We start from the raw sequence: 43669 nt of genomic DNA, 5'->3' as shown, positions 1-43669 counted from the left end.
AGATCGTGCAAGCCGGATTTACGACTGCTGCGCAGCCGGACGCAGGCTACGCCAGCTGCTACAAGGAAGGCGTAGCGCCCTGTTTCGTTGATTGATCACCTCAATACATCTATTGAACCGAGGCTTGCGCTGCAACTGGTCCGGGCACGGGGTTAGCCGCCGTTTTCCCACTGGGAATAAACGCCGCACTGCCATTCTCATGCGCATGAAACAGCCGTGCGCCGTTGTTGGGTTTGGTGGTGATCAACTGATGGTCGGCCGTCAGATAGTCCAGAGGCAATTGACGGATGTCCTTGTACTGCTCGACGATGATCGTGCGCTCGGGATTCCAGGTCTCGCCACTTTTCCTTTCCAGCCACGCCATCAGTGCAGCACTGTCGCCTGTTTGGGGAATGTCCGAATCCGGGAGCACGTAATAGAACGGAGCGCCATGATTTTGCAGGTACATGGGCAGCTTGTTGTCGACATCCACCAGCACCATGCGCCATTCGTTCCACGGCGCCGTCTTGATGGCTTCGGCACGCACATCCCGGGTGAATTGCATGACACCGCCGGCGCCGCCGTTGGTCCACGGATAGACAACGCCCAGAATCAAAAACAAAAGACCTGCCGCCCCGGCAATACCCTTCGTCCAACCCGGCCCGCTGACTTTACCGGCAGCCTGACGCGCCGCCATGCGCCGGGTGACCCACCAGGCCGCCAGCAACTGGGCAAACGGCACCAGCGGCAATACGTAATAGCTGCGCCGGCTGCCACTTGCGGTGAAGAACAGGAACAGCAACCCCAGGCCCCAGATCAGCCAGCGAACGTTGGGTTCGGTGTGCTTCCAGCCGCGCACGGCCACCCACAGGCCAAGCATCCAGCAGGGTGTCCAGGGCAGGGTGTAGACCGGCAGATACAGCAGATAGGTATAGATCGGGCCGATGTTGTCGAATGGCTTGAAGAACCGAACCACGTTCTCCTGAAACACCAGGCCCAGCCCGCTCGGCCCAAAAGTCGGCATGCCATAGCGGTGCGACAACATGAACGGCAGCATGTAGACCACGCCGCCCACCAGCATCGCCAGAAACAGGCGTGGATTGAGATGGTTTTTCCAGCGGCTCTCACTGAGCAGATGCGGCAACAGCATCAGCCCCGGCAGGATGAACCCGATCAAGCCCTTGAACAGTGAGGTCAGCGCCAGCATCAGGAAAAACACGCAGTACCGACTCAGCCGCGTGTCGTCCGGGCCGCGGCAATACCACCAGACTGCCGCCAACACACCGCAAACCGTCAGCACGTCCGCTGTGGCGACCCGGGCCCAGAACACGAAAAAGAACGTCGTCGCCAGAAACCACCCGGCAATCAAACCGGTACCTTTGCCATAGAGCCGTTCACCGATCAGATAGATCAGCCACACACTCAGCCAGGCCGCCAGAACCGAGGGCAGGCGCAGCGACCAGTGCCCGAGGCCACCCATCAAATGGGCCGTGGCCGTAATCAACCAATAGGACGGCAGCGGCTTGTCGTAGTAGGGCATGCCCTTGAGGTAAGGGTCGAAATAATCGCCGGTTTGCAGCATCTGCAACGCAATGTTCGCCCAGCGCGTTTCCGCGCCCCAAAGCTCCCTTGCGCCCAACCCGAACAGCAATAGAAATGCCGATACGCCAAGCAGAAGGATCAGCGCACCCTGGTCACTTTTTAGAAACCGAACTAAAGAATTTTTCATCACTGTTTCGCATGTTGCGCTCGCCGTGGCGACGCTGGAGTAGCAAGGCTATCGGGCGAAATGTGATGGGATTGTCAGTAGGTTGCGAATAAACCGTTGCTTCGGATTGAAGCGTGGTTGCTGCAACAAGTGAAGCAAGGCCGTGATCTACATGATGAAAGATTGTTCATGCAAACCACGGCCCGATTATCGATCAAGCGTACGCCCCAGCGCATCCGGTTGCGTGGCAACTGGCGCCAATCGACGACTGCTCAACGCCAGCAGATCAGCCTTTGGCGCGATCTGCGGCCTTGGCCTTGCTTTCAGCTACAGCGGGTTCAGCCTGCTGTTTCTGTGCAACCTGGAAGGCTTCCATCGAGACTTTCCGGGCCGACTCCATGCGTGCGAAGGTCTTGTCACCGCCACCTGTGGCCATCGCCAGAGAAGAGGCGGTCAGAGCGGCGACTACGAAGAGAACTTTCATGGATTTCATTTGGGTATCCTCAAGTGATATTTAATTAAAAGCTAACAGCGAAATTTATTTGCTAAGGCCGATAATCCGCGGCCGACGAAGAAAGCACGCCAAGTTCAATGGTGCCTCTTTGTTCAAATAGTCAATCAACATGACGCCCAGTGCGACTTGATTGAAGTTTGCTGTTTCTGACTGTTATCAAGATTCAGCCATTTACATAAATTAACCCGCTGTATTACGCAGCCAGGATAAAAGCAAGCCTCTCGAATGAACTTCCAATCATTCGATCAGCTAAATTTGCAGGTAACAAAAAACCTCATTCGCACTGAGTGCCTATGAGGTTCAGCTTCCACTTCTGGGGCAGGTGAGGAGCAGAGCCCGCGTCACCTGTTGCGTATTCTGAACAGGGAAATCCGCGTTCGTTCATTTTTTGATCAAATTCGCTGACCAACGGCAGTCTCATGGCCAGTCATTTTTGGCCGCCCATCATTGATGAAACGTGCGCCCCAACGCATCCAGCCGAGTTGCAATCGGCGGTAAACGCCGACTGCTCAGCGCCAGGGTCTCGACATCATCCGCTGTGTTCTGCGCGATGCTCTGCACCGATTGCAAGCGTCCGACAATCTCGAAACTCGCCGAGGACTGTTCGCGGGTCGTCGTGACAATCCGCCCATTGAGCTCATCGATGTGCGAGATGTCGCTGCCGACAGCCTGCAACATCGCCGCCGCCAACTGACTGTCCTCCACACAGCGCTCCACACCTTCGCGACTGTCCTGCATGGCCTCCACGGCTTTGCGGCTGCCTTGCTGCAAGGCCTCGATGATGGTCCGGATTTCCTTGGTGGACACTGCCGTGCGCTGCGCCAGGCTGCGCACTTCATCGGCCACCACCGCAAAACCCCGGCCTTGCTCGCCGGCGCGCGCCGCTTCAATCGCCGCGTTGAGCGCCAGCAAATTGGTCTGCTCGGCAATGCTGCTGATCACCTCCAGCACCGTACCGATCTGCTGCGCCTGCCCGGCCAGCACCTGCACGGTCTGGTTGGTGCCTTCCAGGCGCGAGGCCAGTTGAGTGATTTCCTGCCGCGCACGGTTCACGCTTTCCTGCCCGCGAGTGACTTGCGCACTGGCTTGGCCGGCATGTTCAACGGCATGTTCGACATGCACCACGATGTGCTCCATCGCATCGCCCATTCGCTGCATCGAGCCGGTCATCTGCGCGATTTCCGTCAACTGATGCCTGGCGCCTTTCTCCAGCGTGTTACTGGCCTTTGCCAACTCCTGGCCCAACTGACCTAAACCCTGAGAGTCACGCACCACGCCGTCCACCAAGGCGGTGATCTGCCCCAGGAACTGATCGAAGCGCTGCGCCAGCGACACATGCACCCGCGCCTTGTCACCCTGGCCGGCACCGGTGGTGAACTGGGACGTGGTGGCGAGCATCTTGTCCAGCATGTCCTGGCTCTCCACCGCGTCAGCCTGGCTGTGCACCGCAAGATAGAGTAGCGCGACCGTCTCCATCACCACATAAAAAGCGTGAACGAACACCATCGTCCAGCCACCGTGATGGGCCATCACAAACACTGGGAAACCCTGATGCTGCAGCACATGAAACACCACGTGATGCAGCGCAATCGTCACCGCCGCCACCAGGATCGGCAGCCAGTCCCGATAAAACGTCAACACCGCCAGCAACGCAAAAATCCCGAAGTGCGACTCAATGACCCCCTCGGCCTGATTGATATGCAACGCCGCCATCACCATCAAGCCAACGCTCAGCAAACAGCGCATCAACCGCGAACCGCCGATGGCGCGATACAGCACGGTCAACAACACACTGGTACCGCCGCCCACCAGCAGCGCCTGCTTGAACGTGTCGTGCCAGAACGCCAGGCCGATAGCGAAAGCGAACATCAGCCAGATCAGGCCAAGCATGATGCGGTCGGCTTTGCGGTAGTGGTCGAGGAAACGAGGGGGGAAGGGCATGTACGCTTACTCCATGTAAATGAGCCAGAAAAAAGCAGGGTTTATGGCAACACGGGACATCGCGAAAGCTTGGGTGTGTTGAAGGAGCAGGCGTTTTCAGGGTCAGGGGGCGAATCTGCTGACAGTATGGTTGTGCTGTATTTGTGACGCCGTGGAGAGCGTAGCCCTTGGCCATCATTCCGGGCGGGTACGACGTCGCTCGTGGAAAACAATGTCCGATATAGAGGCAAGTAATGCTGAAGTGACGGGGTGTACGACAGACTTCGTTGCAATGCCTGTCGTACACCCGAGGCAATTACGACTTCTTCGGCGGATAGTTGCCGCGCAAGCCACCGGACTTGTTTCCGGTTTTGCCGGGCAGGCTTGGCACAACCGGACGGGATCTGGGTTGGGGGTTGGAGCGGCTTTGGGGTTGAGGTTGTTTGCTCATGATTCGCCTCCTGATTTTTCAGGGATTCGCGAGGTGGTTTACTGATGAAGTTTAGCTAATTGACTGTGGACAGGGTCGTTCGGCACTTGGGGAAGGTGTTGTGAGCGGGGAGCTGTACATGGAAAAACGCCCGATCCACATTGCATGGACCGGGCGTCGATCAATCGGCTCTAGTTCGCTTTTATCGGCACTGTCACGGTTTTGCCGAAGGCCGATTTGATGGTTGCCGTCGCGCCAGGCGACGGGCCACTGCCGGCGGTCGTCACTGCTATGTTCCAGCGCGCACCTGTCGCCGTAGGCGTCAGGACGGCGGCGCCAAGGTTCACCGTACCGGTGGTGGTCGTGGCAGTCGCCGTGATGGTGTTGCCCGTGCCACGGGAGGTGGTGCCGGACAGGACCCAATACCAGCGGCTGTTGCTGCGGGCGGTGACGGTAGCGCTGGTGACGATCAGGCTCTCGTTGACCGCTGCCGAGACCGCCACGGACACCGTCGCTGGTGCCGACTCCGCACCCTTGGCATCGGCGGCCTTATAGGTAAAGGTCGCGGTGAACGGCGCGGGGACCGTGGCCGGTGGTGTGTAGGTCACGCGCGTACCATCGGTGCTGACCACGCCCTTGCCGGAGTCCGGTTGCTCCAGCCCTACCACTTTCAGTGGCACGTTACCGTCAGGGTCGCTGTCATTGGCTAGGACGTTGATGATCACCGGTTGGCCGGTGTTGCTGATGGCGCTGTCGGGGTTGGCGATCGGTTTTTGGTTATTGCCCTCGTTATTGGCACGGGTATCGCCAGTGCGGAAGGTCGGCAGCGCGGAGGAATTGACGTAGGTGACGCCGTCCCAGCCGGGCAGGGGCGCAGGCATCAACTGGAACTGGCCGGGGTGCTCGACATCCCAGCGCAGCAACATGGACGTGTCCTCGTGCTGGGTATTGTGGCAGTGCTCCATGTAGGTCCCGGCGAATTCGCGGAAGTGGATCGCCATTTCCACATCCACTGAACTGTCGATGCCTTCGCCGATGCGATAGACGTCCTTGCGCGCCCATTTTTCCCATTCCGGTGGTGCCTTGCCGTCGCGGTTGAGGACGATGCCTTCTTCGAAGTGCACGTGCACCGGGTGGTTCCAGCCGTTGCCGCCGGTCTTGATCTTCCACACTTCCAGGGTGCCGTCGCCGGAGAACCCGGCAGGGGTCGGGCCGTTGGCCAGTTGCGGAGCGGCGCTGATGATTCGAGGGTCCATGGGGAAGCCGAACTCACCGCCGTCGGTCTTGATCGTCCAGGGGGCTTCGTCGGTGCCGTCGGAGCGACCGAAGATGAACTCGCGATGCCGCGCCACCTTGAGCTTGGCCTGCACCGCCGGATCATCGCGGTTGAGGGTCAGCGGGATCATGCTCTTGCCGGCCGGTTTGCCCGGCTTGGCGGGCTCGTAGTCGGCAGGGTTCATGCTCACGTCCTGGCCGGCATACGGCTTGACCACCAACTGCAGGAACTTGCCCACCGCCGGGTCGCCGCCGTCCCATTCCAGCCCTTTGCTGCCCAGCTTGAGCACCGCCTTGTACCTGCCGGACAGGACATCGGCCAGGCTCAGCAGTGTAGCCTCCGGCCCCTTGCCGTCGTGGTGCTCCATCAGGTTGACGAAGTACAGCTTGTCGCCGGTGTTGATCCCGTTTTTCGCGAAGTTGACGATGATGTCGTAACGCTCGGCGATGCCCATGGTGGGCAGGATGGCGTTGTGGTTCTGCGGGTTGCCGTCACCTTCCAGGTCCATGCTGCCATCGAACGGCACGGCGTGTTCCATGAGGTTGCCGTCGTTGGCGATCAAGTGGAATGGCACGCGGCTATAAGACAGGCCGGAACCTGCCGGGCCGGGGAATTCACCCCCGGTGCCGGCGATTTCACGCACCAGCGCGATCCTGAAGTAGCGCGACACCGAGCCGTTGAGGATGCGGAAACGATAGCTGCGCGCCCGCACATTCAGGCGCGGCTGGTACTGCCAGTTGACCAGGACCTGATCGCCGAGGAAACCGTCGGTGTTGAACGGGTTGAACCACAATTGGCCGTTTGCATCCCAGGCCTTGTCGGCCACCAGCAGGTTGACGTCATAGTCGCGGTTGCCCCAAGGCAGCGCCGAACCGCTGGGCAGGCGCAGGTTGACGCCGTCTTCGAAAGCTTCGTTACCGCGATCCAGGGCGCTGTAGTAATTCATCATCACCGCGTTGCCCTTGTAGACGTTCTGCGCGGTGAAATCGACCATGTGGTCATGGAACCAGTGGGTGCTCATGGTTTCGCGCCAGTCGCCACGGATCTTGATGCTGCCGTTGTTGCAGGTTTTCAGGCCCGGCGTGGCATCGTTGACGAACAGGGTTTCGCCCGGGGCGCAGGGGAACGCCGCGCGCGGATCCTGGGCGCTGGTGTTGATGGTGTCGTAACCGGCCAGCTGGATCGGCCAGCGATAGTCGTAGTACTGCCCCGGAAAGAAAAACGCACCGGAAAAGCCGTCGCTTTCGGCCGGGGAGTGACCGTTGTGTTCGTGGGTGGTGAGGGTGTGCAGACCAAACCCCATGTTGGCCGACGGGTCGATCGGCAGGGCGTTGTAGTGGCGCATCAGCACCGGTTGACCGTACCGCACCATCAACAGTTTCGGCGGAAAGGTGCCGTCGAAGGTCCAGAGCGCCTTGTGGTTCTGAATCGGCATGTTGGGGTGAAAACGCGTATTTATGCCTTTGGTGGTGCCCGCTATGGTCGGGGTGTCCGAGGTCTGGTTGTAGAGTCCGCCAGGTCCGAACTCACCGACGGCATAGTTGTGCAACTGTCGGCGGTCGCGCATGCCGCTGTTGAGCTGGGCGCCCGCTTGCACGGTCTTGAAGCCGACCTGTGGGAAAAACTCGTTCCAGCGCTGGTGCGACCAGCCTTTTCCTGGTGGACGACCTTCGGCCGGCGAGCCGACCGGATGGCGGTTGAGGAAGGCTTCGACCTGCGTTTTCCATGGGTTGCGGTCCAGCACGTTGGAAAACTGCGACGGAAACGGGAACAGCCCCGGCTGGCGCATGAAGGCTTCCAGCGCCGAGGGCGAAGGGCCGCTGCGGGCGATGTTGTTCGGGTCCTGGGTGGGCGCCGGGCCGACGATCGGAACCGGGAAGGTCAGGGGCGGTGCCGGCAGTGTCGGGTCGAGTTTTTCCGTGCCGAATTCTTCGAACAGCAGCAGCTGCTGGGTGTACGGCTGGGCCCCGAACAATGGGCTGGGCTTGCCATTGGTGGGGATTTTGAAGGAGGTCTGCAGGGCTGGCGGCAGCACGTTGTCGGTCGTCGGCGTGGTGCGGGTGCCAAACACGCCATTGGGCAAGGCGATGGAGCCCTGGTTGACGGGTGGCATGGCCCGTAAGGCAGCCGCCGCGGCATCGAGGTCGGCCGGGGGATTGCTGAATGCCGAGGGGTCCGTCGGTGGTGGCGGGCCGAAATCATCCAGTGGCACGGCGTTGGCGGTAGTCAGGGTAAGGAGCATCGCACAGGGCAGGCATGACCTGCGCAGCAAGGCGATGGAGTTGCATGATGGTGTCGCGCGTTTCATTTTTCACCCCCTCGCGTCATGCCGAATCTGGCAAGCCCCGCCGTCTCCATGATGTCCGGGACGACAGCTGTTGCGGGTACTTGGGGGGAGTGCAACTAATGAGCCACTACCATGGGTCGAAGAAAAAGTTCAAATTAATTAACGAATTGTTTCTTAATGTTTCAGTTTTGGACGGGGCTGAGTGGGGAACATTCCTCAAGTTAGGTGGTAAACCCCCGGTTGGGTGGGTGTAGTACCCCATTTTCGGGGTTGGTAGCGGCCCTGTTTCACCGGCCGTATTTGGTAGGGGTTGCTTGCCTTAAGGCGACATGGATTTGACTGATCGAGAAGGGGCGCTTCTGGCCGATCAGGCTATGGAAAGTAAATCTGCCCTTTTTTCTGTTTTTCAGCCAATTTTCTCAGATGTGGCCTTTTGCAATCATTGCGTGCTCTCTAGAATCCGTCTGGCACTCCGGTCATGGAGGCGCTATGCCATCAATTAAGGAAGCCATCATGCAAGTTGGAAAAATTCTGGGGTTAGCCCTGGTACTAGGGCTGAGCGGTTGCGCCAGCTTCACCAAGGATGAAGTGGCTCCGGTGAATCTGCCGTCCATGTCGAGCTATTCGAACAAGCCGAATGTGTATGTGGACTTCGATTTCTACCAAGGCGCGCCAAAAAGCGCTTCAGCCGTTGAAATTCCACAAGCGCGCGACATGCTCAAGCCTGAACTTCAAAAAGTGCTGAGTGATTCCGGGCTCTTCGGTCGCGTCACGCTGGACGAATTTCAGAAGCAGCCTGGCGATTACAACCTGCGCCTCAAGGTTTACAACCACCCGCCTGGTGGTGGACAGCTTGTCATGTCCTTTATCAGTGGGCTCACTATGACCATCATCCCTACGATGGTCACTGATCAATACACCATGAGTCTCGAGGCGCTTGACCAACAAGGGCTGGCAATCAGCAATGCCAGTAACCATGACTCGATCAATACCTGGATGGGTATCTGGTTTGTGCCTTTGATGGGTAATACCCCGAAAGCGGCGATTAGCGATACCTTCAGCCGCCAGGTCAATGCGTTGCTCAAACAAATGGTAGAGAGTAAGAGCCTGAAATATTCGGCACTCGATTCCGGCGTGTCACGGATATGATAAAAAAGAGCCGCAATTGCGGCTCTTTTTTTACCCTCATTTAAGGGCCTGTATGAACTGCGGGTCGCTGTACAAGGTCTTCAGCAAATCACGAACCATCGGGTTGTAGGCATTGGCGGCGTTCGGGATCGCAATGGGTCCGAAAAAACTGCTGTCCCACTGGCGGCTCACGTCCTTGGTCGCGTCGTAAACCACCTCATTGCCCTTGAGCAAAGTAAAGCGGGCAGCGAGCTGGCCAGTACCGGTACCCACTCCTGCCGTCAGCTCATTCTTGACCAGCAATACATCCAGGTGCCGCTGTGCTTGCGGATTCAGCAGGCCTGCTCGGCGCAGTTCTTCGTTGATGGCCTCCTGAATATGCAGAGGGATGCTGCCACTCGGCGAGCTGATCGGATTAGCCCGAACAGTCAGCGAGCCCTGGCCAGAGTCCGCCTTCACCTGAGCATTGCTGATTGATTGCAGTGGTGGAGTCTGCTTGAGCTGTTGGACGTTCTCGTAACTCGGCTCATAACGCGTCATGGTTACACCACAACCTTGCAGCAGCGCGAGTAGTGGGATGATCAGGAGGGACTTTTTCACGGCATTTCCTTGCATGAGTGTAGGGAGGGGGAGCTTACCGTAAGATGGCATATGGCCATTAATCAAGTTTCAACTTTTGGCTGAGAAAAGGTGCGGATTTTTTTGCTTTCATGAGGCCAGGTGGGCGTTTCTGGCCGATACGTGCCTGTCGTGAAGGGTCGCACTCACCATCAAGCGGTTGCGGCAACATCGCCACTTGGACTTTGCCGTCCTTGCCGGCACGCACCACCCGGCATAAAAAAGGGACAGACCACGATTTCAGGTAAATACCGAGCCGTCGTGATCTGTTCCCTGTTTCCGCGCGGCCGTTTTTCCATGTCTGGCACAACTACCCTGACATCGGTGGGCCTATACTTTGACGATCGGCACACTCGATGTGGCATGCAGTCGTGTTTGATGTATGGGGGGTGCGTCGAGCGATCGTTCACGCAGGCCACGGCCTGCCTTCGTCGTAGGGAGAAAACATTTATGGCGCGTAAATACATCGACTGCCGCGAGTTTCCGAGCGACTCCCACTGCTCAATCGCACTGTCCGCAGACTCTGAAAACGAACTGCTTGAGGCCGCCGCGCAGCATGCGGTCAGTGTTCACAAGCACACCGACACACCAGAACTGCGTGCTCAACTGAAGACGATGTTTCACGACGGAACCCCGCCCGTTGAAGCTCCGCGTCCTGCTTGGCACCCAGGGGTTTCAGAGGAGTGATTGTCATCCACCTCTGCGCCTCACAAACTCGACTTTCAGGCGCGCTTGGGGAGCTTCCAGTTCGGGCGGATGAAGTGGCATGTGTAGCCGTTCGGTATACGTTCGAGGTAATCCTGGTGTTCGGGTTCCGCCTCCCAAAAAGGCCCCGCTGGTTCGATTTCGGTGACTACACGGCCTGGCCACAGGTGTGAAGCATCGACATCGGCAGCGGTGTCCTCGGCAATGTCGCGTTGCTGTTCGTTGAGGTAGTAGATCGCCGAACGATAGCTGGGGCCCAGGTCATTACCCTGACGGTTGGGCGTGCTGGGGTCGTGTATCTGGAAGAAGAACTCAAGGATCTGCCGGTAGCTGATCACGGCAGGGTCGAAGACGATCTCGATGGCTTCGGCGTGGTTGCCATGGTTGCGATAGGTGGCATTCGGCACATCACCGCCGGTATAACCGACCCGCGTGCGCAGCACACCGGGATAGCGCCGCAGCAGATCCTGCATGCCCCAGAAGCAGCCGCCGGCGAGAATGGCAGATTCGGTTTGTCTGGTCATGGTCTGTCCTTCCTCTCGGGAGCGTTGTGTATAGCCACTGTTATAAGGGCGTGTTGGCCAATTCCAAGGTTTGGCAGTGTTTGCATGAGATGGCTTCAGCCATGATGACTTCCGCGCAATAGGGGCAACTCTTTTTTCCAGCCTCCACAGATGAAACTCCTTTTTCAAAACAGGATTCTATCATTGGGCCTGAGGGGGGGGGAGGGACGCGTCGCCGGGAATGTATTGTGAGTGACTAAACCCGCTGCATGCAGCGCAAGCGTCGGCCGATCACATCCATCAAGTCGCAGCCATCGCGCAACGGAATGACCAGCAACCTGGAAAAGTCCTCCAACACCACGGTGTCGCAACCGACGAACAGGTCGCCAAACCTGGTCGCCATTTGGGCGACGGGGCGGACTATAAGCTTCATCAAGATCGTGGGTAAGGTGAGGAGTTCCGAGGCTTACGCAAGATTCGTGTTGATGAAACTTCAGGCCTTTCACATAACGTCGCTGGAAATATAAACACAGACCTGAGATGTTCACGGCCCCCCTTGGATTCAGCCACCCACGCTATCCTTGATCATCGCTCACGCCGTCGAGATGGACCTTCCCGAATGCAAACCCCGAACCCCCAGCGCCCCCTCTGGAAAACCTACCTGTTTTTCCTCGCCCCGATGGTCCTGTCGAACTTCCTGCAATCCATGTCCGGCACGGTCAACAGCATCTACATCGGCCAGATGCTCGGCACCCAGGCGCTGGCGGCGGTGTCGGGGATGTTCCCCATCGTGTTTTTCTTCATCGCCCTGGTGATCGGCCTTGGCGCTGGCGCAGGGGTGTTGATCGGGCAGGCGTGGGGGGCGCGGGAGACGCATCTGGTGAAGGCGATTGCCGGGGCGACGTTGTTGTTGGGGGTGTTGATCGGGTTGGTGGCGGCGGTGGTGGGGAGTGTGTTTGCGCGTTCGGCGTTGGTGGGGTTGGGGACACCGGCGGATGTGCTGGACGATGCGGTGGCGTATGCCCATGTGATGTTGTGGCTCATGCCGTCGCTGTTGGTGTTTGTGTTGTTCACGCAGTTGCTGCGCGGGGTGAGCGATACCTTGTCGCCGTTATTGGCGCTGGTGGTGTCGACCTGTGTGGGGCTGGCGTTGACGCCGGCGTTGATTCGCGGGTGGTTGGGTTTTGCGCCAATGGGGATTCAGAGTGCGGCGATTGCCGGGTTGGTGGGTAACCTGGTGGCGATGGGGCTGCTGGCGTGGCGCTTGATTGGCAAGGGCCATCCGCTGGCGCCGGATCGCGAGTTCTTTGCGGCGATGAAGCTGGACATGGCGATCCTCGGCAAGGTGCTGCGCATCGGTTTGCCCACCGGGTTGCAGATGGTGGTGTTGTCGCTGTCGGAGCTGGTGATTCTGGCGCTGGTGAACCAGCACGGTTCCCAGGCGACGGCGGCATATGGGGCGGTGACGCAGATCGTCAATTACGTGCAGTTCCCGGCGCTGTCGATTGCGATCACCGCGTCGATACTCGGGGCGCAGGCGATCGGGGCGGGGCGCATCGAACGCATCGGGCCGATCCTGAAGACCGGGCTGATGATCAATGTGTGTTTGACCGGTGGCCTGGTGGTGCTTGGGTACTTGTTGTCGAGCTGGTTGCTGGCGTCGTTCCTCACCGAAGAGGCGACGCTCAACATGGCTGAGCACCTGTTGCACATCATGCTCTGGAGCCTGTTGGTGTTTGGTTTCCAGGCGATCATCGGCGGCATCATGCGCGCCAGCGGCACGGTGATGGCGCCGGTGGCGATTTCCATTGTCTGCGTGGTGGGCGTGCAGTTGCCGGCGGCGTATCTGCTGGATGCGAAGTTCGGGCTGCAAGGGGTGTGGATGGCGTTTCCGGTGGCGTATCTGGGGATGCTGGTGTTGCAGACGCTGTATTACAAACTGGTGTGGCAGCATCAGAAGATTGAGCGGTTGGTGTAGTTGGTTTTTTTGATTGCCTGTTCGCGATTGTGGTGGTTCAGTTGATGTAGAGGTCGACTGTACTGACGTCTTCGCGGGCAAGCCCGCTCCCACAGGGACGGTGGTGTTTGTAGTCTTGTGCACACTGAGAATCAGGCACTTCATCAGTGGGAGCAGGACTCACCGACAGGCGCGATCGCCTGGGGAGGTTTCACATGAGCCCCTTGTCCCATTCCATCCTGCAAGACCGGCCGGCAGCCGGGCGGCGTTTGGTTGAGCCGTTGCTGCCTTACGCCAATCGTTCCGACGTCATCGTTCTGGCCTTGCCCCGTGGCGGCGTGCCGGTGGCGTATGAGGTGGCCACGGCGTTGAAGGTTCGCCTGGACCTGATGCTGGTGCGCAAGCTCGGCGTGCCGTCCCACCCGGAGTACGCCATGGGCGCGATTGCCAGCGGCGGTATCCGGATTCGTAATGAAGAGGCGCTGCGGGTGCATCCGATTGCCAAGGCTGCATTCGACGCCGTGGTCGAACGGGAAAGCCGCGAGCTGCTGCGCCGCGAACAGGTCTACCGTGGTACGCGGCCTGCGGTGCAGCTCAAGGATCAGGTAGTGATCCTGATCGACGACGGCCTGGCCACCGGTGCTTCGATGAGGGCGGCGATCCAGGCGCTTCGGGCGCAGGCGCCATCGCGCATCGTGGTGGCGGTGCCGGTGGCACCGATCGAAACGGTGGAGGCGCTGCGCAGCGAGGTGGATGAGTTGATCTGTCCGCTGATGCCCGAGTGGTTCACCTCGATTGGCCATTGGTACATGGATTTTTCCCAGACCTCGGATGCCGAAGTGATCGAACTGTTGCAGCGGGCGTGGCAACGCGGGGAGTGCGGGTAGCGCACGGCCATCGGCAGGTGGTCGCAAATCAACGAGTGAGGTGGAATAAACGCCGGTTGTTTGCTTAAGTCCATCTGATGCCACCCGATCCGTGCGGCACGTCAACTCAAGACGGGAGCCCTCCCGGAGAGTGCCATGAACCTTCGATCCGCGCGTTGCGTCGCTCTGGCCGGCACGCTGGTGTTCGGCCTGGTGCCGTTTGCGAAAGCCGTGGAATACAAGGATGTGAACGCCAGGGCCAGCACCTTGAGTTTCACCTATGAGCAGATGGGGTCGAGAGCCTACGGCACCTTTGACAAGTTCAAGGCCAAACTCGACTTCGACACCGATAACCCGGGCGCCGGCCATGCCGCGCTGACCATCGAGCTGAACAGCATCGACGCCGGCAGCAGCGACGCCAATACCGAGCTGCAAAAAACGGCGTGGTTCGACACCGCGACTTATCCGGTGGCGACCTTCGAGTCGACGTCCATCAAGGCCCAGGGCGATAACCGCTACACCATCACCGGCAAGCTTTCCCTGCGGGGGCTCACTCGGGAAGTGAGTGTGCCGGTGCTGCTCAAATCGGAGAGCGCCATCGGCATCTTCGAGGGCGAACTGGTGCTCAAGCGTGACGACTTCAAGATCGGCGAGGGCGAGTGGGCGGACAGTGTGGTGTCCAACGAAATCAATATCCGCTTCCGGATGGTGGCGCCGCAGCGGTAGCTGCCAGGCACTTCGCCGATAGAACCGACAGTCAACAAACCCCACCTCGGTCCCACCACCCGCCACACAAAAGAAAAACGCCCGATCCACATTGCATGGACCGGGCGTCGATCAATCGGCTCTAGTTCGCCTTTATCGGCACCGTCACGGTTTTGCCGAAGGCCGATTTGACGGTTGCCGTCGCGCCAGGCGAGGGGCCACTGCCGGCGGTCGTCACCGCTATGTTCCAGCGCGCGCCTGTCGCCGTAGGCGTCAGGACGGCGGCGCCAAGGTTCACCGTACCGGTGGTGGTCGTGGCAGTCGCCGTGATGGTGTTGCCCGTGCCACGGGAGGTGGTGCCGGACAGGACCCAATACCAGCGGCTGTTGCTGCGGGCGGTGACGGTAGCGCTGGTGACGATCAGGCTCTCGTTGATCGCAGCCGAGACCGCCACGGACACTGTCGCCGGTGCCGATTCCGCACCCTTGGCATCGCTGGCCCTATAGCTAAAGGTCGCGGTGAACGGCGCGGGGACCGTGGCCGGTGGTGTGTAGGTCACGCGCGTACCATCGGTGCTGACCACGCCCTTGCCGGAGTCCGGTTGCTCCAGCCCTACCACTTTCAGTGGCACGTTACCGTCAGGGTCGCTGTCGTTGGCCAGTACGTTGATGATCACCGGTTGGCCGGTGTTACTGATGGCGCTGTCGGGGTTGGCGACCGGTTTTTGGTTATCAGGGTCCTCTTCACGTTTATCGCCAGTGCGGAAGGTCGGCAGCGCGGCGGAGTTGACGTAGGTGACGCCGTCCCAGCCGGGCAGGGGCGTTGGCATCAACTGGAACTGACCGGGATGCTCGACATCCCAACGCAGCAGCATGGAGGTGTCCTCGTGCTGAGTGTTGTGGCAATGCTCCAGGTAGGTCCCGGCAAACTCACGGAAGCGGATCGCGATGTCCACATCCACCGTACTGTCGATGCCCTGGCCGATGAGATAGACGTCCTTGCGTGCCCATTTTTCCCATTCCGGCGGTGCCTTGCCGTCGCGGCTGAGGACGACGCCTTCTTCGAAATGCACGTGAACAGGGTGGCTCCAGCCGTTGCCGCCGTTCCTGATTTTCCACACTTCCAGGGTGCCGTCGCCGGAGAACCCGGCAGGGGTCGGACCGGTGGCCAGTTGCGGTGCGGCACTGATGATTCGAGGGTCCATCTGGAAACCTAAACCGCCGTCGGTCTTGATGGTCCAGGGTTCTTCGTCGGTACCGTCGGAGCGGCCGAAGACGAACTCGCGATGCCGCACTGTCTTGAGCTTGGCCTGCATCGTTGGATCGTCGCGGTTGACCGTCAGCGGGATCATGACCTTGCCGACCGGTTTACCCGGTTTGGCGGGTTCGTAGTCGGCGGGGTTCATGCTCACGTCCTGGCCGGCATAAGGCTGAACCACCATCTGCATGAACTTGCCCACCGCCGGGTCACCCAAATCCCATTCCAGCCCCTTGCTGCCCAGTTTGAGCACCGCTTTGTACTTGCCGGACAGCACATCGGCCAGGCTCAGCGGAGTACTCTCAGGACCCTTGCCGTCGTGGTGCTCCATCAGGTTGACGAAGTACAGCTTGTCGCCTGTCCTGATCCCGTATTTCGAGAAGTTGACGATGATGTCGAAGCGCTCGGCAATGCCCTGGGTGGGCAGGATGGCGTTGTGGTCCTGCACATCGCCGTCGGCGTCCAGGTCCATGCTGCCGTCGAACGGCACGGCATGTTCCATGAGGTTGCCGTCGTTGGCGATCATGTGGAAGGGCACGCGGGTATAGGACAGGCCGGAACCTGCCGGGCCGGGGAATTCACCCCCGGTGCCGACGACTTCACGCACCAGCGCGATCCTGAAGAAACGCGACACCGAGCCATTGAGGATGCGGAAGCGATAGCTGCGCGCCCGCACGTTCAGGCGCGGCTGGTACTGCCAGTTGACCAGGATCTGATCGCCGAGAAAGCCATCGGTGTTGAACGGGTTGAACCACAACTGGCCATTGGCATCCCAGGCCTTGTCGGCCACCATCAGGTTGACGTCGTAGTCGCGGTTGCCCCAGGACAATGCCGAACCGCTGGGCAGGCGCAGGTTGACGCCGTCTTGCAGCGCTTCATTACCGCGGTCCATGGCGCTGTAGTAGTTCATCATAGACGCACTGCCCTTGTAGACGTTCTGCGCGGTGAAATCGAGCATGTGGTCATGGAACCAGTGGGTGCTCATGGTTTCGCGCCAGTCGCCACGAATCTTGATGCTGCCGTTGTTGCAGGTCTTCAGGCCCGGCGTGGCATCGTTGACATACAGGGTTTCACCCGGGGCGCAGGGGAACGCCGCGCGCGGATCCTGGGCGCTGGTGTTGATGCTGTCGTAACCGGCCAGCTGGATCGGCCAGCGATAGTCGTAGTACTGCCCCGGAAAGAAAAACGCATTGGCGAAGCCGTCGCTTTCGGCCGGGGAGTGGCCGTTGTGTTCATGGGTGCTGAGGGTGTGCAGGCCAAAACCCATGTTGGCCGATGGATCGATGGGCAAGGCGTTGTAGTGCCGCATCAGTACGCCCTGGCCGTAGCGCACCATCAACAGTTTTGGCGGAAAGGTGCCGTCGAAGGTCCAGAGCGCCTTGTGGTTCTGAATCGGCATGTTGGGGTGAAAGCGCGTATCGATGCCCTTGGTGGTGCCCGCAATGATCGGCGCGTCCGAGGTCTGGTTGTACAGCCCGCCCGGTCCGAACTCACCAACGGCGTAGTTGTGCAACTGGCGGCGGTCGCGCATGCCGCCGTTGAGCTTGGCGCCCGCTTGCGCGGTCTTGAAGGCGACCTGTGGGTAGAACTCGTTCCAGCGCTGGTGCGACCAGCCTTTTCCTGGCGGACGACCTTCGGCCGGCGAGCCGACCGGATGGCGGTTGAGGAAGGCTTCGATCTGCGCTTTCCACGGGTTGCGGTCCAGCACGTTGGAAAACTGCGACGGAAACGGGAACAGCCCCGGCTGGCGCATGAAGGCTTCCAGCGCCGCGGCCGAAGGGCCGCTGCGGGCGATGTTGTTCGGGTCCTGGGTGGGCGCCGGGCCGACGATCGGCACCGGGAAGGTCAGGGTGGGCGGCGGCAGTGTCGGGTCGAGTTTTTCCGTACCGAATTCTTCGAACAGCAGCAATTGCTGAGTGTACGGCTGCGCCCCGTACAACGGGCTGGGTTTGCCGTTGGTGGGGATTTTGAAGGAGGTCTGCAGGTTTGGCGGCAGCACGTTGTCGGTCGTTGGCGTGGTGCGGGTGCCAAAAACGCCATTGGGCAGGGCGAAGGCACCCGTGTTGGCGGGTGGCATGGCCTCTATGGCATCCAGCGCGGCCTTGAAGTCGGTCGGCGGGTTGCTATACGCCGAAGGATCCGTTGGCGGCGGCGGGCTGACATCGTCAAGCGGTGCTGCATTGACGGTGCCGAAGCTGACGTTGATCAGCATCACAGCGGCGATGCCCGGTTTGCTGAAAAAACCGAGCGATTTGAGGTTTGGCATTTTTTTCATGTTTTTCCCCTCGGGGCGCGCCGGCGTGGCTGACGTTCGTCATTCGCTTGGTGCAAGAGGTGCGCCATCGAGGGGGTGTACGAAAACCTGTTTGATATCAATAGGCTGGCTGGTCAGACTTTAGTCGTAGTGGCACAGTGGGTGGGATTCCTCAAAGTTGGGGGCATTGACCCGACCAATCCCCCCCATTCACACCACAGACCGGTGTGGCGGTGAACGCTTTCGCGAGCAGGCGAGCTCCCACAGAAGATCGAGGAGTGGGCAAAACCGCAGCCCCCTATGGGAACGGGCCTGCTCGCGAAAGCGTCCAGTTCATCCAGCACAAAGTGTGCCTGACTCACGGCTGTCAGCCTTGAAAACACTAGCAGGCGTCCACCGGCGATGCGCATGGCTCAAGGAAGATGGATGTCTGTCCATCACCTTCGGACCGGACGTGCCAGGCGCGCTATGATAGGCGGCCCTTGCCTTCCGGAGCCCGCCACCGCAATGCCTCTGATCAGCCACTTCAAGACCCCGTGCCCCGAGCACATCAATAGCCAGATCCTGCAGATGGTGGTCGACAACCTGACCGACATCAGCATGGTCGCGATCCCGCCCAGCAACCTGCTGTACAACCTTTATCAATACGCGATCGGCTATGAGGTGCACCTGTATCTGGAGGCGCTGAACGGTGAAAAAGGCATTGCCGTGGAGTTGATCGTCGCCACGGACGAAGACGACCCGCAAAAGGTGACTGGCTTTGTGCTGTACCTGCCGGTACAGGACGACCCCGAGGCCTGCGGCGTGGCGTACATGGCGGTGCAGGCCGAGTATCGGCGCCAGGGCGTGGCCCGGCGGATGCTGCGGGAAATGGTCGGCCGCTATCCCCATGCCGAGCTGACCTGCGCGGTGGCCAAGGTGCCGTATTTCGAAGCGATGGGCTTTGAGGTGGTGGGCGTGCGTGCGACCCAGGTGTTGATGAACACCCGCGACCACGCCACCGATGGCTTGATGGCGCTGCTGGATGTGGCGTCGATCTACAGCTCGCTGGAAGTGCGGCAGATTCATACCTACCTGCTGCAAAAGCATGGCAAACGGGCCATGACCGACGCGGAAAAACAGCGCGACCGGCATCTGGACCAGTTGACGCGCAAGGCCAATGAATTTGTGCGCGAGCGGTTGGGTGATGAGGCAGTGCCGGCGTCTGGCCCCCGGTTGCGCCTGGTCTGACCGCACTCTCCCGAACACCAAAAATCCCCCTGTGGGAGCGGGCTTGCTCGCGAAGGCGTCGTATCAGTCGCCTAAAATGTTGGCTGACATACCGCTTTCGCGAGCAAGTCGGATCGCCGCACCGCCGCTCCCACATTGGTCCGTGCTTTGCCTGTTCTTTCAATCAGTGTCAGGCCAGCTTCACATTCATGGTAATCCGCGCCGTGAACACTTTCTTGCCCTCGGCATCGTGAATGTCCACGGGCACGATCTTGTCGCCTTCGGTGGTCCAGTCCACCGCATCCCCCTCGGCCACCGCCGTCACATCGCTCTTGGCCTTGGCCAGGTATTCCACGGTCATGCCTTTGGGAATCCAGCGTGCACCGGCGGGAATGGATACGTCGGTCATCATCCCGGCAGCCAGTTCGGCGGCGTTGCACATGGCAATGGCATGCACCGTCCCCAAATGATTGGTGATCTCCCGGGCAAATGGCACGTGCACGGTTGCGCTGTCTTTGCGCAAATCCTTGACCAACGGGTTGATGCTGGAGAAGTAGGGCGCCACCTGGCAGGCCATTTTGCTGAACGCTTGCGGGCCTGCGCTGTTGAACATGCTGAGGAACTGACTCATTTATTTTGCCTCTTGCGGATGATGGATTACAGAACAATATTCTTTTGCAGAATAATATTCTGTGACGGAACAGTATTCTGTCGAAGGGAAATCTGTCAACCTAGCGCCACTTGTCTGCTGGCAACCGCCAGCCCCCACCGATGACTTTTCCGGACTGTCTTTGCGTATGGAAACCGCCGATCTGCTCGAACGCTGCTACCCAGGACGACGCGCCGAACTCAAGCGCGACATCTTCAGAAAGGCCCTGGGCCTGTTCAACGAACAGGGGATCGAGGCCACCACCATCGAAATGATCCGTGCCGAATGCGATACCAGTGTCGGCGCGATCTATCACCATTTCGGCAACAAGGAAGGCCTGGTGGCGGCGCTGTTTTTTACCGCCCTCGACGATCAGGCCCGCTTGCGCGACAGCTACCTGGCTGAGGCACGCACCGCTCAAGCCGGGGTGTACGCGCTGGTGCACAGTTATGTGGATTGGGTCGATAGCCAGCCGGAGTGGGCGCGGTTCCAGTACCACGCAAGGTTTGCCGTCACCAAGGGGCCGTTCAAGGACGAACTCGCCTCCCGCAACAAGACGCGCAACAAGCAGTTGCTGGAGTGGCTGGGGGCGCAGGGTAACGAGCTGGGGAGTTTTCCGGCGGAGCTGATCCCGTCGCTGATCGTCGGCCAGGCAGACAGCTACTGCCGCGCCTGGTTGTCGGGCCGGGTCAAGGGCAGCCCGAAGGCTTACCGGGACATGCTGGCGGAAGCGGCGTGGCGGTCGTTGTGCGCCACCGAAACATAATGAAAATCCCCCCTGTGGGATCGCCGCACCGCCGCTCCCACAATGAATAGTGTTGGTTTTCGGAGGTTAAAAAAGAGCCTCAAAGCTCTTGATGGGGAGGAAGTGGAGCCGTGAGGCTCAAGATGCGCGTGAAACAAGCGGTGAGCTTGATAGGGGTTCAGTTCACTCACCACCTACGCAGCGGCTTGTTGAGCAACCAAGCGGCTGCGTAACTCCATCCTAGAAAGACCGAGTGTTTCACTCAAGTACCGCTAGTCGTACTGCTACGTGTGCTTCTTTCGACCATCGCCACGATGATTTCAAACAGTTCGTCCTGTGCTTGCTCTGCGCTGATCTCGTCATTCGCAGCAGCGTGGGACAAGGCTTCGGCGGCGCCGAGCATCGCGCGTAATCCGGCTGGCGTGGTGTTTCCCGTCTCAGCGAACGGGGAGAGGACGTTGCGGCACTTTTCGAGGAAGATCGCTTCGTACTCGCGCTTGATCTTTTCCAGTTCCGGCGAACCCGCCAGAGCGGCGATCACGCCTGGTATCTCTTTGCCCTGCAGCAGCACGCAAGCGACGTAGGATGTGGCAATCACGCGTGCGGTGCTGGCCAGGGTCGGATCGCAATGCTCCAGCGCGGCATCCATCAACGTAGTCTGGCGCGTGTCGAAATCCTGGTAGAGCGCGGCCAGCAATCCGGATCGAGTGGTGAAGTGATCATAAACCACCGGCTTGGTGATCCCGGCCAACTCGGCGAGACGGCCCAGAGTCAGAGCTTGCGTGCCTTCTTTGCGCACCAGTTGCCAGGCGACGTCCAGCAACTGGCGCATTCGATCTTCCCGCGACATCCGGCGACGTGGCTGCTCTTTTGTTTCGATGGTTGACATGCCTATGTACCAAAAGTAACTTACTGTTCGTAACTTACCAAGAGTATATAAGGTCCGCCCTGTGCTCTCAATCAGGAGTTCCAGCATGCACACACTTATCGTTGTCGCTCATCACGATCCTCTTTCGCTTACCCGTGGCGTGGTTACGCGGATTACTGACGGTCTGGCCCTGGCCGATTCCGATAACACGGTGGAAATCGCCGATCTCTGGACCGAAGGTTTCGACCCCAGGTTCGGGCCGGCGGATTGGGCGGTGCATCACCGGGAGGCATCACCACCGGCCGATGTGATCGCCGAGCAGGCGCGGATAGATCGAGCCGATGCGCTGATATTGGTCTACCCGGTGTTCTGGTGGTCGATGCCGGCGCTGCTCAAGGGCTGGATCGACCGAGTGTTCGCCAATGGCTGGGCTTTCGATTTCGGGACGGATGCCAAGCTGGTGAAAAAGCTGGATCGTCTGCGAGTACACCTGATCGGAGTCGGTGGAGCCGACGCGGCCACCTATGCCCGACACGGATATGCAACCGCCATGAAGACTCAGATTGACCATGGCATTTTCGATTACTGCGGTGCGCAGGTCGTGACGTCGCAACTGCTGCTGGAGTCGGAAATTCAGGATCCGGCTATGCACTTGCAGGCCGCGCACACCTTGGGTCGTGGCCTGTATAAGCAAGAAGTCGAGGCGGTATGAGCCACATACCGCCCCGGCACCACTAGATCTGCTCGCCCGGCCAGCCGGCCCTGCGCAACGCCTTGAGCAGTGTCTCGACATCCAGCCCCTGCACCCCATGCCCGTTGCCTTCGGCCGTTTCGGCGGCGAGCAGGGCATTGATGATGGCTTCTTCCACGGCCTCGGTGGCGGCCAGGAACAGCTCGCTGATGTGGTCGTTGTTGACCATGCTCAGGTTGTGGGTGGTCGGCGCTTTCTTGCTCTCGTAGGCGGCCGGTGGCACGTGATCGTTACCGGTGGCGAAAGCGATGAAGATGTCGCCGCTGTGGTCTTCATTGCCGCCGCCGGTACGGGCCAGGCCGAGGCTGGCACGCTGGGCCAGGCGGGTGCACTGGTGCGGCAGCAACGGCGCATCGGTGGCCAGGCAGACCACGATCGATCCCATGCCCGGATGGGGCAGCGAGGCCTTGAGGAACGGGGAATCGACCTGCTCCATGTAGCGCCCGACCGGGTAGCCATCGACGCGCAATTCATTGCGAATGCCGTGGTTGGCCTGGACAATCGCCCCCACCGTCCAGCCGCCCTGGGCGCTGTTCAAACGGCGTGAAGCAGTGCCGATGCCGCCCTTGAATTCATGGCAGATCATGCCGCTGCCACCGCCGACATTGCCTTCGGCCACTGGGCCGCCCACCGCCGAACGAACGGCCTGAGCCACGTGCTCAGGCTTGACGTGAAAACCGTTGATGTCGTTGAGCAGGCCGTCGAAGGTTTCCAGCACCACCGGCATGTTCCAGTAGAGGCGCCCGTCATCCGGTTGCTGCTCGCGGTCGAGCACGATCAGCGCATCGCGTACCACGCCCAGGCTGTGGGTGTTGGTAAAAGCGATGGGGCTGGTCAGCAAGCCGGCCTCGCGAATCCACTCCAGCCCCGTGGCATCGCCGTTGCCGTTGAGCACATGCACACCGGCAAAGCAGGGTTGCTGGCTGGTGGAGCCGGCGCGGGGTTCGATGACGGTGACGCCGGTGAGGATGTCGCGGCCATTGGCAGTGCGGCCTCGTACATCGCTGTGGCCGACCCGTACGCCGGGAACGTCGGTGATGGCGTTGAGCGGGCCGGGTTGCAGTTGGCCGAACTGGATGTTGAGGTCACGGGCGCGTGGTTTCATGGGTTTTCTCATCTTTGATTCGTGGCAGAAAAAAGGGGTATTTCGGGCACCGTAGATCCACTGTGGGAGCGGGCTTGCTCGCGAAGGCGTAGTGTCAGTCGCTATCAACGTTGGCTGAGCCACCGCCTTCGCGGGCAAGTCGGATCGCCGCACCGCCGCTCCCACAGGGTTTTGTGGTGTCCTCGTTATTGGCCGTTTTTGACCTTGCTCCAGATCCGCGTGCGCACGCGCTCGGTTGCTGGCGGCAGTGGCTGGAGGGTGAACAGGGTGGCCATCGCTTCGGCAGGCGGATAAACCGCCGGGTTGTTGCGAGTCGCTTCGGCCACCAGCGTGGTGGCGTTGCGGTTGCCGTTGGGGTAGTTGAGGTGGTCGCTGACGGGGGCGATGACGTCAGGGCGCATCAGGTAGTCGATGAAGGCCATGCCTTGTTCCGGGTGTGGGGCGTCCTTGAGCAGCACCAGGGTGTCGAACCACACCGGCGCGCCTTCCCTGGGCAAGCTGTAGGCGATCTTCACGCCGTTGCCGGCCTGCTCGGCGGTGGTCTTGGCTTCGAGCATGGCGCCGGACCAGCCGACCGCCACGCAGATGTTGCCGTTGGACAGGTCGCTGATGAACTTCGACGAGTTGAAGTAGGCGATGTGCGGGCGCAGTTTCAGCAGCAGCGCTTCGGCCTTCTTGTAGTCCTCGGGGTTGGTGCTGTTGGGCGGCAGGCCGAGGTAGTGCAGGGCGACCGGCAGCATCTCCGCCGGCGAGTCGAGCATGGCCACGCCGCATTCGCCGAGTTTGGCCAGGTTCTCTTCCTTGAACACCAGGTCCCAGGAATCCACCGGCGCCTTGTCGCCCAGCACGGCGCGCACTTTGTCGACGTTGTAGCCGATGCCGTTGGTGCCCCACAGGTAGGGCACGGCGTACTGGTTGCCCGGATCGTTGTTGGCCAGTTTCGCCAGCAGATCGGTGTCCATGTTCTTGAAGTCCGGCATCTGCGCATGGGACAGGGGGGCGAGGGCACCAGCCTTGATCAGCGTGGGCAGACTGAAGTTGCTGGCCACCACCACGTCGTAGCCGCTGCGGCTGGTGAGCAACTTGCCTTCCAGCACTTCGGCGCTGTCGAAGGTGTCGTAGACCGGCACAATCCCGGTGTCACGCTTGAAGTCCTGCAAGGTAGTCGGGCCGATGTAGTCGTACCAGTTGTACACGTGCACCGTCGGGGCTTCGACCGCAAACGCTGGCAGCGAAACCGCCAGACAGGCGCCAAACCCCAGATTGAAATACAAGCGGTGACGACTCATGATGCGGCACTCCTGGCCTGTTGCGGCCGGTGGTAATCAGGAGTTTGCAGCGTATCGACCGGGGTGGCTTACACCCATTCCCATCATGGGTTACTCAAAAGGGGTAGTGCGTGGACGCGTTGTTGAAAGAGTTGCCGGTGCATCAGGGGCTGGCGCGGGTCTTCACGGCGGTGGGGCAGGACGGTTTCTGGCGTGCGCTGGTCGATACCCTGCGCTTGCTGATGCCGCTGGATAACGCGCTGGTGGCGCTGATGCGCCCGGGTCATGTGCCGCGGCTGCTGATTGACTTCGATGCCACGGGCCGCATCGACGACCATGAAGAACTGGCGGACTACCGCGCCGGCATGTACCTGCTCGACCCGTTCTACCAGGCTGCCTGCGCGGGCATCGCCGACGGCTTGCACAGCCTCGAATCGGTGGCCCCCGACCAGTTCCAGCACAGCGAGTACTACCTGAGTTACTTCAGCACCGTGGTCGGTGGGGATGAGTTGCAGTTCATGGTCAATGTCGATGGCGCCGTGCTCGGCCTGTCCCTGGGGCGTGCGACACGCTTCAGCCTCGAGGAGCAGGGCCGCCTGCTGTGCGTGCGAGACTGGGTGCTGGCGGCGATGCGCCGACATCTGGATTTACTGCCGCTGGAAGGGCCGGTCGCCGAACCACCGGCGGGCGATCTGGCGACCTTGCTCGATCGCTTCGACGCACGCCTGACCCTGCGGGAAATCGAAACCGCGCGCCTGATTCTCCAGGGCTTCTCCAGCAAGGCTATCGCCCAGCAAATGAGCATCTCCCCGGAGACGGTGAAAGTGCACCGGCGCAACCTCTATCACAAGCTCAATGTGAACGGGCATGGCGAGTTGTTTGCGTTGGTGTTGCAGCCGCGTTGAACCTTGGTGGTTTGGTGAATGCATTGGCCCCTTCGCGAGCAAGCCCGCTCCCACACTGGATCTCGGCTCGTCACAACGCCTATGTGGGAGCGGGCTTGCTCGCGAAGGGCACGACTCGGTGTTACTGCCGAAACACCAACGCCTTCAACCCACACTCGACATCCGCATCCGGAAACTCCGGCGGATTCTCCAGCCGCTGCTCGAACCGCAAGCTCGGTGCTTCGCGAGTCACGCCATCGATCAGGAAATCAGCACCAAACGCCGGGTCGTTCATGCATGCCAGCACGGTACCTTGGGGGCTGAGCAATTCCGGCAACCGGCGCAGCACGCGCTGGTAGTCCTTGGTCAGCAGGAAGCTGCCTTTCTGGAACGAGGGCGGGTCGATGATCACCAGGTCGTACGGCCCCTTGCCGATCACCTTGCCCCAGGATTTGAACAGATCGTGGCCGAGGAAACTGACCTTGCTCATGTCGTGGCCGTTGAGCCGGTGGTTGTCGCGGCCACGGTTCAAGGCCGGGCTCGACATGTCGAGGTTGACCACGTGGCTCGCGCCGCCTTCGATGGCCGCCACCGAGAAACCGCAGGTATAGGCGAACAGATTCAGCACTCGCTTGCCCTCGGCATTGGCGCGGACCCAATCGCGACCGTAGCGCATGTCGAGGAACAGGCCGGTGTTCTGTTTGCGACCCAGGTCCACCCGGTACTTCAACCCGCCTTCGGTGATGGTCATTTCTTCGATGACGTCCCCCAGCAGCCACTCGGTGGTGCTTTGCAGCAGGTAGCGATGTTGCAGCAGCAGCGTGTGGGCGCCAGATTTTGCCCACTGCTCAGACCGGGTGATCGCCATCAGCAACTGCTTCAGGTCTTCCAGTTGCGCCGCTTCCGGTTCCTTGAACAGCGCCACCAGCACTACGCCCTGCAGCCAGTCCACGGTCACTTGCTCCAGCCCCGGCCAGCAGCGGCCACGGCCGTGGAACAGGCGGCGGGTTTCGGCAGGGGCGGCTGCGAGGGCGGTCAGCAGGTGCTGGTTGAGGGTGGCGAGGGCTTCAGGGTTCATCGGGTCGGGTCGGTGGCATGGAAAGGGGCGGCATTTAACCATAATTGCGCAAATCCTGTGGGAGCGGGCTTGCTCGCGAAAGCGGTGTGTCAGGCAATACAGATGTCGACTGACACACCGCCTTCGCGGGCAAGCCCGCTCCCACAGGTTTTTCGGTGCTCGTTGTGAGCGAGTTATCACGTTTAATTTAACTTTACGTGAGGATTTGGCGATCTTCCGGCTCCCATACTCGGCTCCAACGAACAACAACAAACGGGAGCCGGACATGTCGCAGAGCACTGCTTCACCCAAGCCCAGTCATCCACGCTGGCTACGCCTGACCCATTGGCTCAACGCCCTGGCGGTGCTGGTGATGGTCACCAGCGGCTGGCGCATCTACAACGCCTCGCCGATCTATGAATTCAGTTTTCCCAAGTCGATCACCCTCGGCGGCTGGCTGGGCGGCGCGCTGCAATGGCATTTCGCGGCGATGTGGTTCCTGGCGATCAACGGCCTGATCTACCTGGCCTTCAACCTGTTCAGCGGGCGCCTGAAACGGCGTTTCTTCCCGGTGTCGCCCAAAGGCGTGCTGCATGACCTGTGGGCCGCCTTGCGCGGAAAACTCGGGCACGCCGACCTCAGTCATTACAACCAGGTGCAGCGTTTTGCATACCTGTTCGTGATGGTCGACATCCTCCTGCTGGTGCTCTCCGGGCTGGTGTTGTGGAAGTCGGTGCAGTTCCCGCTGTTGCGTGAATTGCTGTTCGGCTACGAGGGCGCACGCCGCGTGCACTTCTTTGCCATGGCATTGCTGGTGGCCTTCGTGGCGGTGCATCTGGTGATGGTCGCACTGGTTCCAAAAACGCTGTTGGCCATGATCGTCGGCCGCAAGGAGCAGGTATGAAAAAGCGTATTCAGGTACCCGGGCCGGACGAGGCGTCGATCCTCACCGAGGCCCGCAAGATCCTCGCCCCGCAGATCGAAGACCGCTCGCGCCGCTCCTTCCTGTTGCGCGGCCTGACCCTCGGCGGCGTGGCGATGTTGTCCGGTTGCAACATCACCGACAACGAAAGCGTCGAGACCGCACTGTCGTCCATGTCGCGCTTCAACGATCGGGTGCAGGGCTGGCTGTTCAACCCCAACGCGATGGCACCGACCTATCCCGAATCGATGATCACCCGGCCGTTTCCCTTCAATGCCTTCTATGGCATCGACGAAGCGCCGACGGTGGAGGAGGAGGGCTATCGCCTGGAAATCACCGGCCTGGTCGCCGACAAGCGCAGCTGGCGCCTCGAAGAGCTGCGCGCCATGGCCCAGACCGAGCAGATCACCCGGCACATTTGCGTCGAAGGCTGGAGCGCCATCGGCCGTTGGGGCGGCGTGCGTTTCAGCGATTTCCTCAAACGCATCGGCGCCGACACCGATGCCAAATACGTCGGCTTCAAATGCGCCGACGACTACTACACCAGCATCGACATGGCCACCGCGCTGCACGCGCAGACCCTGCTGACGCTGACCTATGACGGCTCGGTGCTGCCGCGCCAGTACGGCTTCCCGATGAAGCTGCGCATGCCCACCAAGCTGGGCTACAAGAACCCCAAACACATTCAGGCGATTTTCGTCAGCAACACCTACAGCGGCGGCTACTGGGAAGACCAGGGCTACAACTGGTTTGGTGGCAGCTGATGAACGCCCGAAACATTCACCGTCCACAAACCCGTGCTCCAAGGAGATTCATCATGAAAAAGTTGACCACCGTTGTTCTGTCCATGTGCCTGGCCGTTGGTGCTGCCTCTGTGTTCGCTGCTGACACGATGAGTAATGACGGCATGAGCAAGGATTCGATGTCCAAGGACGCCATGTCCAAGGATGCGATGAAGAAGACCGATTCGATGTCCAGGGACGCCATGTCCAAAGACAGCATGTCCAAGGATGCGATGTCCAAGGACTCCATGAACAAGGACGGCATGAAAAAAGACGCCATGTCCAAAGACACAATGAAAAAGGATGCTATGTCGCAGTAAGCACAAACAACCGCAAACCCTGTGGGAGCGAGCTTGCTCGCGATTGCATAGTGTCAGTCAATACATCTATTGACTGACCCGACGCCATCGCGAGCAAGCTCGCTCCCACAGGTATTTGTCGCCCCTCAAAAGGACACCGATGAAGTGATCCAGGGCAGCCGCCTGATGGGCAAGATTGATCAGCACGCTTGATGCCGGTCGCCTGGCTGTATCAAAAATGAATTTCCGCGGTCTGCGCTGCTCATAACTTTAAGTGGCGGGCTAGAACCCGCGAAATCATTGAGGCAATCAGGGAGCGGCACGGTCATGAGTCGAGTACCGACAGCGGGCGGAGATCTTCCTGGCGGGTTGATTCTGGTGGTTGAGGATGACCCGCTGATCCTGGAGTTTCTCTGTGAGATTCTTCAGGAGGAAGGCTTTGTCGTCGAGCCGCATGTCAGTGCGGACGCGGCAGCCATCTATCTGGAACAGCATGCGCCGCAGGTGGGCATGCTGTTGACGGACATCACCATGCCCGGCACGCTCAATGGTGCGGACCTGGCCAACCAGTTCGGCGATCGCTGGCCGGACAAGCCGATCATGATCATGTCCGGTTTCGAAACCCCTGAAAGCGCAGGTGTGCGGCACGCGGTCTCCTTCATCAAAAAACCCTGGATGATTGGCGGGCTGCTCGATTGCGTGGGACAGACCTTCAAGTCCAAACGACTCAACTGACCTGCGCGCAGATGCTACATTGCCGGGCAAATCCGTCCGGCACCCGCGAGGTTCTTTTCCTTGTCCGATCACCCTGTTTTCAACTCGACTTACCGTGCCTTTCTGTTCGACATGGATGGCACCGTCCTGACCTCCATTGCCGCCGCCGAGCGCGTCTGGACCACCTGGGCCGTGCGCCATGGTGTCGATGTCGACAGCTTCCTGCCGACCATTCACGGTGCCCGCGCCATCGACACCATCAGGCGCCTGGGCTTGCCCGGGGTGGATGCCGAGGCCGAAGCCGCGTGGATTACCGAAGCGGAAGTCATCGACGTCGAAGGGGTTTTGGAAGTGGCTGGCGCGGCGAAATTCCTGCGGTCCTTGCCAGCCAGCCAATGGGCCATCGTCACTTCCGCCCCGCGGGAGCTGGCATTGCGGCGAATGGCGGCAGCGGGGATTCCCGAGCCTGCCGTCAAGATTACCGCCGAGGATGTGATCGTCGGCAAACCAGACCCCGCGTGTTACCGCCTCGCGGCCCGACGCCTGGGTGTCGAGCCTGGGCAGTGCCTGGTTTTTGAAGACGCCACGGTGGGAATTCTGGCGGCCGAGGCGGCGGGGGCGGACTTGATGATTGTCACGGCGACCCATGAGCAGCCGATCGAGACGTTGCATGGGACGTTGGCAAGTTATGAGTCGGTGCGGGTTCAGGAGGATGCCGCTGGCCTGCGCCTGCTCGCCGTCTAATGTGGGAGCGGGCTTGCTCGCGAAAGCGTCCTTTCAGTCGACATGTTGTTTGAATGATGGACCGCTTTCGCGGGCAAGCCCGCTCCCACAGGTTTTTGTGTCTGATTCAGTAAATTTTAGGGATCAGCCGCCAGCTGCGGGCGCAATAGGCCTCGTATTCGCTGCCGAACTGCGCCTTCAGCAAAGCCTCTTCCGAACGAATCCGGGCAATCAGCGGAATCAGGGTCAGTGCTGCCAGCAGCAACCCGACCCCCGAACGAAACGCCAGCGCCCAGCCCACGGCGATGACCATCATCCCCAGGTAGCTGGGGTTGCGCAGATTACGGTAAATCCCATCGGTGACCAGCCGATGCCCCGGCTGGATGGCCACCAGCCCGCTGAAGCGCTTGCCCAGCACAAACACCGGCCACAACCGTAGCGCGCCGCCGACGATGAACAACAGCGCCCCGAGCCAGCGCACGCCTTCACCGCCAAAAGTCCAGAAATCAACGCGGTCGGTATAGGCCGGTAGAAAACCGCTCAGCACACCGATCACCCCGAAGGCCGGGAGGACCCAGCGATTGGCCCGGTCTTCGCGCTCACCCGAACTCAGGTTGACCTCGGTGAACAGTGATGCGACAGCCATGATCAGGGTGGCCAGGGCGACGACGACCAGTGGACCGTGGCTGAAATAGGCTGCGAAACCACCCAGTCCCCAGATCGCCAGGGCGAGGTAGGCGAGGGTGCTGACGACGGCGAAAAACGCCAGTTTGGCCGAGATTTTCATGGTGCCTCCAGAAGTAACCTCCGGTGTGTTCAGTGTCGAGACTGATGATTCCCTCGCTGGGCCGGGGAGCGATCAAAGCACCTCTGCTCGCGCATTGCGCCGAATCGCCTGTGGTGGTTGCCCGAACGCCCGCAGGAACGTTTCGCGCATGCGTCGGCGGTCTGTGAACCCGGTTTCCAGGGCGATCTGGTCAAGCGTCAGGCGTCCGCGTTCGAGCATCTGTCGCGCCGCTTCCAGGCGCAGGTTTTCGATGGCCTTGGCCGGCGATTGCCCGGTTTCAGCGCGAAACGCCCGGCTGAATTGCCGGGGACTGAGGTTGGCCACTTGCGCCAGTTGCTCCACCGAAAGGGGCTGGGCCAGGTGCTCCCGGGCGTAGCCGAGCACGGTTTGAATACGATCGGATTTAGGCTCCAGCTCCAGCAGCGCCGAGTGCTGCGACTGGCCGCCAGCGCGGCGGTGGTACATCACCAGTTTCTGTGCCACGGCCCGTGCCAGCTCGGCACCGTGGTCCTTTTCCACCATGGCCAGGGCGAGGTCGATACCCGCCGTCATGCCGGCGGAGGTCCAGATCGAGCCATCGATCACGTAGATGCGATCGGCCTCGACCTTGATCGCCGGAAACCGCGCCTGCAGTTCCCGGGCGTAGGCCCAGTGGGTGGTGGCCCGCCGTCCGTCGAGCAAGCCGGCCTGGGCCATGACGAACGCCCCGGAGCAGATCGACGCCGTACGGCGTGCAGTGTTGATGCTGGCCCGCAGGTAATCCAGCACGGCCTCGGGCGCCTGTTCGACGATGGAGTCGCCACCGACCACGATCACCGTGTCGAACACTCGCCCGTCGAATGCCTCGGTGCCGACGCTCAAGCCGCCGGAGGCCCGCAGGTTGTGACCGTTTTCGGACAGCACGCGCACGTCATACAGCGCCTCTGCGGCACTGAAATTGGCGTATTCGAACACCGGCATGGCGGCCAGCGCCATGGACTGGAAACCCTCGAAAACCACGAATGCGATGCTGATCATGAGCCTGTCCTCAAACGGTCATGTCCTGAAAACGTACTTTAAACGTCATTTGAGACAAGCGTAAGTCCCTTTATAACGGTGTGCACCCGGCGAATCTCTCGCCTCACCGTAGAGGAATTGCACCATGGCGCTTTCATCCAAAGGCACTGCACTGATCACCGGCGCTTCTTCGGGCATTGGCGCGGTGTATGCCGACCGCCTGGCCCGGCAGGGGTACGACCTGATCCTGGTGGCCCGCAGCCGGGCCAGACTCAATACCCTGGCCAGTCATTTGAGCGACGAAACCGGGCGCACCGTGGAGGTGGTGGCCGCCGACCTGACGATCAAGGCGGATTCGCTGCGGGTCGAGCAGATTCTGCATAACGACGCCAGCATCACCTTGTTGGTCAACAACGCCGGGGTCGGTGGCGTCATGCCGTTGCTCGCCAGTCCCGTGGACGACATGGAAGCGATGATCAACCTCAACGTGACGGCGTTGATGCGCCTGGCCTATGCCGCCTTACCCGGCTTCGTCGCCCGGGGTACCGGCACCGTGATCAACATCGCCTCCATCGTCGCCATCGCCCCGCAAATCCTCAACGGCGTGTACGGCGGGACCAAAGCGTTCGTCTTGAGCCTGAGCCAGTCGATGCAGCATGAACTGGCAGACAAAGGCATACGCATCCAGGCGGTGTTGCCGGGTGCGACCGCCACCGATTTCTGGAGCGAGGCCGGCAACCCGGTGGAAAACCTGCCGAAGGAAATCGTGATGTCCGCCGAAGACATGGTCGATGCCGCGCTCGTTGGCCTGGCGGCCGGCGAAGTGGTGACCATTCCCGGGCTGCACGATGGCAGCCAGTGGGACCGTTACGAAGCCCAGCGCCGGACGCTGTCCGGGTTGTTTGGCAATTGCGTGGCGGCGCCGCGTTATCGCTGAGACGGTCACCCCGGACCGGGTGAACTAGACTTGCATGAGAGGACCGTTCACCGCTGGCTCGTTGACCTGTTCGGCGAGCCGGTGGCGTGAAACAGGAGCCTGTATGCTTCACATCCGCACGCCTTTGATCCTGCACCCTGGCCTCTCGACCCCGTCCCGCCGTATCTGGTTGAAACTGGAAAACCTGCAACCTGGCGGCTCGTTCAAAATACGCGGCATCGGGTTGCTGTGCAGCCGGGCGGCGCAGCAGGGCAAGCGCAAGGTGGTCTGCCCCTCCGGCGGTAACGCGGGACTGGCCACGGCCATGGCCGCTGCATGCCTGGGGCTCAAGGCATGTATCGTGGTGCCACACACCACCCCGCAAAGCACCCGGACGCGGATCAGCAATACCGGTGCCGAGGTGATCGTGCACGGCAAGGTCTGGGACGACGCCAATCAACGGGCACGGGAGCTCGCCCAGGACCCACGCAGTGAATTCGTGCCGGCCTTCGACCACCCGGTGTTGTGGGAAGGGCACAGCACCATGGTCGATGAAATCCTTGAAGACTGCCCGCCAGTGGATGTGCTGGTGACATCGGTGGGCGGCGGTGGTTTGCTGGCGGGGCTGCTCACCGGACTGATTCGTCATCGGCACACCGATTGCCGCATCGTAGCCTGCGAAACCGAAGGCGCGGCGTCGTTCGCCGCGGCGGTGGCGGCCGGGCACCCGGTCAAACTACCGAAAATCGACACGGTCGCCACGTCCCTGGGCGCCGCGCAAGTTGCCGCCTGGCCGGTCAGGCACATCGGCGATTTCTCCCATGAGTGCGTGGTGCTCAGTGATGATGAGGCGATCATGGGTGTGGTGCGTTACGCCAATGATTTGCGTCAGTTGGTCGAACCGGCGTGCGGGGTTTCTTTGGCGATTGCCTACCTGGATCACCCGGCGATTGCCGACGCCAATGACGTGGTGATCGTGGTGTGCGGCGGGGTGAGTATCAATGCGCAACTCGTGGCCGGCTGGGCACGCTTGTCCACTGGCACGCACGCCGGGTAGGGCCGCAAACGCTATCGCGCTGTCACAAGCCCCACCGCTGGCGATGACGATCTTCAGTGATCGGTGGCAACGCCTTCCCGGACGAGAATGGCGCGGGCCAGGTCTTCGTCGCTTGCGTTGTTGAGGGCGGGATTATCCTGGCGCACTTTTTTCAACAGCGCCTCCAGGTAAGCACCACGGATCGCACCGCCGCTGGCGACGAAGCTGGAAGCGTCATCCCGGGCGGGAATCATGAGTTTGTCGTCTTTGAACGTCGAGTACAGCGAGGCGGAAACCCCGGCGGAAGTGGCGACGTCACCCGCATCCACTTTGGCCAGAGCCGAGCCGAAGGGTAAACAAAGTACCAGGGAAGAAATGATAAATATGCGGCGCATGAGGGTGTCCTCCGACAGCATGAAGCATAAGGGAAGTACCACATAGTTTAGGATGCGTGGCGGTCGCCGAGAGTTCCCTGGCATTGGCGAGGAACGGGGTGAGAGGGAGGCTGGGTCGTTGAACATCGATATTCAAAGCGTGGTGATCGGGGCTGGTGTGGTCGGGCTGGCGGTGGCCAGGGCCTTGGCCATGAGCGGGCGGGAAGTGCTGGTGGTCGAGGCCGGCGGGGGTATCGGCACGGGCATCAGTTCGCGTAATTCAGAAGTGATTCACGCCGGCATCTATTACCCGGGCGGCAGCCTCAAGGCGCGGTTGTGCGTGGAGGGCAAGCAGCGTCTCTATGCGTATTGCGATACGCACGGTGTCGATTGCCGGCGCGTGGGCAAGCTGATCGTGGCCACCGATGAGCAGCAGCGCTCGGCTTTGCAGCGTCTGTTGCGGCAGGGGCATCTCAATGGTGTCGATGACCTGCAATGGCTGGATGGCCCGCAGGCCCGGGAGCTTGAACCGGAGTTGTCCTGCGTCGCGGCGCTGTGGTCGCCGTCTACCGGTATCGTCGACTCCCATGGGCTGATGCTGGCGCTCCAGGGCGATTCCCAGAGATTCGGCGCCACGCTGGCCCTGCACACGCCGCTGCTGTCGGCCCGTTGCATCGAACGGGGTTTCGAGTTGCACATCGGTGGCAGTCAACCCATGACGCTGTGCTGCCGCGAATTGATCAACTGCGCGGGGCTGTCCGCGCCCGAGGTGGCGAGCAGTATCGTCGGTTTGCCGGGGCCATTCATTCCCCGGGCGCATCTGTGCAAGGGCAGCTATTTCAGTCTCAGCGGCCGGGCGCCGTTTCGCCACCTGGTGTATCCGGCCCCGGAGAGCGCCGGACTGGGTGTACACATGACCCTGGACCTGGGCGGGCAGGCGCGCTTCGGGCCGGATGTCGAATGGGTCGAACACATCGATTATCGCGTCGAACCCCACCGGGCCGAGGGGTTCTATCAGGCGATCCGCCGCTATTGGCCGGGTCTACCGGACAACAGCCTGCAACCGGCCTACAGCGGCATTCGCCCGAAAATCAGCGGGCCGACTGAACCGGCCGCCGACTTTCTCATCAGCGCTCGCGCCGAACATGGGGTGCCGGGGCTGGTCAACCTGTTCGGCATCGAATCACCGGGATTGACCAGTTGCCTGGCGCTCGCCGAACTCGTAGTGAAATGCCTGGACGACCGATGATCAGGGCCGGCACTGCTTTGCGGCCATCGGGTCTATGCTAGGGAGTGCGCTTACCGCCATCGGAGAACTCTGATGATCACCGTACGCACTGCCTGCCTGCTGGCCGATTACAAACGCTGGGCCAATCAGCGCCTCTTTGACAGCCTCGCGGCGCTCCCTCCGGGCGAAGTCAAAAAAGAACGGGTGTCGGTGTTCAAAAACATGATCGGCACCCTCAATCATGTCTACGTGGTCGATTGCATCTGGCAAGCGCACCTTGAAGGCCGGGGACATGGCTTCAAGACCTCACACGACCTGCTGCACGCCGATCTGTCCGAACTGCGCATGGCGCAAAAAGCCATTGATCGCTGGTACTGCGACTGGAGCGCCCGGCAAACCGACGCCTCCCTGGACAAGCTCCTGGAATTCACCTTTGTCTCGGGCGAAAGCGGCACCATGAGCGCCGGCGCGATGCTGATGCACGTGGTCAACCACGCCAGCTATCACCGTGGCTGGGTGGTGCAGATGTACTTCGAGATTCCGGCCATGCCACCGGTGACCGACATGCCGGTGTATCTGCGCGAATCTGAACCGATGGTCCTGCAGTCGATCAATGCCCCGATAGTGGCGCCGCCATGTGCTGTGCAATTTTCGAGCGCAACCAGCGTTCTGCCGGATCGTTATCGTTGACCCCGCTCCATGGATGTTGGATGTGCTGCCGCCATCGCGAGCAAGCTCGCTCCCACACGTTCGGCGCTTTACCCAGGCGGATCAAGTCGATCCAGCGCCCGGTTCACTGCCAACTCACCCAGCATGATGACCTGAGCAATGCCCAGCAGTGTGTTGCGGTGCGAGCCCTCAAGAAAACCCGCCAGATCGTTGGTCATCACATTGGCCGAGGCCAGTGATTCGCAGGCGTGGGCCAACAGGGTCTCGGTGTCGATGTCGGGGTTGATGGTGAACATCGTGGACGGTTTGTGGGGCGTGGCCATGATGTTGGCGGCGGGGTTGAGGTAGTGATTGAGGGCGCGCTCGGCCGCTTCGTGGAATTGCTTGGAGTCGGGGCTTTCGTAGGGGGAGGCTGGATTTGTTTCCGGGGGATTGGGTGTGGGCTTGATCATTGATGGAACTCCTAATTGAAATCACGGAGCCTTCAGCCCTCGCTACCAAACGAGGGGTGGCGGCCATACGCGGGTTGGTAGACCGGTAATTAGGAACCCGGCGCTCCCGAGAGAGCCCTGCGCATGGCCACCATAAAAACAGAGACCTGAAAGGTCTGCAAACGGTGCGCTATGCGCCTAATTAGTCCGGGCTACCAAACCCGATCGCTGTTTTTCAGCGACCGGCTAACGATAAAGCCCGGACCCAAGGCGCGTAAGCCGGCGGATTCTGGCGTAACCGTAGGCAATGACGCAAGGCGCTGTAGCTTTCATCAAGTTACGCTGACAGCCGTTAAACAATGGCGGTCAGTCGATGTTTAATGTGCGGTTGTCACGACAAAAACATGGCTTTGGGCTGAGCACGAAACCTGTGGGAGCGGGCTTGCCCGCGATGGCGGAGTGTCAGCCGACGGTTTTGTTGGCAGGTAGATCGCAATCGCGGGCAAGCCCGCTCCCACAGTGTTGTGTGTTGGATTCAGGCTCCGTCAGCACCTTCCTGAATGTCTCCACCAGCGGCCGCAGATTGATCCGGTGCCACGCCGCCCACAAAGGCGTGGTGAAGCAAATCCACGGCACTTCCCGCAGCACCACGCCCGGCGGTGCATTGCGGCTCAGGCCTTTCTGGATCATCGCGATACCCAGCCCCGACGCCACCAACCCAAGCGCGGTGAAAGGTTCGGTGGCCTCCATGCGGATGTCCGGCGTGAAACCGGCGCGGATGCAGGCGCTGACGAAGTCGTCGTGGCAGCTGGCGTTCTGTCGGTGCTGCACGCCGATCCATTCCTGGTCGGCGAGGTCGGCCGGGGTCAGCACAGTCTGCTGCACCAGCCGATGGTGCTCGGGCAGGGCCAGCAGCATCGGGTCGTCCAGCACCTGGAAACCCAGCAGGTCCGGGTCGTCTTCGGTCGGTGGTTCGCTCACCAGGGCAATATCCAGACTTCGCTGGCGCAAGCCTTCGAGTTGTTCGGCCGAGCTGAGGTTGTACAGCGCCACGTGTACGTTCGGCCGGTCGACCCGCAGCACGCGCAAGGCATTGGGCAGCACGCCGGCGTGCATGGCATTTTCGATGTAGCCAATGCACAGGCCGCCTTCTTCGCCGCGCCCCAGACGCTTGCCGAGAGATTCCAGGCGATTGGCGTGGGTCAACAGGGCGCGGGTTTCGGCGAGGAAGGTCTGGCCGTCGCGGGTCAGGCGGATGCGTTGCTGGCTGCGCTCGAACAGGGTCAGGCCCAGGCGTTCTTCGAGCTGGGCGATCTGCCGGCTCAGGGGCGACTGGGAAATGTGCAGGCGTTCGGCCGCGCGCCCGACGTGTTCTTCCTCGGCGACGGCGACGAAGTAGCGCAATTGGCGGATGTCGATCATGTCAGACCTGTAGGGACTCAAGTGCTGCACATTATGTCTTGGACGGTCAGATCCTCGCAATCTAGCATCTGCTCAACGGTCATCACTGACCCCTGACTACTGACGAGGAATCATCCATGAGCTTGAAAGACAAACTGCCCGGCGTGCTGGGTTTCGGCACCGCGCCGCTGGGCAATATGTTCCGCGCCATCCCGGAACAAGAAGCGCAGGCGACTGTCCATGCCGCCTGGGATGCCGGCGTGCGCTACTTCGATACCGCGCCGTTCTACGGTTCGGGTCTGTCGGAGATTCGCCTTGGCAGCGCACTGTCGCGCTACAACCGTGACGACTATGTACTGAGCAGCAAGGTCGGCCGGGTGATCCTCGATGAAGTCGAAGATGCCACCGCCCGTGACCTGGGCGAGAAGAGCGGGGTGTTCGAGCACGGCCGGCCGAACAGGATCGTCAACGACTACAGCGCCGATGCAACGATGCGTTCGATCGAGGACAGCCTCAAGCGCCTGCAAACCGATCGCCTGGACATCGTCTGGGTGCACGATATCGCCCAGGATTTCTACGGCGATCAGTGGCTGGAGTACTTCAACCAGGCCCGTACCGGTGCCTTCAAAGTGCTGACCCGTTTGCGCGAAGAGGGTGTGATCAAGGGGTGGGGCCTGGGGGTGAACAAGGTCGAGCCGTGCGAGCTGACCCTTGATCTGAGCGAAGCGCAGCCGGACGGTTTTCTGCTGGCGGGTCGCTACACTCTTCTCGACCATGATCGTGCCTTGCAGCGATTGATGGACGCGGCCCTGGCGCAGAACGTCGAAATCGTGGTCGGTGGCCCGTACAGCTCGGGCATCCTCGCCGGTGGTGCGCACTTCGAATACCAGAAGGCCAGCCCGGCGATCATCAACAAAGTCGAGCAGATCAAGCGCATTGCGGCGGCCCACGGTGTCGATGTCAAAGCCGCTGCATTGCAATTCTCGTTGGCTAACCCGGCAGTGGCCGCGGTAATTCCCGGGTCCAGCCGTCCGGACCGGATCGCCGAAGATGTGGCCGCGTTATCGGCGGTGATCCCCGCAGCATTCTGGCAGGCGATGCGTGAAGCAAAACTGGTTTCCGAGCACGCACCCTTGCCCCTCATTGGAGCTTGAACATGAAGATTGATTTGAGTGGAAAACTGGCAATCGTCAGCGGCAGCACCGCCGGCATTGGCCTGGGCATCAGCCAGGCACTGGCCGAGGCGGGTGCCACGGTGGTGGTGATCGGCCGCGACACGGCCAAGGTCGAGCAGGCAATGGTGAGCATTCGCCAGCGTGTTCCTGCCGCGCAATTGCGTGGGGTGACCGCCGACCTGGGCACCGCCGAAGGTGCCGAAATATTGTTCGCCGCCGAACCTCGGGCGGACATCCTGGTGAACAACCTCGGGATCTTCAATACCGTGGATTTCTTCGACGCACCGGACAGTGAGTGGACGCGCTTCTACGAGGTCAACGTGATCTCCGGCGTGCGCCTGTCCCGGCATTACACGCCGGACATGGTCAAGCAGGGCTGGGGGCGGGTGATCTTCCTGTCTTCGGAATCCGGCGTGGCGACCCCGGCGGACATGATCAACTATGGCGTGACCAAAAGCGCCAACCTGGCGGTGTCCCATGGCCTGGCCAAACGCCTGGCCGGCACCGGCGTGACGGTCAATGCGATCCTGCCCGGCCCGACCTTTACCGATGGCCTGGAAGACATGCTCAAGGACGCCATGGCCGAATCCGGACGCAGCGCCCGGGACGAAGCCGATGCGTTCGTGCGCAAGGCCCGGCCGACGTCGATCATCCAGCGCGTGGCGGATGTCGAGGAAGTCGCCAATCTGGTGGCCTACATCGCTTCGCCGTTATCCTCGGCCACCACCGGTGCTGCCTTGCGGGTCGACGGCGGTGTCGTCGACAGCCTGGCCATCTGAACCTTATTGATTGGAGAGCGTATTTCATGGCAACTGCATCAGCCTTCATCGACATCCCGGCTTCAGCCGATCAGGTCTGGCAATTGATTGGCGGTTTCAACTCACTGCCGGACTGGCTGCCGTTCATTCCCAAGAGCGAACTGAGTGAAGGCGGGCGCGTGCGCAGCCTGCAAACGGCGGACGGCGCAGTGGTGATCGAACGCCTGCAAGCGTTCGATAACGCGGCCCAAACCTACAGCTACTCGATTTTACAGGCACCGTTTCCGGCGACCGATTATCTGTCGACGATCAAGGTTCAAGCCCAAGGCGAGGGCGCGCGGGTGACCTGGTCCGGGAGGTTCGAACCGGTGGGCGTGAGCAACGAGGAAGTGGAGGCGTTGTTTACCGGCATCTATCAGGGCGGACTTCAAGCGCTGCGGGCCAATTACCCGGCCTGACAGTCAAAACACCATTTCCTGTGGGAGCGGGCTTGCTCGCGAAAGCGGAGAGTCAAACAACATATTTGTTGAATGAGAAACCGCATTCGCGAGCAAGCCCGCTCCCACAAAGGATCTGTTTTGATCTTCGGATGAACACTAGGTCTGCGCTATCAAACTCTCCCGACAATCAAGCACCAGCCGCGCGCCACCCAATTCGCTGCTGCCCACTTCCAGGGTAAACCCGTGCAGGCTGACAATCGCCGCGACGATGGACAGCCCCAGCCCGAAGCCGCTTTTATGATTGCCCGCCTCGGCGCGATAGAAGCGCTGGAACACCGCTTCACGTTCCGCTTCGGGAATGCCCGGACCGGAATCGAGCACTTCGATTCGCGTGTGCCCGCCATCATTGACCCCGCGCAGGATCACCGCGCCGCCGGGCGGGGTGAATTTGATCGAGTTGCTGAGCAGGTTCGCCACCGCTTCGAACATCAGCGCCCGGTCGCCATTGAGGGGCGGCAATGACGCAGGCAGGTGCAACTGGAACACCAGGCCGTCGTCTTCCGCCAGGGGCAGGTAGAACTCATGCAGCTCTTGCAGCAGCGCCACCGGGTCCATTTGCACGAAACCTGAGCGACGCTGGCGGTCTTCCAGTTCGGAGATCCGCAGCAAGCCACGGAAACGCGCCATCAGCGTATCGGCCTCGGCCAGCACCAGGTCCAGTTGCATGGCCTGCGGCGAGCCTTCGCCGGCTTGCTGTTGCATGCGGTAAAGCTGCGCGCGCAGACGGGTCAGGGGCGTGCGCAGGTCATGGGCGATGTTGTCGCACACGCCCTTGACCTCGTTCATCAAGCGCTCGATGCGTTCGAGCATGGCGTTGACGATGGCGGCGAGCATGTCCAGTTCGTCACGCCGATTGGACAGTGGCAAGCGCCGGCTCAGATCGCCGGCGACGATGGCTTCGGCGCTGGCCTGAATCCCGCGAATGCGCCGCAATGGACGCCGGCGCAGCAAATACCAGCCGACAATGCCCGGCACGATGGTCAGGGTCATACCCCAGAACAAGGCGTGAAGGATGATCCGGGTCACGGCGAACAACGAACCGTTGTCGCGCACCAGCACCAGCCAGCGGCCGTCGAGGGTGCGGGTCGCCACGGCGTCGCAACTGTCGGCGGGCAGAGTCTGCTCGTCGCTGTCGTCGGAGGCATCGCAGTCGCGCAGCATGTGGATCTTGCCATCGAGCGGCAAACCGTCCGGAATGTCACGCAGGGCCCCGCTGAGGTAACGGTGTTGGGCATCGAACAGGCCGTAGGCGTCGATGCCGCGGATGTCGAAGGTCATGCTGACGGCGAGGGCGTCCACCAGTTGCTCGTCGGAGAAACGCGAAAACAGGTGCTGGCGTTGCATCAGCGAATGCTTGGCCAGGTTGTCCAGGTAAGCGGAAACCTCGTAGTACATGACCCCCATGAGGATCCCGCTCCAGATCACGAACAGCGAACTGTAGAGCGCCAGCAGACGGCTGCTGGAAGAGCGCCAGCCTTTAGACGGGTTCGGCAATGACATAACCCGAGCCTCGCACGGTCCGAATCAGTGGGGCATTGCCGGGTGGGTCGATCTTCTTGCGCAGACGGCCGATGTGTACGTCGATCAGGTTGGTGCCGGGGTCGAAGTGGTAACCCCAGACTTCCTCGAAAATCATCATCCGCGAGAGGATTTGCCCGGTATTGCGCATCAGGAATTCCAGCAGTTTGTATTCGGTGGGCAATAGCGTCAGCAGTTGACCGTCGCGGCTGGCTTCGTGGCTGATCAGGTTCAGTTCCAGATCCGCCACCCGCAACGTGGTGGCCTCGGCGGTGACGGTGTTCTGCCGACGCAGCAGGACTTCGACCCGGGCGGCCATTTCATCGGTGGCGAAGGGTTTGGTCAGGTAGTCGTCGCCGCCGGCGCGCAGGCCGCGCACGCGCTCATCGACGTCGGACAGGGCGCTGATCATCAGGATCGGTGTGGCCACGCCCATGGTCCGCAGGGTGGTAACGATCGCCAGGCCATCGAGCCCGGGCAGCATGCGGTCGAGGGTGATCAGGTCGTAGTTGCCGCTGACTGCACGCTCCAGCCCTTCGCGGCCATTGTCGACCCAGTCGACCTCGAGGCCGTGGCTACTCAGTTCGGCGACAATCTCCCGGGCGGTCACGGCGTCGTCTTCGATGGTCAAGATGCGGGTCATAGGGCTGGCCTGATTAAATGTTCACAACGTTGTGCGGCATTTTGCCAAGAAATGACCGCAGGCTTTCTAAATAAAAGTTCATGGAAATTCCGGGCTTCGGTCAATGCATAAAACCCGCTGAACAAAGTCGCTGCCACAAGGGAACGCAATCCCCTGTGGGAGCGAGCTTGCTCGCGATGGGGCCAGATCAGGCAACCTTTTTTTAATCGATCGGTGTACTCACAAACACATCAAGCCCTTCGGCATACGCCGTGAACGCAGCAATCCGCGGAAACTGCACCGCATTCACCTGATCCGGTACCACCAGATTGGTAAAACTCCAGGCCACGGCGAGGGTAATGCCATCCTGCTCAATCGAACCGTCAGTTTTCAGCGACTGCTTTTCCAGCTCCCGCTCAAGCGCCGAATAGGCTGCCGTCAATTGTCCTTCGACCCGCTGCACCCAGGGTTCGAATTGAATCTCCTGCGGCCGCAGATTGCGTTCGTAGTAAAGCTGCACGGATTTTTCGCTGGCGGCCAGGGCCAGGCCGATCAGGCGCAACGCGCGCAGACGCTGACCCGGTTCGACGGGCATCAGGCTGTTATCGGCCAGGGTTTCCAGGTAGTCGATGATCAGTGTCGAGTCCATCAACACCTCATCGTCATCCAGCACCAGGGTGGGTGCCTTGACCACCGGGTTGATCTGGCTGAATTGTTCGAAGTGGCGGAACACCGAGACCGATCGGTGTTCCAGCGCGATTCCCAGGCATTTGGCAGAAATGGCGGCGCGCCTGACATAGGGCGAGTCCAGCATACCGATCAGCTTCATGGTCCTTTCCTTTATATGGCCATTTCGGGAGGGACAACCTTAGCTGAGGTTCGCGGCCCTGCAAATGACCGTGAATTATGCCCGGTGCCAGCCGTTTGTCTTCTATATACAGCCGCTCGATTGAATTTCTTGCTATAAACGCACTCCGATTACCGCCTCAAAGCCTGCCTTAGAGCATTTTCCGGGCTTTGTCGGACAAATTCGCAGTCTTTTCGGTTGCTGAGGCCTCAAGTCGGCCGTAGACTGCCGCCCCTCGTAAATTGAGTGCCGGGTGGCGCTTGGAACAAACGGCGCCTTTCCGATGGCCTGCCCAGGTCTGCCGGAACGCTCCCTTATTCGCCTTAAT

General features: G+C 60.8%; 43 protein-coding genes. 21 read left to right on the top strand and 22 right to left on the bottom strand.

Annotation, left to right across the window (positions count from 1 at the left end):
• Positions 1–109: 109 nt before the first annotated feature.
• From AC07W4_RS17965 to AC07W4_RS17945, 5 genes are all read right to left on the bottom strand, one after another.
• A complete protein-coding gene (locus AC07W4_RS17965; RefSeq protein WP_495033365.1) occupies positions 110–1708 on the bottom strand; it encodes an ArnT family glycosyltransferase in 1599 nt (532 codons plus the stop codon).
• Between the two features lie 265 nt (positions 1709–1973).
• Complete coding sequence (locus AC07W4_RS17960; protein WP_008047144.1) at positions 1974–2180, bottom strand: co-regulatory protein PtrA N-terminal domain-containing protein; 207 nt, start codon at positions 2178–2180, stop codon at positions 1974–1976.
• Positions 2181–2645: 465 nt separating this feature from the next.
• Positions 2646–4142 (bottom strand): methyl-accepting chemotaxis protein, encoded by a 1497-nt coding sequence (locus tag AC07W4_RS17955; RefSeq protein ID WP_495033364.1) that lies wholly within the window; start codon positions 4140–4142, stop codon positions 2646–2648.
• Positions 4143–4437: 295 nt separating this feature from the next.
• Positions 4438–4572 carry a hypothetical protein gene (locus AC07W4_RS17950; RefSeq protein WP_008047147.1) on the bottom strand — a complete coding sequence of 45 codons (135 nt, stop codon included), beginning with the start codon at positions 4570–4572 and terminating at the stop codon, positions 4438–4440.
• A 170-nt stretch (positions 4573–4742) separates the two neighbouring features.
• Entirely contained in the window at positions 4743–8069 is a 3327-nt protein-coding gene (locus AC07W4_RS17945) for an Ig-like domain-containing protein (protein WP_495033366.1), read from the bottom strand.
• A gap of 558 nt (positions 8070–8627) precedes the next feature.
• On the opposite strand from AC07W4_RS17945, the gene AC07W4_RS17940 reads away from it, so the two are divergent.
• Positions 8628–9263 (top strand): hypothetical protein, encoded by a 636-nt coding sequence (locus AC07W4_RS17940; protein WP_495033363.1) that lies wholly within the window; start codon positions 8628–8630, stop codon positions 9261–9263.
• 36 nt (positions 9264–9299) lie between these two features.
• On the opposite strand, the gene AC07W4_RS17935 is transcribed toward AC07W4_RS17940, so the two are convergent.
• Positions 9300–9842, bottom strand: a complete 543-nt coding sequence (locus AC07W4_RS17935) for a hypothetical protein (protein WP_495033362.1) — start codon at positions 9840–9842, stop codon at positions 9300–9302.
• A gap of 468 nt (positions 9843–10310) precedes the next feature.
• Between AC07W4_RS17935 and AC07W4_RS17930 the strand changes: the two genes are divergently transcribed.
• A complete protein-coding gene (locus AC07W4_RS17930) occupies positions 10311–10547 on the top strand; it encodes a DUF1059 domain-containing protein (protein ID WP_008049996.1) in 237 nt (78 codons plus the stop codon).
• 35 nt (positions 10548–10582) lie between these two features.
• On the opposite strand, the gene msrA is transcribed toward AC07W4_RS17930, so the two are convergent.
• Together msrA and AC07W4_RS17920 are read right to left on the bottom strand one after the other, a co-directional pair.
• On the bottom strand, positions 10583–11089 hold the full coding sequence (msrA, locus tag AC07W4_RS17925) for a peptide-methionine (S)-S-oxide reductase MsrA (RefSeq protein WP_495033361.1): 507 nt from the start codon (positions 11087–11089) through the stop codon (positions 10583–10585).
• Between the two features lie 235 nt (positions 11090–11324).
• Positions 11325–11501 carry a hypothetical protein gene (locus AC07W4_RS17920; protein WP_495033367.1) on the bottom strand — a complete coding sequence of 59 codons (177 nt, stop codon included), beginning with the start codon at positions 11499–11501 and terminating at the stop codon, positions 11325–11327.
• A 186-nt stretch (positions 11502–11687) separates the two neighbouring features.
• Here AC07W4_RS17920 and AC07W4_RS17915 point away from each other — a divergent pair, with 186 nt between their 5' ends.
• From AC07W4_RS17915 to AC07W4_RS17905, 3 genes are all read left to right on the top strand, one after another.
• Complete coding sequence (locus tag AC07W4_RS17915) at positions 11688–13046, top strand: MATE family efflux transporter (RefSeq protein WP_495033360.1); 1359 nt, start codon at positions 11688–11690, stop codon at positions 13044–13046.
• A 194-nt stretch (positions 13047–13240) separates the two neighbouring features.
• A complete protein-coding gene (locus tag AC07W4_RS17910) occupies positions 13241–13912 on the top strand; it encodes a phosphoribosyltransferase (RefSeq protein WP_495033359.1) in 672 nt (223 codons plus the stop codon).
• 135 nt (positions 13913–14047) lie between these two features.
• Complete coding sequence (locus tag AC07W4_RS17905; RefSeq protein WP_495033358.1) at positions 14048–14617, top strand: YceI family protein; 570 nt, start codon at positions 14048–14050, stop codon at positions 14615–14617.
• A 121-nt stretch (positions 14618–14738) separates the two neighbouring features.
• On the opposite strand, the gene AC07W4_RS17900 is transcribed toward AC07W4_RS17905, so the two are convergent.
• Positions 14739–18128 carry an Ig-like domain-containing protein gene (locus AC07W4_RS17900; RefSeq protein WP_495033357.1) on the bottom strand — a complete coding sequence of 1130 codons (3390 nt, stop codon included), beginning with the start codon at positions 18126–18128 and terminating at the stop codon, positions 14739–14741.
• 486 nt (positions 18129–18614) lie between these two features.
• Here AC07W4_RS17900 and AC07W4_RS17895 point away from each other — a divergent pair, with 486 nt between their 5' ends.
• On the top strand, positions 18615–19337 hold the full coding sequence (locus tag AC07W4_RS17895) for a GNAT family N-acetyltransferase (RefSeq protein WP_495033356.1): 723 nt from the start codon (positions 18615–18617) through the stop codon (positions 19335–19337).
• A 169-nt stretch (positions 19338–19506) separates the two neighbouring features.
• Here the strand turns inward: AC07W4_RS17895 and AC07W4_RS17890 are convergent, their stop codons facing one another.
• Complete coding sequence (locus tag AC07W4_RS17890; RefSeq protein ID WP_495033355.1) at positions 19507–19947, bottom strand: hotdog fold domain-containing protein; 441 nt, start codon at positions 19945–19947, stop codon at positions 19507–19509.
• A gap of 166 nt (positions 19948–20113) precedes the next feature.
• Here AC07W4_RS17890 and AC07W4_RS17885 point away from each other — a divergent pair, with 166 nt between their 5' ends.
• Complete coding sequence (locus AC07W4_RS17885) at positions 20114–20731, top strand: TetR/AcrR family transcriptional regulator (RefSeq protein WP_008049980.1); 618 nt, start codon at positions 20114–20116, stop codon at positions 20729–20731.
• Positions 20732–20972: 241 nt separating this feature from the next.
• On the opposite strand, the gene AC07W4_RS17880 is transcribed toward AC07W4_RS17885, so the two are convergent.
• Complete coding sequence (locus tag AC07W4_RS17880; protein WP_495033354.1) at positions 20973–21599, bottom strand: TetR/AcrR family transcriptional regulator; 627 nt, start codon at positions 21597–21599, stop codon at positions 20973–20975.
• Between the two features lie 85 nt (positions 21600–21684).
• On the opposite strand from AC07W4_RS17880, the gene AC07W4_RS17875 reads away from it, so the two are divergent.
• On the top strand, positions 21685–22290 hold the full coding sequence (locus AC07W4_RS17875; protein ID WP_495033353.1) for an NAD(P)H-dependent oxidoreductase: 606 nt from the start codon (positions 21685–21687) through the stop codon (positions 22288–22290).
• 22 nt (positions 22291–22312) lie between these two features.
• On the opposite strand, the gene AC07W4_RS17870 is transcribed toward AC07W4_RS17875, so the two are convergent.
• Positions 22313–23434 carry a DmpA family aminopeptidase gene (locus AC07W4_RS17870; RefSeq protein WP_495033352.1) on the bottom strand — a complete coding sequence of 374 codons (1122 nt, stop codon included), beginning with the start codon at positions 23432–23434 and terminating at the stop codon, positions 22313–22315.
• A gap of 185 nt (positions 23435–23619) precedes the next feature.
• The gene (locus AC07W4_RS17865) at positions 23620–24723 is read right to left on the bottom strand and encodes an extracellular solute-binding protein (RefSeq protein WP_495033351.1); all 1104 of its coding nucleotides are present in this window, start codon (positions 24721–24723) and stop codon (positions 23620–23622) included.
• Between the two features lie 110 nt (positions 24724–24833).
• Here AC07W4_RS17865 and AC07W4_RS17860 point away from each other — a divergent pair, with 110 nt between their 5' ends.
• Entirely contained in the window at positions 24834–25607 is a 774-nt protein-coding gene (locus tag AC07W4_RS17860; RefSeq protein ID WP_495033350.1) for a helix-turn-helix transcriptional regulator, read from the top strand.
• Between the two features lie 121 nt (positions 25608–25728).
• On the opposite strand, the gene AC07W4_RS17855 is transcribed toward AC07W4_RS17860, so the two are convergent.
• Positions 25729–26664, bottom strand: coding sequence for a class I SAM-dependent methyltransferase (locus AC07W4_RS17855; RefSeq protein ID WP_495033349.1), 936 nt, complete (start codon positions 26662–26664; stop codon positions 25729–25731).
• Positions 26665–26929: 265 nt separating this feature from the next.
• Between AC07W4_RS17855 and AC07W4_RS17850 the strand changes: the two genes are divergently transcribed.
• The 5 genes from AC07W4_RS17850 (at position 26930) to AC07W4_RS17830 (ending at position 30104) form a co-directional block, all read left to right on the top strand.
• The gene (locus AC07W4_RS17850) at positions 26930–27547 is read left to right on the top strand and encodes a cytochrome b/b6 domain-containing protein (RefSeq protein WP_008049968.1); all 618 of its coding nucleotides are present in this window, start codon (positions 26930–26932) and stop codon (positions 27545–27547) included.
• Positions 27544–28329: a molybdopterin-dependent oxidoreductase gene (locus AC07W4_RS17845; RefSeq protein ID WP_495033348.1), complete on the top strand. Its 786-nt coding sequence runs from the start codon at positions 27544–27546 to the stop codon at positions 28327–28329. The genes AC07W4_RS17850 and AC07W4_RS17845 overlap by 4 nt, the downstream gene beginning before the upstream one ends.
• Before the next feature lie 53 nt (positions 28330–28382).
• The gene (locus AC07W4_RS17840; protein WP_495033347.1) at positions 28383–28667 is read left to right on the top strand and encodes a pentapeptide MXKDX repeat protein; all 285 of its coding nucleotides are present in this window, start codon (positions 28383–28385) and stop codon (positions 28665–28667) included.
• A gap of 306 nt (positions 28668–28973) precedes the next feature.
• Entirely contained in the window at positions 28974–29381 is a 408-nt protein-coding gene (locus AC07W4_RS17835) for a response regulator (RefSeq protein ID WP_495033346.1), read from the top strand.
• Between the two features lie 60 nt (positions 29382–29441).
• Positions 29442–30104 (top strand): HAD-IA family hydrolase, encoded by a 663-nt coding sequence (locus AC07W4_RS17830; RefSeq protein WP_495033345.1) that lies wholly within the window; start codon positions 29442–29444, stop codon positions 30102–30104.
• Between the two features lie 106 nt (positions 30105–30210).
• On the opposite strand, the gene AC07W4_RS17825 is transcribed toward AC07W4_RS17830, so the two are convergent.
• Both AC07W4_RS17825 and AC07W4_RS17820 read right to left on the bottom strand, forming a co-directional pair.
• On the bottom strand, positions 30211–30870 hold the full coding sequence (locus AC07W4_RS17825) for a methyltransferase family protein (RefSeq protein WP_495033344.1): 660 nt from the start codon (positions 30868–30870) through the stop codon (positions 30211–30213).
• Positions 30871–30942: 72 nt separating this feature from the next.
• On the bottom strand, positions 30943–31887 hold the full coding sequence (locus AC07W4_RS17820) for a GlxA family transcriptional regulator (protein ID WP_495033343.1): 945 nt from the start codon (positions 31885–31887) through the stop codon (positions 30943–30945).
• 124 nt (positions 31888–32011) lie between these two features.
• Between AC07W4_RS17820 and AC07W4_RS17815 the strand changes: the two genes are divergently transcribed.
• Both AC07W4_RS17815 and AC07W4_RS17810 read left to right on the top strand, forming a co-directional pair.
• Positions 32012–32803, top strand: a complete 792-nt coding sequence (locus AC07W4_RS17815; RefSeq protein WP_495033342.1) for an SDR family NAD(P)-dependent oxidoreductase — start codon at positions 32012–32014, stop codon at positions 32801–32803.
• 103 nt (positions 32804–32906) lie between these two features.
• A complete protein-coding gene (locus tag AC07W4_RS17810) occupies positions 32907–33839 on the top strand; it encodes a pyridoxal-phosphate dependent enzyme (protein WP_008052593.1) in 933 nt (310 codons plus the stop codon).
• Between the two features lie 53 nt (positions 33840–33892).
• Here the strand turns inward: AC07W4_RS17810 and AC07W4_RS17805 are convergent, their stop codons facing one another.
• Complete coding sequence (locus tag AC07W4_RS17805; protein WP_008052591.1) at positions 33893–34213, bottom strand: DUF2388 domain-containing protein; 321 nt, start codon at positions 34211–34213, stop codon at positions 33893–33895.
• Positions 34214–34331: 118 nt separating this feature from the next.
• On the opposite strand from AC07W4_RS17805, the gene AC07W4_RS17800 reads away from it, so the two are divergent.
• Together AC07W4_RS17800 and AC07W4_RS17795 are read left to right on the top strand one after the other, a co-directional pair.
• Entirely contained in the window at positions 34332–35441 is a 1110-nt protein-coding gene (locus tag AC07W4_RS17800; RefSeq protein WP_495033341.1) for an NAD(P)/FAD-dependent oxidoreductase, read from the top strand.
• A 72-nt stretch (positions 35442–35513) separates the two neighbouring features.
• Complete coding sequence (locus tag AC07W4_RS17795; RefSeq protein WP_008052587.1) at positions 35514–36110, top strand: DinB family protein; 597 nt, start codon at positions 35514–35516, stop codon at positions 36108–36110.
• Positions 36111–36178: 68 nt separating this feature from the next.
• Here the strand turns inward: AC07W4_RS17795 and AC07W4_RS17790 are convergent, their stop codons facing one another.
• Complete coding sequence (locus AC07W4_RS17790) at positions 36179–36541, bottom strand: DUF6124 family protein (RefSeq protein WP_495033340.1); 363 nt, start codon at positions 36539–36541, stop codon at positions 36179–36181.
• Between the two features lie 441 nt (positions 36542–36982).
• Positions 36983–37942, bottom strand: a complete 960-nt coding sequence (locus AC07W4_RS17785; protein WP_495033339.1) for a LysR substrate-binding domain-containing protein — start codon at positions 37940–37942, stop codon at positions 36983–36985.
• Positions 37943–38058: 116 nt separating this feature from the next.
• Between AC07W4_RS17785 and AC07W4_RS17780 the strand changes: the two genes are divergently transcribed.
• From AC07W4_RS17780 to AC07W4_RS17770, 3 genes are read left to right on the top strand one after another with little or no spacing between them, the layout of a single operon-like run.
• Entirely contained in the window at positions 38059–39075 is a 1017-nt protein-coding gene (locus tag AC07W4_RS17780) for an aldo/keto reductase (RefSeq protein WP_495033338.1), read from the top strand.
• Between the two features lie 2 nt (positions 39076–39077).
• Complete coding sequence (locus AC07W4_RS17775) at positions 39078–39875, top strand: SDR family NAD(P)-dependent oxidoreductase (RefSeq protein ID WP_008052580.1); 798 nt, start codon at positions 39078–39080, stop codon at positions 39873–39875.
• 26 nt (positions 39876–39901) lie between these two features.
• Positions 39902–40312 carry an SRPBCC family protein gene (locus tag AC07W4_RS17770; protein WP_495033337.1) on the top strand — a complete coding sequence of 137 codons (411 nt, stop codon included), beginning with the start codon at positions 39902–39904 and terminating at the stop codon, positions 40310–40312.
• 138 nt (positions 40313–40450) lie between these two features.
• Here the strand turns inward: AC07W4_RS17770 and AC07W4_RS17765 are convergent, their stop codons facing one another.
• From AC07W4_RS17765 to AC07W4_RS17755, 3 genes are all read right to left on the bottom strand, one after another.
• On the bottom strand, positions 40451–41854 hold the full coding sequence (locus tag AC07W4_RS17765; protein ID WP_495033336.1) for a sensor histidine kinase: 1404 nt from the start codon (positions 41852–41854) through the stop codon (positions 40451–40453).
• Positions 41832–42515, bottom strand: a complete 684-nt coding sequence (locus tag AC07W4_RS17760; RefSeq protein ID WP_495033335.1) for a response regulator transcription factor — start codon at positions 42513–42515, stop codon at positions 41832–41834. Before AC07W4_RS17760 ends, AC07W4_RS17765 begins: the two co-directional genes overlap by 23 nt.
• Positions 42516–42717: 202 nt before the next feature.
• The gene (locus tag AC07W4_RS17755) at positions 42718–43323 is read right to left on the bottom strand and encodes a glutathione S-transferase family protein (RefSeq protein WP_495033334.1); all 606 of its coding nucleotides are present in this window, start codon (positions 43321–43323) and stop codon (positions 42718–42720) included.
• Between the last annotated feature and the right edge of the window lie 346 nt (positions 43324–43669).

The sequence above is a fragment of the Pseudomonas sp. GW821-FHT02A08 genome, assembly GCF_059422045.1.
The sequence above is the reverse complement of the archived record's forward strand: the minus strand, read 5'-3'. Positions and strand labels throughout refer to the sequence as shown.

What these genes read in the sequence shown, in the direction of transcription:
- AC07W4_RS17905 (WP_495033358.1), top strand. Translation starts at nt 14,048, where the DNA reads ATGAACCTTCGATCCGCGCGTTGCGTCGCTCTGGCCGGCACGCTGGTG.
- AC07W4_RS17790 (WP_495033340.1), bottom strand. Translation starts at nt 36,541, where the DNA reads ATGATCAAGCCCACACCCAATCCCCCGGAAACAAATCCAGCCTCCCCC.
- AC07W4_RS17900 (WP_495033357.1), bottom strand. Translation starts at nt 18,128, where the DNA reads ATGAAAAAAATGCCAAACCTCAAATCGCTCGGTTTTTTCAGCAAACCG.
- AC07W4_RS17840 (WP_495033347.1), top strand. Translation starts at nt 28,383, where the DNA reads ATGAAAAAGTTGACCACCGTTGTTCTGTCCATGTGCCTGGCCGTTGGT.
- AC07W4_RS17765 (WP_495033336.1), bottom strand. Translation starts at nt 41,854, where the DNA reads ATGTCATTGCCGAACCCGTCTAAAGGCTGGCGCTCTTCCAGCAGCCGT.
- msrA (WP_495033361.1), bottom strand. Translation starts at nt 11,089, where the DNA reads ATGACCAGACAAACCGAATCTGCCATTCTCGCCGGCGGCTGCTTCTGG.
- AC07W4_RS17870 (WP_495033352.1), bottom strand. Translation starts at nt 23,434, where the DNA reads ATGAAACCACGCGCCCGTGACCTCAACATCCAGTTCGGCCAACTGCAA.
- AC07W4_RS17875 (WP_495033353.1), top strand. Translation starts at nt 21,685, where the DNA reads ATGCACACACTTATCGTTGTCGCTCATCACGATCCTCTTTCGCTTACC.
- AC07W4_RS17845 (WP_495033348.1), top strand. Translation starts at nt 27,544, where the DNA reads ATGAAAAAGCGTATTCAGGTACCCGGGCCGGACGAGGCGTCGATCCTC.
- AC07W4_RS17850 (WP_008049968.1), top strand. Translation starts at nt 26,930, where the DNA reads ATGTCGCAGAGCACTGCTTCACCCAAGCCCAGTCATCCACGCTGGCTA.
- AC07W4_RS17795 (WP_008052587.1), top strand. Translation starts at nt 35,514, where the DNA reads ATGATCACCGTACGCACTGCCTGCCTGCTGGCCGATTACAAACGCTGG.
- AC07W4_RS17950 (WP_008047147.1), bottom strand. Translation starts at nt 4,572, where the DNA reads ATGAGCAAACAACCTCAACCCCAAAGCCGCTCCAACCCCCAACCCAGA.
- AC07W4_RS17895 (WP_495033356.1), top strand. Translation starts at nt 18,615, where the DNA reads ATGCCTCTGATCAGCCACTTCAAGACCCCGTGCCCCGAGCACATCAAT.
- AC07W4_RS17885 (WP_008049980.1), top strand. Translation starts at nt 20,114, where the DNA reads ATGGAAACCGCCGATCTGCTCGAACGCTGCTACCCAGGACGACGCGCC.
- AC07W4_RS17890 (WP_495033355.1), bottom strand. Translation starts at nt 19,947, where the DNA reads ATGAGTCAGTTCCTCAGCATGTTCAACAGCGCAGGCCCGCAAGCGTTC.
- AC07W4_RS17770 (WP_495033337.1), top strand. Translation starts at nt 39,902, where the DNA reads ATGGCAACTGCATCAGCCTTCATCGACATCCCGGCTTCAGCCGATCAG.
- AC07W4_RS17880 (WP_495033354.1), bottom strand. Translation starts at nt 21,599, where the DNA reads ATGTCAACCATCGAAACAAAAGAGCAGCCACGTCGCCGGATGTCGCGG.
- AC07W4_RS17755 (WP_495033334.1), bottom strand. Translation starts at nt 43,323, where the DNA reads ATGAAGCTGATCGGTATGCTGGACTCGCCCTATGTCAGGCGCGCCGCC.
- AC07W4_RS17855 (WP_495033349.1), bottom strand. Translation starts at nt 26,664, where the DNA reads ATGAACCCTGAAGCCCTCGCCACCCTCAACCAGCACCTGCTGACCGCC.
- AC07W4_RS17815 (WP_495033342.1), top strand. Translation starts at nt 32,012, where the DNA reads ATGGCGCTTTCATCCAAAGGCACTGCACTGATCACCGGCGCTTCTTCG.
- AC07W4_RS17780 (WP_495033338.1), top strand. Translation starts at nt 38,059, where the DNA reads ATGAGCTTGAAAGACAAACTGCCCGGCGTGCTGGGTTTCGGCACCGCG.
- AC07W4_RS17865 (WP_495033351.1), bottom strand. Translation starts at nt 24,723, where the DNA reads ATGAGTCGTCACCGCTTGTATTTCAATCTGGGGTTTGGCGCCTGTCTG.
- AC07W4_RS17965 (WP_495033365.1), bottom strand. Translation starts at nt 1,708, where the DNA reads ATGAAAAATTCTTTAGTTCGGTTTCTAAAAAGTGACCAGGGTGCGCTG.
- AC07W4_RS17915 (WP_495033360.1), top strand. Translation starts at nt 11,688, where the DNA reads ATGCAAACCCCGAACCCCCAGCGCCCCCTCTGGAAAACCTACCTGTTT.
- AC07W4_RS17785 (WP_495033339.1), bottom strand. Translation starts at nt 37,942, where the DNA reads ATGATCGACATCCGCCAATTGCGCTACTTCGTCGCCGTCGCCGAGGAA.
- AC07W4_RS17775 (WP_008052580.1), top strand. Translation starts at nt 39,078, where the DNA reads ATGAAGATTGATTTGAGTGGAAAACTGGCAATCGTCAGCGGCAGCACC.
- AC07W4_RS17920 (WP_495033367.1), bottom strand. Translation starts at nt 11,501, where the DNA reads ATGAAGCTTATAGTCCGCCCCGTCGCCCAAATGGCGACCAGGTTTGGC.
- AC07W4_RS17910 (WP_495033359.1), top strand. Translation starts at nt 13,241, where the DNA reads ATGAGCCCCTTGTCCCATTCCATCCTGCAAGACCGGCCGGCAGCCGGG.
- AC07W4_RS17940 (WP_495033363.1), top strand. Translation starts at nt 8,628, where the DNA reads ATGCAAGTTGGAAAAATTCTGGGGTTAGCCCTGGTACTAGGGCTGAGC.
- AC07W4_RS17825 (WP_495033344.1), bottom strand. Translation starts at nt 30,870, where the DNA reads ATGAAAATCTCGGCCAAACTGGCGTTTTTCGCCGTCGTCAGCACCCTC.
- AC07W4_RS17930 (WP_008049996.1), top strand. Translation starts at nt 10,311, where the DNA reads ATGGCGCGTAAATACATCGACTGCCGCGAGTTTCCGAGCGACTCCCAC.
- AC07W4_RS17820 (WP_495033343.1), bottom strand. Translation starts at nt 31,887, where the DNA reads ATGATCAGCATCGCATTCGTGGTTTTCGAGGGTTTCCAGTCCATGGCG.
- AC07W4_RS17810 (WP_008052593.1), top strand. Translation starts at nt 32,907, where the DNA reads ATGCTTCACATCCGCACGCCTTTGATCCTGCACCCTGGCCTCTCGACC.
- AC07W4_RS17960 (WP_008047144.1), bottom strand. Translation starts at nt 2,180, where the DNA reads ATGAAATCCATGAAAGTTCTCTTCGTAGTCGCCGCTCTGACCGCCTCT.
- AC07W4_RS17805 (WP_008052591.1), bottom strand. Translation starts at nt 34,213, where the DNA reads ATGCGCCGCATATTTATCATTTCTTCCCTGGTACTTTGTTTACCCTTC.
- AC07W4_RS17955 (WP_495033364.1), bottom strand. Translation starts at nt 4,142, where the DNA reads ATGCCCTTCCCCCCTCGTTTCCTCGACCACTACCGCAAAGCCGACCGC.
- AC07W4_RS17760 (WP_495033335.1), bottom strand. Translation starts at nt 42,515, where the DNA reads ATGACCCGCATCTTGACCATCGAAGACGACGCCGTGACCGCCCGGGAG.
- AC07W4_RS17835 (WP_495033346.1), top strand. Translation starts at nt 28,974, where the DNA reads ATGAGTCGAGTACCGACAGCGGGCGGAGATCTTCCTGGCGGGTTGATT.
- AC07W4_RS17945 (WP_495033366.1), bottom strand. Translation starts at nt 8,069, where the DNA reads ATGCTCCTTACCCTGACTACCGCCAACGCCGTGCCACTGGATGATTTC.